Here is a 56,818-nt window from a genome sequence, read left to right as displayed (position 1 = left end):
ATGCTGGAGTAGTAGCGCGCGGTCCAGCCGATGCCGAGGTCGCCGTACTGCCAATCCAGGTTGAAGGTCGAGCGGACGCGGAAGTCGCCGCCCCAGCTGGTGCGCTGCTCCACCGGCGTGGTCGCGGCGTTGTCGTTGCGCTGCTTCAGGTAGTCGGTGTAGGTGGTGTTCCAGTTGACGGCGAACTGGCCGAACGTGGTTTCCGGCAGGCGGTAACGCACGTTGATGTCATAGCCGGCGGTTTCGCGGAAACCGGCATTGACCAGCGAGCGGTCCAGGCTGTTGACTTGGCCGTTGCTGCCACGGGTGAAGCGACCACAGGCGGCGTCCGAACCCTGCACATAGCACTGCTCGAGAATGCTGTTGGTGGTCTCGGAGACGATGGCGTTGTTGATGCGGATCTTCCACCAGTCCAGGCTGACATCCAGGCCGGCCACGAAGTCCGGGCTGTACACCAGGCCCACGGTCCAGGTCTTGGCGGTTTCCGGCTTCAGCGCCGCGTTGGAACCCGAGTTGAAGTCGACGGTCGACTGCTGGCCCGGCTTGGTGGCAACGGTGCCATCGCTGTTGAGCTGGCGGAAGTTGGCCGGCACCTTCAGCGCCTGGCAACGGGCAGCAACGGTCGGGCTGGTGGCCGCGGTACCGAACGAGGTATCGCACGGATCGGTGAACGAATCGCGGGTGCTGACGGTACCGCCGTACAGGTCATCCACGGTGGGCGCACGGAAGCCGGTGCCATAGGTTGCGCGGACCAGCAGGCTGTCGATCGGCTTCCACTTCAGGCCGAACTTGCTGTTGGTGGTCGAGCCGAAGTTGTTGTAATCCGAGTAGCGACCGGCCACGTCCAGCGACAGTTCGCGCGCGAACGGCAGATCGGCCAGCAGTGGCACCTGCAGCTCCAGGTAGACCTCGTTGAGCGAGTAGTCGCCACGGGTCGGCTGGCCGCTGGTGCCGGTAATCTCACCCTTCTGCACCCGCATGTCCGGGGTGTAGCTGGCTTCTTCGCTGCGGTGCTCGAAGCCCATCGCGCCCATGATGTCGCCGGCCGGCAGGGTGAACAGCGAACCGGAGATGTTGGCGCTGGCGACCTTGGTGGTGCTCTTCATCTTGTCGACAAAGCGGGCGAACAGGTAGTCCTGTACGTCCTGGTTGCTCAGCGAGCCAGGGCCGGTATAACCCATCGGCGCAGCCGGGTTCCACGGCACGCAGCCGGCGATCACCGCACCCGGTGAGCCGCAGCGGGCCACGTTGCCATCCATGAAGGACGGGCCGACGGCCTGGTTGACGTGCGGCTGGTACATGCTGCCGGTACCGATGCGCTCGCCTTCATTGCGGTTGTACATGTAGCTGACGTTCCAGTCCCAGTACCGCGAACCGGTTTCGAAGCTGCCTTCCAGGCCGATGCTGGCGCGCTTGGTCTCCAGATTGTTCTCGGTGCCGCGCGGCAGCTCCTCGGAGCGGTGCGCGAACAGCACATCCTGGTCCCACAGGTTGAACGTGCTGTCCTTGGACAGGGCGGCACGGCTGCCGTTGCGCGCCTGGGCGGCGCTGACCGAGTACGGGTAGCCGGCCAGCTGCTTGGTCGATTCGCGCTTGCTGTACAGCGCGTCGGCGACGATGCGCAGGTCGTCGGTGATCGAGAAGCCGCCGTTGGCGAACACCGAGGTGCGCTCCAGGCCGGTCAGCAGGCTCATGTTGGTCTTGCTGTTGGCACCATCGGCCGGATCCGGCGCGTGGAAGTTGCCCTTCTGGCTCGGATCGCCACCCGGGCCCACGGTCAGGTTCTTGCCACCGACGGTGACGTAGCCCCACGGGGTGTTGCCGTTCAGGTTGTCGGTCGGGTGGCGCGGGCCGTTGGGATAGCGGCTGAACTCGCGATCCTTGCCCAGCACTTCGTCTTCCTTGGTGCGCTCAGCACCCACGGTGAACCAGCCGCGGTCGAAGGTCTTGCCGAAGGTGGCGCTGTAGGAGCGCTTCTGGCCGTCACCCTGGCCGTACTGGCCGACATAGACGCTGGCTTGGCCACCGTCGAAGTTCTTGCGGGTAATGATGTTGACCACGCCGGCGATGGCGTCCGAGCCGTACAGCGCGGACGCGCCATCGGTCAGCACTTCCACGCGCTCGACGATGGCCGACGGAATCGAGGCCAGGTCGGAGTAGCCGCCGGCGCTGACGCCCATGCGGCGGCCGTCGATCAGCACCAGGCTGCGTTCCGGGCCGAGGTTGCGCAGGCTGACGTACATGCCGCCGAAGTCGCGCGAGGAGGTCAGCGAAGACGCGCGGCCCATGCTCGGCGAACCTGCGGCGGGAATGTCCTGCAGGATGTCGGCGACGTTGACGTAGCCCTTCTTCTCGATCTCGGCGCGGTTGAGCGCGATCACCGGCTGTGCGGTCTCGACACTGGCCTGGCGGATGCGCGAGCCTGTGATTTCGATGCGGTCGAGAGTGGTGGTGGCGTCGCCGGTGCTCTGTGCGAAGGCGGGGGTGGTGCAGCTGGCGGCCAGCGCGATGACGATCGCGTTGCGCAGCGGAGTGGTTTTCAGGGACATCCGTGAAATCTCGTGTTTCAGGAAAAACATGCGCCCGTTCTATGGGCGCGTGGGGTGCTGCAAACCAACGTGGGGGGCGCGATTCTAGAATGTTTCCATTCGTAACTGTTTGTCTCTGCGCCACGGATGTGCGCGAAAATGAATCGCAACCAACAATCCACAGATGCGCTGTGCGCAGCGTCACGCGCGCTGCGTTGGCGATGGGCAGAGGCATCGATAGCGGCGGATTTCCCGCAATCTGTAGCAGTGCGTGTGTGCAGGCATCCATCCACGCATGGCGTGGATCTACTGGACGTACTGGTTCATCACCCGGCCTGGATGCATCGCCCTCGGTAGATCCACGCCATTCGCGGATGACGCGCAAGAAAAAAGGGACGGAGCCTTCGCTCCGTCCCCTGCGCAATGCGCGTTGTATCGCTGCGTGATGCTCAGGTTTCGCGCAACGCCGTGGTGATCGGCAAACGCGCCGCGCGCAGCGCCGGGAACAGGCCGCCGACAAGGCCGATGCCCAGCGCCCATTTCAGGCCGGTCCACAGCAGTTCCGGCGACACATGGAACTTGAACACCACTGCGCTGAAGTTGCTGCCGATGGTGGACACGCTGTAGCCATTGAACAGCAGCCATGCCACCGCACACCCCAGCAGGCCGCCGAGCAGTGCCAGCAGCATCGTCTCCAGCATCACCGCCGTCACCACCGGCAGGCCGCGAAAGCCGATCGCGCGCATGGTGGCGATCTCGCGCGCACGCGTGGCGACCGCCGCGTACATGGTGTTGAGCGCGCCGAACACCGCACCGACCGCCATGATGGTGCCGATCACCTTGCCGAGGATGTCGATCAGCTTGGTCAGCCCGCCGCCCTGCTTGCTGTAGTAGACGCGGGTGGTTTCCACGTCCAGTTTCAGGCGCGGGTCGGCGGCGACGGCGGCCTTGAACTGCTCGAAGCCGGCCTTGCCATCGGTGCGCACGCTGATCGACTGCCACGCACTGCGCTGGTAGGTGGTGGCCAGCGTATCGGCGTCGGTCCACAGTTCCGAATCATGCGCATCGCCGGTGGCGAACACACCCACCACGGTCCAGGTCTGGTTGCCCAGCGTCAGCGTCTTGCCCACATCCAGATCGCGGAACTGGCCCTTGGCGCCCTGGCCGACCACGATCTCGCGCAGGCCGGTGGCGAACGTGCGGCCTTCGACGATCTTGACCTTGTCATGCACCGCCCACGCCTGCGGGCCGACGCCGCGGAACTGCGCGTTGACGTCGGTGCCATCGGACTTCGATACCAGGTTGACCACCTGCGACAGCTCCGGCGACAGCAGCGGCCGGCCTTCGGCATCGCGAGTGATGCCGGGCAGAGTGGACAGCGTCGGCACCTGTTCGCGGGTGATGACCGAGTTGGTTTCGGCCTGCGAGCCGCCGCGCAGCACGATGGCAGTGGTGTCATCGCCGGTGTTGTTGAGCGTGGCCTGGAAGCCTTCGCCCATCGCCAGCATCGCCACCAGCACGCCGACCACGCCAGCGATGCCGACCACGATCACCGAGGACGCGCCCCAGCGCTGCGGCAGGCTGGCCACGCCGATGCGGGTGGCGGCCAGTGCCAGTCGCCCACCGCGGGTCAGCAGCAGCCACAGTGCCACCAGCACGGCCACGGCCAGCACGCCGATCCACGGCAGGCTGATCCACAGCACCAGGCCGATCACCAGCAGCAGCACCGTCACGCCGTTGCCCAGCCACTTCTTGAGTTTGCTCTTGAACATGTCTGCGTTCTCCTCAGCGGCCGGCCAGTGCGTCGACGATCTTCAGGCGCTTGGCACGCAGCGCCGGCAACAGGCCGACGATGATGCCGATCACCACGATCAGGCCCAGCCCCATCAGCCAGGTCGGCGTCGGCACGTGCGGCGGCAGCATGCCCATGCTCTTTGGCCCGATCACCGGCAGGATCAGCGCAGCCAGGCCCATGCCGATCAGGCCGCCGAGGCCGATCAGCAGCACCGACTCCACCATCACCAGGGTCAGCACGGTGCTGTCCTTGAAGCCCAGCGTCTTCAACGTGGCCAGCTCCGGCACGCGCTCGCGCACGGCCTGCGCCATGGTGTTGCCGGTCAACAGCAGCAGGGTGAAGAACACCGCGCCCATGATCGACGTAACGATCATGCCGATGTCCGCGAACTGCTTGACGAAGGCCTGCTGGAACGCCGATTCGGTCTGGGTCTTGGTCTCGTGGTCGGAGTTGGCCGAGATCGCGTCGATCGCCTGCGCCACCCGCGAGGACTGGTCCGGGTTGTCCAGCGTCACCGTGTACCAGCTCACCTGGTTCTTGATGTAGTCGTTGGATTCATCGAAGTACTTCCAGTTCATCATCAGCTGGCGTTCTTCGTTGGCGGCCAGCGCACGGTCCTTGGAGCGGTAGATGCCCTTCAGCTCCAGCGGCCAGTCGTTGCTGCCGCCACGCGGGAAGATGGTTGCCTGCAGCGGGATGGTGTCGCCGATCTTCCAGCCGAACTGCTTGGCCAGGGTCTCGCCGACGATGGCACCGGTGCGGGTCTGCTTCCAGTCCTCCAGCTGCGCCGGATCGATCTGCAGTTCACGGTAGACGTCGAAGTAGTTGGGTGACACCGAGAAGTTCGGGAAGAAGTTCTTCGGGTCCTGGTAGATGCCGCCGAACCACATGCCGTAGGCCACGTCGCGCACGCCGGCCACCTGCCGCACCTGTGCTTCCAGGCGGATCGGCAGCGATTGGGTGATCGACAGTCGTGAGGCCACCACCAGCCGATTGGCGCCCTCCACGCTGCCGCCGGAATTGAACGCCACGCGTACCGAATCGAGCATGCCGAACAGCAGGAACGCGGCCACCACCGAAAGCAGGGTCAGCAATGTACGGGTGCGGCTGCGGAACAGCTGCGCCCACACCAACGAGAAATATTTCATCGCCGTGGCCTCCGTCAGTGGGCCAGCGGCGCGTCGGCCAGCTCACCCTTGTCCAGGTGTACCGTGTGCGTGGCGTACTCGGCGGCCTTCGGGTCATGGGTGACCATGATGATGGTCTTCCCGTGCTCGCGGTTGAGCTGCTGCAGCAGGCCGAGGATCTCCTCGGCAGACTGGCGGTCGAGGTCGCCGGTCGGTTCGTCGCAGATCAGGAAAGTCGGGTCGGAGACGATTGCGCGCGCGATCGCCACGCGCTGCTGCTGGCCGCCGGACAGTTCATTCGGGCGGTGGCTGCGGCGGTCGGCCAGGCCGACCAGGGTCAGCGCGATCTCGGCGTTGCGCTTGCGCTGCGTCGCATTGAGATGGGTCAGCAGCAGTGGCAGTTCCACGTTCTTCTGCGCGGTCAGCATCGGCATCAGGTTGTAGAACTGGAACACGAAGCCGACGTGGTGGCTGCGCCAGGTCGACAGCTGGCCGCCACTCATCTGGTCGATGCGCTCGCCTTCGATGCTGATCTCGCCGCCGCTGGGGTTGTCCAGACCACCGATCAGGTTGAGCAGGGTGGTCTTGCCCGAGCCGGACGGGCCCATCAGCGCAACGAAGTCGCCGCTGGCGATGTCCAGGTCGATGCCGTGCAGCACCTGCACTTTCTCGGGGCCACGCTGGTAGGTCTTGGTGATGTTGCGCAATGAAACCAGGGTCGACATGGGTGGTTCTCCACGGAAGGCGGGAAACGGGGAAGCGCACCTGCGGTGGCCGCAGGCGTGCGTCGAGCGGTGTTGCCGGCGGCGCCCATGGGCGCCAGGCCGTTACTGCGCTTGTTTCTGTTGCACCTTGGCGCCGTCGCGCAGGGTGTCCGGCGGGCTGACCACCACCGATTCACCCGCGCTCACGCCCTTGAGGATCTGGCGGTCTTTGCCCATCGCCTGGCCGGCCTCGACCGTGCGCTGCTGTACGCGGTTCTCATCACCCAGCACGAAGGCCACCGAGGCGCTCTCGCGCTGCACCACGGCGCCCGCCGGCACGCGCACGCCCTGCGGCTTGGCGGCCGCCTGCGGCTGCGCCTGCTCCAGGAAGCTGACGCGCACGCCCATCTCCGGCACGATGCGCGGGTCTTTCACCTTCAGCGCCACGCGCACTTTCACCGTGGCCTTGCCGCGGTCGGCGGTGGGGATGATGGCGATCACCTCGCCGGGAATCTTCCATTCCGGGTAGGCATTGAGCGTGGCTTCCACCGGCATCTTCGGCTGCACGCGGCCGATGAAGGCTTCGCCGACCTCGACTTCGATCTCCAGCGAGTCCATGTCGACGATGGTGCCGATGCCGGTGCGGGTAAAGCCGCCGCCGGCCGACAGCGGCGAAACGATTTCGCCGGGCTGCGCAGCCTTGGCGGTGACCACGCCGGAAAACGGCGCGCGCACGATGTTGTTGTCCACGCCCAGGTCGGCGATGGCCAGCTGGTCGTTGGCGACCTTGACGTTGCGTTGCGCGGTGTCCAGCTGTGCACGCAGGCTGTCGCGCTGGGCCACGGCCTGGTCGTACTGCGAGCGCGACACCAGCTGCTGGCCGACCAGTGCCTGCAGGCGGCTGGCTTCAGCGGCGGCCTGCTTCCGCTGTGCTTCCAGCCCGGCCACCTGGCTGCGTGCGGCCTGCAGCTGCGAGGCATACAGGCTGCGCTGCGCGTCGGCATCGATCGGGTCCAGCGTGGCCATGATCTGGCCCTGCTCCACGCGCATGCCTTCCTCGATCATCACCTCGCGCACCTTGCCGGTGATTTTGGCCGAGACCGTGGCCATGCGTCGCGCAACTACATAGCCGCTGGCGTCGAGCACCGAACTGCTGGCGCTGCCCTGCTGGATGGCCACCGCTGGCGCGGTTTCCACGTCCACCGCTGGCGTACGCCCGAATAGGGCGAAAGCGACAGCGGCCAGCAGCAACACGACCACGATGATCGCGATCCACAGCCAGCGGCGGCCACCACCACTGCCACTCCCTCCGGAGGCGGGCGGCGGGGACTTGCGGTCGATACGGAGTTCCTTCAACAGCTCGGCAGAAGCGTTCATTCGTTCCATCACAGACGTTCGGGCGGGTGTGGCCGGAAGAGCGGACGGCGGCGGTTCCGGCGGTGGAGCGTGCGGCACAGCATGAAGGCAGGCACAGCGATGACGGCAGTGACAGCTGTCACCCGATGACACTGACGGCGGCAACTGCGAAATGTGACCACGGCGGCACAGGATGGCAACGTCCCCGCTACCGGTACCGCCCATGGATCCGATCGCCCCGTCGCTGGCCCGCCTGCAGCAGGTGCAGGTGCGTTACCGCGACCATACCGCCCTGCATGGCATCGACCTGCAGGTCCGCGCTGGCCAGGTGCTGGCGCTGCTGGGCCGCAACGGTGCCGGCAAGAGTACCGCGATCAGCGTGCTGTTGGGTCTGCGCCGCGCCGACGCCGGACAGGTCGAGCTGCTTGGCGGTGACCCGCAGCAGCGCGCCAGCCGTATCGGCCTGGGCGTGATGCTGCAGAGCACCAGCCTGCCGCCGATGCTGCAGGTGGACGAACTGGTGGCGCAGGCCAGCGCCTGCTATCCCGACCCGATGCCGTTGCAGGAGGTGCTGCAGCGTGCTGGCCTGCAGGCGCTCGCGCGCCGCCGCTACGGCCAGCTGTCAGGTGGCCAGCAGCGCGCCGTGCAATTCGCCATCGCGCTGTGTGGCCGCCCGCGCGTGCTGTTCCTGGACGAGCCCACCACCGGCCTGGACATCCAGGCGCGGCAGGCGATGTGGCAGGCGATCCGGCAGCTGTTGGCCGAAGGCTGTGGTGTGCTGCTGACCACCCATTACCTGGAGGAAGCCGAAGCGCTGGCGCAGCAGGTGGTGGTGCTGGAGCAGGGCCGGGTCCTGGCCGACGCGCCGCTGAGCGAGCTGCGCCTGGCCGATCGGCCGCGCCGCATCCGCTGCCGCAGCGGGTTGCCCATTGCGGACGTGCAGCAGTGGCCGGGCGTGCAGGAGGTGCAGCGCGACGGCGAGCACCTGCAGCTGCTGGCGAGCCCGGCCGAGCCTGTGGTGGCGCGCCTGCTGGCCGCCGATGCGCAGCTGCGCGAACTGGAAGTACAGGGCGCGGCGCTGGCCGACGCCTTCCTCGACATGACCCGGGAGGCCGCATGAACACCCTTGTCCGTACCACCGGATTGCCGCTGCCTGCATGGCGACAGGCACTACGTCCGTACCGCGCCGAGCTGATGGCCGAACTGCGCCGCGCCTGGCGCACGCCGGCGTTCGCGGTGCCCTCGTTGCTGTTCCCGGTGCTGTTCTATCTGCTGTTCGGCGTGCTGCTGGGGCGCGGTCATGCGCCGTTGTACCTGTTGGCCACCTACTGCGTGTTCGGCGCGATGGCCCCGGCCCTGTTCGGCTTCGGCGTGCAGTTGGCGCTGGATCGTGAAGGCGGCCTGCTGACTCTCAAGCGCGCGCTGCCGATGCCGGCGGCGGCACCGCTGCTGGCACGGCTGGCGATGGCGGTGATGTTCGCGCTGCTGGTGGCGTTGCTGCTGATCGGCGTCGCGCGCGTGCTCGGTGGCGTGCAGCTGCAGGCGTTTCAGATGGTGCAGCTGCTGGCGGTGGCGGGCCTGGCGGCGCTGCCGCTGGGGGCGATTGGCCTGCTGATCGGCAGCCATGTCAGTGCCAGCGCGGCACCGGCGATGGTCAATCTGGTCTACCTGCCGCTGGCCCTGCTGTCGGGCCTGTGGCTGCCGCTGTCGGCGCTGCCCACGCTGTTCTCGACGATGGCCCCACTGTGGCCGACCTGGCATCTGGCGCAGCTGGCGCTGCCGGTGGTCGGGCTGCCGTCGGTGGGCAGCGTGGCCGGCCATCTGCTGGTGCTGCTGGCGGTCACGGTGGTCGCGCTGCTGCTGGCACGCCGTCGCCTGCGCCGGATCGGCTGAACTGGCATGATCGGCAGCGATCGTCCTCGCCTGGATTCTCCCGTGTCGTCGAGCTGGCTTGCGTCCCTGCTGCGCCCCGCACCGGATTCGGCGGTGGCCGAGCTGCTGCGACGTGGCAAGTCGCCCTGGAGCGGAGCGATCCACCTGCTGTGGTCGGTATGGATCTTCCTCACCCCGGTGCTGGGCAATGGCTTCACGCTGCGCTGGCTGCTGCTGACCCTGCTCAGCTATCCGTTGTTCCTGCTGCTCTATGCCAGGGTGATGCTGTCGCCAAGGCACCATGGGTGGCGCTATGCGCTGGGCATGATCGTGCTGGCGCTGGTACTGCTGCCCTGGTACCCCTCGGGACTGAGCTACTTCGTGTTCGGCTGCGTGATGATCCGCATGAGCGGGCGCAGCAGCTGGTGGGCGTACCTGCTGCAGCTGACCGCGCTGAACCTGCTGTTCTGCGGCACCGCGCTGTACTTCGGCTATCCGTGGCAGGCCATGGTGTGGATGCCGGCGGTGTCGTTCATCGTCGGGCTGGTGGTGAACGTGGAGGCCCTGAGCCAGCAGCGCGACGTTGCCCTGCAGCTGTCCCAGGACGAGGTGCGGCGACTGGCCACCACCGCCGAGCGCGAGCGTATCGGCCGCGACCTGCACGACCTGCTGGGGCACACGCTGTCGCTGATCACGCTGAAGCTGGAGCTGGCACGCAAGCTCTACGATCGCGATGACGCGCGTGCACGGCAGGAGATCGGCGAGGCCGAGGACATTGCACGCGAAGCGCTGGCACAGGTGCGCAGTGCAGTGACCGGCATCCGCGCCAGCGACCTTGCTGGCGAGCTGGCATCGGCGCGCCTGCTGCTGGAATGCCAGCAGGTGCATCTGCAGTACACGACGCCACCTGCGATGCCGGTGGAGGTGGAGCGCGGGCTGGCGTTGGTGCTGCGCGAGGCGGCGACCAACATCGTGCGCCATGCGCAGGCGACCCGGGTGCAGGTGGATTTCATGCTTGAGGAACGACAGTTGGCGATGCAGATACGCGATGACGGCCGTGGCGGCGTGCAGGCCGAGGGCAATGGGTTGAGTGGCATGCGTGAGCGGGCCGCAGCACTGGGTGGCCAGTTGACGCTGCAGTCGCCGCGCGGGGCGGGCACCGTGCTGACGGTACGCGTGCCGTTGATGGTCGCGACCACGCCGCTGTCGCCCACGTCGTTGGCGCAGGACGGTGTCGCATGATCCGCATCCTGCTGGCCGAAGACCAGGCCATGGTGCGCGGCGCACTGTCGGCGCTGCTGGGCCTGGAGCCGGACATCGAAGTGCTGGGCAGTGCTGCCGATGGCGAGGCCGCCTGGCGGATGCTGCAGCAGCTGCAGCCGGACATCCTGGTCACCGACATCGAGATGCCGGGCCTGAGCGGGCTGGAGCTGGCGCAACGCATCGCCCGCCACGAACTGCCGATCAAGGTGGTGATCGTGACCACCTTCGCCCGTGCCGGTTTCCTGCGCCGCGCGCTGGAAGCTGGCGTGCTGGGCTACCTGCTGAAGGACGCACCGGCCGAGAACCTGGCCGATGCCCTGCGCAAGGTGAAGCAGGGCATCCGCGCGATCGACCCGCAGCTGGCACTGGATGCGTGGTCGCAGGCCGACCCGCTGACCGACCGCGAACGCCGCGTGCTGCGGCTGGCGGGCGAGGGCCGCACCGCCAGCGAGATCGCCGAGCAGCTGGGGTTGTCGCACGGTACGGTGCGCAACTACCTGTCCGAGTGCATCGGCAAGCTGGGCGTGGCCAATCGGATCGAGGCGTACCGGCTGGCGCGGCAGAAGGGGTGGTTGTAGCGGATCATTTCCGCGCCTGCGGAGAGGTGTCACTTTCTTTGCGCGCAAAGAAAGTAACCAAAGAAACGCTCCGCCGGCCGCGAGCCGGCGTGCTGCGCACGCCGGTGCCCTGCGCTCCTCGGTCCGTCGAGGGACGGCGCGGGAACTCGCTGCGCTCAGACACCCGCACCTCTTCGCCCTCGCCGGACCTGCGGTGCTCGGCTCGCTTGAAGGCGGACTGGAAGGTCAAGGTCAAGGTCAACGGCAACGGCAACGGCAACGGCATCCACGCATGGCGTGGATCTACTGGGTGCAGCTGTGGCATTTGACCTTGGGTCCGCCTTGAGCGAGCCGAGCATCGCAGGGGAATCAGGGGCGAAGAGGCGCCGCTGCTTGAGCGCAGCGAGTTCGGCGCCGTCCCCTGATTCACCGAGAAGCACGGGGCACCGGTGCGCAGCACCGGCTCGCGCTCTGGCGGCGCGTTTCTTTTGGTTACTTTTCTTTTCGCGCGAAAAGAAAAGTGACACCCCCCGCGGTCGCGGAAACGATCCGCCGGGAACTCCCGGCGAACCCGATCAATCCTTCCCGCGCGCCATCGCCTGGAACACGCCATCGCGCCGCACCCACAGGTGGAACAGCGCCGCACCCACATGCATCAGCACCGTGGCGAACAACACGTAGGCCAGCAGGCTGTGCGCGTTACGCAACGCGGCATACAGCGCCGGGGTGTGCGGCACGATCGGCGGCAGGTGCAGGCCGCCCCACAGCACGATCGGATAACCGCCGGCCGACAGCATCGCCCAGCCGATCAGTGGCATTGCCAGCATCAGTGCATACAGCATCCAGTGCGAGGCTTTGGCCGCCATCACCTGCCATACCGGCAGATCCGCCGGCAGCGGTGGCGGGCGATGGCGCAGCCGGTTGTACAGGCGTAGCAGCACCAGTACGCCGATGGCGATGCCCAGCGGGCGGTGCAGGTCGATCAGCATCGGCCGCAGGTGCAGCGAGGCGACCATGGTCACGCCGATGAACAGCATGGCGATGATCATCAGTGCCATGGACCAGTGCAGCACGCGCGCGAGCAGGTTGAAGTGGCCGTTGCCGGTGCTCATCGTGCGGCCTCCTTCGGTTGCTCGACGTTGCCGGTGGCGCGCTCGCGTTCGCGGCGGTTGAAGGACTGCGAGTACACGGCGGAGCGGGCCGCCAGGATCGGATCGTCACTGCCACGCACGCCACTGGGCAGGATCAGCGGATCGAAGTTGATCTGGCCGCACGCGCCCTGTTCCTGCGACTGCATGCGGTCCAGGCTGAGTACGCCGGCCACCACCTGATCACGCGACTCGGGCCACGGCACCGACGGATCATCGATGGCATCGCCGGGCTCGGCGGTGGTCACGACCAGGTTCCAGCGCACCGGGCCGCTGGCCAGGCGCTGCTGCAGTTCCTGGCTGAGGAAGTCGACGCTGGCGTTCTTGCGCGTTTCCGCATCCATCTCGACCACCGGCGCCTGCGGCTGCCAGCGCCAGCGCACCGCGCGCTTCTGGCCCTGCGCGTTGGTGAACCAGAAGCTGTTGACGCTGTTGAAGGTGGTGTCAGCCCAGCTGCTGGTCCACGGCGCGGTCTTGGCCCACTGCTGGAACGCTTGTGCACTGGGGTATTTCGCCAGCACCGCGGCCATTTTCTGCGGGTCTGGCTTGCCGGTGGTCGGGTCCGGGATGGAGGCGCGCGTCTGCGCGTAGAACGCCTCGGCGTTGGGCACGGCGAAGAACGGGAAGCTGTTCATCGCCATGCGCCATTCCTGGCCATCATCGCTGACCATCTGTACCGCGAGGCTGCGTACGCGTGCGGTGTTGTCGGCGCCGTAGGGGTCGCCGCCGCCGATCGACAGGCGACCCATCACCGGCACGCGGCGCTGCGAGAACACGCGGGCGCTGGACAGGGTGGGGGCCTGCGCACTGGGTTCGAACCAACCGCTTACACACACGCCCTTGCTGTGCGCACGGCGGAAGCCCGGATGGGCCGGGCCGGTGGCCTCGATGGTGTCGGTGAAGCGCTGCGCGGTCAGGCGGCCGCCAATCCAGCCGGCCAACCAGGCGAAGGCCAGCGCCACCGCACCCAGAATGAGTGCGATCAGTGCGATCCAGAGCAGTGGGGAATGCCTGCGCGGCGCGCCCGGTGTCTGGCCGGCGCGGGTATAGCGGAAGAGCGACATGGTCGGAGTCCTGCCTTCACGGAGCGTGTGGGTGGTCGACCCACACATCCTCGCAGAACCCTTCCAGGCCCGGTATTCAATTTTTCGTCAAGTTTGCCGGGGACGGCGTGCCGACCAAGGTCGGCACCCACCCGATCAGCTGTAGCGCTGCTTCAGCATCGCCCACGCCGAACGCAGCGCCAGTGCTTCACCGCCAGCCGGCCGGCCCGGGCGTTCGCCGTCGTTCCAGGCATACACGTCCAGATGCGCCCAGCGCTGGCCGTCTTCCAGGAAGCGTTCCAGGTACAGCGCGGCGGTGACCGAGCCGGCCATGCGCGAGCCGGCGTTGGCCAGGTCGGCGATGCCGCTGCTCAGGTAACGCAGGTAGGGGCGCCACAGCGGCATGCGCCAGACCGGGTCGCGGGTCGCGTCGCCGGCCTGCAGCCACTGCTGGGCCACGCTGTCGTCGTTGCTGAAGAGCGCCGGCAGGTCCGGGCCCAGCGCGATGCGCGCAGCGCCGGTAAGGGTGGCGAAGTCCAGCACCAGGTCCGGTTTCTGCTCGCTGGCGAAGGTCAGCGCATCGCACAGGATCACGCGGCCTTCGGCGTCGGTGTTGTCGATCTCCACGCTCAGGCCCTTGCGGGTGGCGATCACTTCGCCCGGGCGGAAGGCATCGGGGCCGATCGCGTTTTCCACCGCCGGCACCAGCAGGGTCAGGCGCACCGGCAGGCCGCGCGCCATCACCAGGCCTGCCAGGGCCAGTGCATGCGCGGCACCGCCCATGTCCTTCTTCATGTTGCGCATGCCGTCGGCCGGTTTGATGTCCAGGCCGCCGGTATCGAAGCACACGCCCTTGCCGACCAGCACCAGTGCCGGATCGGTGTCCTTGCCCCAGCGCAGCACGACCAGGCGCGGTGCGCGGTGCGAGGCGCGGCCGACGGCATGGATGGCCGGGAAGTTCTGCTTCAGCAGTTCATCGCCGGTGATCGCCTCGACCTGCGCACCGTGCGCATCGGCCAGCGCGCGCGCGGCGTCTTCCAGCTGCTGCGGACCCATGTCTTCGGTCGGGGTGTTGACCCAGTCGCGCACGCGCAGGCTGGCGGCGATCAGGTCGGCCACTTCGCCGGTCGGCTCAGCCACCAGGCGTGCCGGTGCACGGTGGCGCTTGCGGTAGCGATCGAAGCGGTAGCTGCCCAGGCCCCAGCCCAGCTGCAGCAGCGCCTGTTCGGCGGCCGGCAGTTCGCTGGCCAGCTGCCACACGCTGCCTTCCGGCAGCGCGTGCGGGGCATGCGAGTAGCTGTAGGCATCGGCGCGATCACCCACGCCGATCACCGCACCGGCCAGGCCATCGGCGCCGGGCAGCAATACCGTGGTGAAGGCACCGGCGGTGAAGCCCTGCGACGCCAGCCATGCCTGGGTGGCGGCCGGCTGGCCGTCCTTCCAGGACGCGAACTGCTCGCGGTCCAGCACGTACAGCGGCAGTGCTGCGGCGGTGTCGGCAGTGAAACCAGTGATCTCGCTCATGCGTCAGGTACTCCGGGGTGCGGCAGCGTCGAGGTTGGCATCCAACCAGTCGGCCAGGCCGGTGAGGGTGTCGAACTGCAGGTCCGGCTGCAGCTGCGGATGGGTCCAGGTGGCTGCTTCGCGGTTGATCCAGCAGCCGCGAAGGCCGGCGGCGATCGCCCCGGCCACGTCCATTTCGGCGTGGTCGCCGACGTGCAGTACCTGCGCCGGCGCAACACCCAGGCGGGCGCAGGCGGCGTGGAAGATGCTCGCCTCCGGCTTGGCCGCGCCGTGTTCGCGCGCGCCCAGCTGGAAGGCGAAATGATGGGCCAGGCCGATCCGCTCCAGATCGGCATTGCCGTTGCTCAGCGCCGCCACCGGCACCCTCGCGGCAATCCGCGCCAGTGCGTCGATCGCATCGGGGTAGCACTCGACCTGGTTGCGCGCGGCGAAGAACACGTCATACGCCGGCTCCAGCAGATCCAGGCTGGCACCACTGGTGTGCAGCGCTTCGTGCAGGGTCAGCCGGCGCAGTGCGCTCAGGTCGTGATGGAGGTGCGGATGGGCGTGGTACAGGCGCTCGCGCAGTTCGCGCATCGCCGCCACCGGATACATCTCGGCCGTGGCGGGGCTGTGCTCACGCATCCACTCGTGCAGGACCAGGTCGATGCGGGCGCCGATCGGAGCGAACGGCCACAGCGTGTCGTCAAGGTCGAGGGTGATGGCTTGGACGGGGAAATTCACCCCGCCATTCTACCCCTGCCCGCGCGGGCTTTCATTCCAGCAGACGCGCCCAGCCCTGCATCCCGTCCAACCGCGCCAGCACCAGCTTGATGCAGACCAGCAGCGGCACCGCCAGCAGCAGCCCGATCATGCCCCAGGCCCAGCCGAACACCATCAGCGCAAGGATCAGCACCAGTGGCGACAGTTTCATGCGACGGCCCAGCACGATCGGGGTCACCATCTGCCCTTCCAGGGTGTGCAGGCCCAGGTAGGCGGCGGCCGGCAGCAGGGCCTGCAGCGGGTCGCGGAATTCCACGAAGCCCATCAGCAGCATCAGCGCCACGCCGATCAACGGACCCACATACGGAGCGAAATTCAGCAGTGCGGCCACCGTGCCCCACAGCAACGCTTCCTGCAGGCCGATGCCGAGCAGCATCAGCACGCCGGCGAACACCAGCCCGACCAGGGTGTTGATCACGCTGATGGTCAGCACATAGCGCGACACCTCGCGCTCGATCGAACGCAGGATGTCACTGGTGAAGCGCTGCTGCTGACGGTTCGGGAACAAGGCGATCGCCGCGCGTTGCAGGCTCTGCCCGTAGATCATGAAGAACAGGGTCAGCAGCACCACCGCCAGCACCGAGGCGGCCAGCCGCGGCGCACGGGTCAACATGCGGTACGGGTCATCGAGCTGGGCGCGGATCACCTGCACCTTGCGGTTGCTGTCGCCACCGGCCACGCGGGCAAAGTTCTCCGCGGCCTGGTTGGCCTGCTGCACCGGCTTGGTCAGGTCCTGCACCTGGCGGGCGATCTTGCGCAGCTGCTGCGGTGCTTCCTGTGCCCATTCCATTGCCGGGCCGATCAACTGCACCGCCAGCGAACCGGTCACGCCCAGGCCCGCGCCGAGGATCAGTAGAGCGCCCAGCGCACGCGGAATCCACAGCTTCTGCAGCAGGCGCAGGATCGGATTGCCGACCAGTGCGAAGAACATCGCCAGCAGCACTGGCAGGATGATGTCCTGTGCCGCCCACAGCGTGTAGCCCACCGCCAGGGTCGCCAGCACCACCAGCGACATCGGTCCGCGCGGACGCGACGGTGGCGGCAACGGGGCGTCGGGCTGTTCGGGGCCGGCCGGTGACGGGGACAGGAGGGACTCGCTCATCGACGCACCAACCGGGAAGGGGAGCGCATTATCCGCCGGCCGCGATCAGCGCGGCGGATTCCATGGATCAACGTTCGGACAGCTCGGTGGCCGCTTCGGCCGGATGCGGTCCGCGCGGGTCCGGCTCTGGCTCCGGCACGGAGCGTGGAGCTGGTGCCGGCCGTGGCTCGGCAGCGGAGGCCGCCGCCTGTACCTGTTCGCTGGCTTCGTCGGCTTCCTCAGCCGCGTCGTCGGCAGTGGCTGCGGCCTGCGCCGCCATCGCCGTGGCGAACGCCGCCTGTGCACTGGCGAACAGGTTCGAGACCGAACCCACCATCTGCAGCCAGCGGGCACCGTTGACCTTGCCCGGCACTTCCAGCTTGCCGGCGATGAAGCCACCGGCCAGGCCGACCACCACGATGCGCAGCGGCGACCAGCCCTTTCGCCAGACGTCGCTGAGCGTGGACCAGTGGTCCTGGGTTTCGCCCAGGCGCACGGTCACCACCTGTTCGCAGCGTTTCACCCGCCGTTGCAGCGCGCCGAACTTCATGGCTTGCCCTCGGGCAGCTGTACCTCGGCATCGGGATCGTCTTCGCTGGGTTCGTCGAACAGGCCCAGGCGTGACAGCTGGCGCCGGGTAGCGTGCATGCCGGTGTGGTGGAAGAAGTAGGACACCCGCCAGATCGCATAACCGGTGACGGCCAGGCTCAGCAGCGAGGTGATCAGCAGCGCCTGCAGCCAGCTCAGGCCCCAGCTCTGCAGCAGGGCGATGAGGGTGGCGGCCATCAGCAGCCAGGCCGAGGCACCGAACACGATCGCCACGCCGGCCCAGGCCAGCGCGCGACCGAATGCACTACGCGCCAGCGCGAAGTCGACCGAGGCCAACCGGCGCAGCGAGCGCAGCGTGTGCTTGGCAGAATCGGCAGCGGCACGACCGGCCGCGCCGACCTGGCGGATGCTCTCATCCAGCGGCGGGGTAGCCGCCGGATCAGGCGCTTGCGCGTTGTCTTCGCTCACGCCGCGGCTTACTTGTCGCTGCTGCCGCGGGCCAGCTTGGCGATGATCCAGCCGGCAGCGAAGGCGACACCGAACGAGGCCAGCGGACGTTCACGGATCAGCTCAGCGGCGCTGTCGATCAGGTCCTTGCCCTTGTCCATCAGTGCGTCGACCTGTTCCTTGGCGGCTGCACCACCAAACTCGGCGGCGGCCAGGCCGGACAGCGCGCTGTCGGACAGTTCAGCCTTGACGTTGGCCTTGCCGATGCGCAGTTCGTCGCCGGCTGCGCCGGTTGCACCCTTGATCGCACCGCCGGCGGCCGACGCGGCCTGCTTCAGATGGGAACCGGCTTCACCCAGGTGTTCCTTCAGGTTCTCGGTATTGGTGGGGCTCATCGAATCACTCCTGTTGCGATGGGGGAACGGGAGTCGGCGGTGCCGACCTGGACTGACAGCAATAGCATTGCCGGGGTATAGGGGGTGTTACGGCAGGGCGATCAGCGCATCACGAGCTGGCCCTGCTGCTGGCCATTGTTGCGCAGCACGCGTATCACCAGGGTCGGCGGGCGCTGCTGGAAGTTGGCGCGCCAGCTGGCCAGGTCGGCGAATTCGCCCACGGTGGCATCGGTGATGATGTCGCCCTGCTGCAGGCCGTTGGTGGCCGCGCGGCTGCCGCGCTTGACCTCGCTGACCAGCACGCCACCGACACCGGACTGGCGCAGCGACTCGGGCAGGTCGACGAAGGTGGCCCCGGTCAGGCGCGGGTCCAGGCTCTCGCCGGTGACCGCGCGCGCCTGTTCCTTCAAGGTTGCCTTGATCTGCAGCGGCTTGCCCTCGCGGCGCACGTCCAGCGTCAGCGTGCTGCCGACCGCCGCCAGGCCTTCCACGTTGTGCAGAGCTTCGGCGCTGTCCACGCGCTGGCCGTTGGCCGAGACCACCACGTCGCCCGGCTTCAGGCCGGCGGTCGCAGCGGCCGAACCGGCCAGCACGCGGGTGATCAGCGCACCACGGGTTTCACCCAGGCCCAGCCCCTGCGCGATCTGTGCGGTCAGGTTCTGGCTCTCCACGCCCAGCGTGCCGCGCACCACTACGCCGTGCTTGACCAGCTGGTCGACCACGCTGCGCGCCAGGTTGGAGGGGATCGCCAGGCCCAGGCCGATGTTGCCGGCCATGCTGCCCTGCGGGTTGAAGCTGGCGGTATTGATGCCGACCAGCTGGCCCTGCAGGTCGACCAGCGCGCCACCGGAGTTGCCCGGGTTGATCGACGCATCGGTCTGGATGAAGTTCTGGTAGCCCAGCCCGCGGATGCCGCTGCGGCCCACCGCCGAGACGATGCCGGAGGTGACCGTCTGGCTGAAACCGAACGGGTTGCCGATGGCCACCACGAAGTCACCGACCCGAAGCTGGTCGCTGTTGCCGAGCTTGATGTCGGTCAGGTTCTGCGCCGGGATGCGGATCAGCGCGATGTCGGTATCGCGGTCCGAACCGAGGAACTCGGCCTTGACCGTGCGCCCGTCGGCCAGTGTCACCTGCACGTCATCGGCGTTGTCGATGACGTGGTGGTTGGTCAGCACCAGGCCCTCCTTGGCGTCGATGATCACGCCCGAGCCCAGCGATTCGTTGATGCGTTCCTGCGGGATGTCCGGGAACAGGCGGCGGAAGAACGGGTCGTTGAAGAAGGGGTTGCGCACGCGCACCACCTGCTTGGTGTTGACGCTGACCACGGCCGGCATCGCCTTCTCCAGCATCGGTGCCAGCGACGGCACCGCCTGTCCGGCCACCGAGGCCGGCAATGCCGCCGTGGTCGGGAGTACCGCAGGCAGCGGCGCGGCGTCGGCACGGTTGTCCAGGTGGGCATTGATGCCGGTGGCAACGAAGCCACCGAAGGCGGCGGCGATTGCGAGCGTGAGCAGGGTGGGAAGCGGTCGCATGGGAGTCGGTTCGCTGGCGTGGGTGGGGGCCGTTCGGCTCTACGGTAAAACAAGCTGAATGAGTGTGTCGCGATCTGGATAAATGCGCCATGAAAACCGGGCGCCCGGAACGCGGGTCGGCGTCGCCATCTGTGGGGCGGTGGCGACAACGTCGGGCGTGCTTCGCAATGTGCCGACGTCTGCCGAAGCGCGTGTGGATACAGGCTGATACTTGCGCAGTTCTGCGCATCCTGGTGCCGCGATGCGCCATATCGCATGCCTTTCGCAGCACTCTGGCAGGTGCGCGCAGGCAGCACCTGCCGCTACCCGCACCGTGCGGCGCAGCACTGAAAAAAAGGGGTTTCCTGTCAACCCACTGTGCTCGAGAGGGTGCTGGGCTACACCGTTACCGTCGCAGCAGATGCGATTGCGGGCGCATGCCCCGTTCCACGATCGTCAATGTCGGTATAGCATCGCCCCGTTTTGATACTTAAGGCCCGCAGGAGGGCAACATGAGCAACGGTAATGGTGTGTCGGTCGTGACCGACGCCGTCGAGAACGTCAAAGAATCCGCCACCAACGTTGGCGAGACCATCGCCCACGCTGCCGAAGACGCAGTGAAGTCGGTCAAGAAGACCGTCAAGCGCGCCACCAAGGCTGCCGGCACCCGCGTTGCCAAGGCCAAGAAGGCCGTGGCCAAGGTCGAGAAGACCGTTGCCAAGAAGGCCGAGAAGGCTGCCAAGTCGGTCGGCAAGACTGTTGCCAACGCCAAGAAGAAGCTGGAAGCCGCCAAGAAGAACGCCAAGGCCGAAGCCGCTGCCCTGAAGAAGGAAGTGGCCAAGAAGAAGGCGGCTGCAGGCAAGGCCGTGACCAAGAAGGCCGCCGCTGCCAAGAAGACCACCAAGGCTGCCACCAAGGCTGCTGGCAAGAAGGTCGCTACCGTGAAGAAGGCTGCCACCAAGAAGGCCGCCGTCGCGAAGAAGACCGTTGCCAAGAAGACCGCGGCCGCCAAGAAGGTTGTCGGCAAGAAGGTCGCCACCGCCAAGAAGGCCGTGGCCAAGAAGACCGTCGCCGCCAAGAAGGTCGCTGGCAAGAAGGCCGTGGCTGCGAAGAAGGTTGTCGGCAAGAAGGTTGCCGCTACCAAGAAGGTCGCCACCAGGAAGACCGCGGCCGCCAAGAAGGTTGTCGGCAAGAAGGCTGCTGTCGCCAAGAAGGCCGTCGGCAAGAAGACCGCTGCTGCCAAGAAGGTTGTCGGCAAGAAGACCGCCGTTGCCAAGAAGGCGGTGGGCAAGAAGGTTGCCGCCACCCGCAAGACGGTCGCCAAGAAGGCTGCGCCGCTGAAGAAGGTCGCCGCCAAGAAGGCTCCGGCCAAGAAGGCCGTGCGCAAGGTCGCCAAGCGCAAGTAATCGCGCCGTGACCGAAGGCCCTGCCACCCAACGGGTGGTGGGGCCTTTCGCGTTTCTGGGGCACGGTCTGGGGCAAGATGCAGGTTCTTCCTGCAGGAGCCCCGGGGCATGCGTAGTATCGACTTCAGTTCCTGGCAGGGCGTGCTGTCCACGTTGGCCGGCCTGGTCCTGATCACCCTGCTGGGCGTGGGCATCCGCCTGCTGGTGATGCAGACCCTGCAACAGCGCCGCGAGCGCGAAAACCGGCAGATCAACGAACGGCTGCGCACGCTGATGGCGGCCTACAAGACCCTGGGCGGGTCGTTCACTGGCGAACTGGGTGTGGATCCCAGCCATCGCCGCGACCTGCGCCAGCGCGAAAATGCCGAAGGCATCGCCGAACCCCGCTCGGATCGCGCGCGCCGCATCCGCGATGCCGTCGAGGCCGCATTGTCGGACATCCTGTTGCTGGGCACCGACGAGCAGGTGCGGCTGGCCGCGCGTGCGGCCAACGAACTGGCACAGGGGCGGCCGGTGCACCTCCACGAACTGGTGGTCTCGCTGCGCGACTTCGTGCGCGACGCCTTGGACCTGGCGCCGATTCCGGCCGGACTGCAGATACCGCCGCAGGGGCCGACCCGGCCCGCTGCCAGTGGCGGTGGCAAGGGCCGCAACGATGGCGATGCCAAGGGCGGTCGTGCGGGTGGTGGTGGTGGTGGCGGAATGGGGGCCGGCATGGGCGGTGTGGGCCTCGGCGCCGGCGCCGCACTGGGCGCCGGCCATGCGTCTGCCAGCGATGACACGGACGCGCGCTGAGCACGTCCGCCGGATTCAGCGCGTCAGCTCGTAGATCGGCACGAAGCCGCCGTAGATCATCCGCGCGCCGTCGAACGGCATCGGATTCTTCGCCGGATCAAACCGCGGGTCTTCCATCATCTTCTTCATGCCGGCGTCGCGGGTCGGCTTGTCCGGCCATTCGATCCACGAGAAGACCACCGTCTCGTCTGGCGTGGCTTTCACCGCGCCGAAGAAGTCGGTGGTTTTGCCGTGCGGTACGTCGTCACCCCAGCACTCGACCACGCGCAGCGCGCCGTACTCGATGAAAACGGGATCCCCTGTGCGTGCATGGGCGAGGAACTTCTCCTTGTTGGCGGTGGGCACCGCCAGGACGAAACCATCGATGTAGCTCATTGCCTGCCTCCGGATGGACCGTGCCGCATGCACGGCCTTCAAGTACCCGACGAACCAGGGCGCCGTGGATCGACATCCTGTGTGCGCCTGTTCAGCCCGGCCCGCCGGGCAGCGGCGCCAGCACCGTCTCCGGTGGCTGCTGGCCGGCCAGGTGGCGCACGAAGTAGTCCCACATGCGGTGCGTGTAGGTGGCGTCGTTGCGGAACAGTTCGTGGTCCTGCCGGGCCAGGTACAGCAGGTCGTAGCTGCGCTGGGCCTTGTTCAGGGCGGCGGCCAGCTGCAGGGTCAGCGCCGGCGGCGCGTTCTCGTCCAGTTCGCCATAGACCAGCATCAGATGCCCACGCAGGTTGCCGGCCAACGCTGCATTGTCGAGTCCGGCAAAGGGCGCCGGCACGCCATCGGCCAGGGGTGTTGGCGGCAGCACGCCACCGAACAGCCGGTCCATGCCGTGCAATGCACCGCCGTACATGCCCTGGAAATTGTGGCTGCCGGCCGAGGCCGCGCCCACCTTGTAGAACGCCGGATAGCGCAGCAGGGCGCGCGCTGCACTGTAACCACCGAACGAATGCCCGTAGATGCCGACCCGCTGCAGGTCGATGCCCCGGTAGCGTTCGCCCAGCTGGCGCAGCGCAGCCACATGGTCATCCAGCTGCACATCTGCCCCGTGCATGAAGCTGCTGTCATGGAACGCCTTGTCGCGGCCACCGGTGCCGCGCGCGTCGATGCTGACCACCACGAAGCCCAGTTCGGTCAGGCTGGCGCGTGACACCGGATTCAAGGCGGACACCGCCTCGGCGTAGGTCACCGGCGCATTGCTGACGAAGGAGCCACCGTACATCGCGTCGATCACCGGAAAGCGGCCGTCATCGCGATAGTCGCGGGGCAGGTAGACGGTGGCGAAGATCGGCGTTCGCCCATCGGCGGCCAGCAGCCGCTCGCGCCGTGGGGGGCGCCAGCCGGCAGCAACGATCGCGCTGTTATCGGCTGTTTCCAGCACCATCACTTCACGGCCGTCATCGCTGGCCCGCAGCACGGTGCGTGGTGGCTGGTCGAGACGGGAAACGGTATCCACCAGATAGCCACCGCCAGGCGACAGCGCCTGGGGGGCGCGCCCGCCGAACAACGCGCCGGTGCCGGCATCGGCCAGATGGTCGTTGCCATCGGCGGCCAGGCGCTGGACCGGTCCACCCTGCAGCGATACCCGGTACAGGCCGCGCACGTAGGGGTCGCCACCGTGGACGCCGCCGGCGCTGAAGTACGCCCAGCCACCTGCCGCATCTACGCCCAGCAGGTCACGCACCGCCCATTGGCCGCCGGTGAGCTGGCGCAGCACTTTGCCGTCGGACAGGCGCACCCGGTACAGATGGCCCCAGCCATCGCGCTGCGAGAACCACACCGCCGTGTCCTGGCCGGGCAGGATGGCCACCGCTGGCCGGTTGTAGGAATACACGTTGAGCTGCAGGCGGGTGTCGCTGGCTTCTTCCAGAACCGTGCGCAACGCACCGTTGTTGGCATCGATCTCCAGCAGACGCAGCCTGCGCGGTGCGCCGAAGTGCGCGATCACGGCATACAACCGGTCGCCGTCCCAGCCGAGTACGCCGGCTTCGCTGAGGGTGTTCCAGCCTTCCGGCAAGGCGATGTCATGCTGCTGGCCATTGCGGGTGTCGACCACATACAGGCTGTCGCGCACCTGCCGGGTGTCACCCAGCAGCCCCAGCTTCACCGTATGCACGCGTGGCCGCGCGCTGTTGGCCGGGCTGCTTTCCAGATAGGGGTAGTCCTGCAGCGCGCGTTCGTCGTAGCGGATGCCGGCCACGTAGCGGCCATCCGGTGACCAGCCGACCGCGAACGGCCGCGTCGGCATCCGGCCCTGGCGGCGTGGAATGCCGCGCAGGGTGAAGTCCGGCAGCACGCCAAAGCCATGATTGGGTTCACCGCCGCTGGTCAGCGCTCGTGCTGCCATTCCGGGCGACTGCAGCCACAGGTTGTGATCGCGTACCTGCAGCCAGGTATCACCGCCGGGCGATGGCAGTGCATCGGTCGCTGGCGCTGCATCCTGCGAACGCACGCACTGCAGGCGTGGCCATTGACAGCTGATCGCCGCCTCGCCGTTGAACTGCAGGCGCAGGCCTTCATCCAGTACCTGCACGCTGCTCAAGCGCAGGCGTGGTCCTCTGGCACCGAGAGGTGCAACCGCAGCGTCCAGCGCATCGGGTTCGAACAGGATCTGACGTGTGGCCTGGACTGGATCGACCAGTACCGCCTGGCGCCGGCCCTGCGTGGTTTCGCGTTCGTACCAGAAGCGCCCATCGGCCAGCCAGTGGGGCAGCACCGAAGCATTGCGCAGCGCACCGCGAAGGTGACTGTCATGCACGCGTTCGGCGCGCTGGTAGTCAGCGGCCTGCAGTGCGTGCGCAGCGTGGATCGGGAACAGGGCAGCGCATGCCAGGAGCGCGGCGCGAACAGGCACCAGCGGCGGATCGGAAACGTACAAGGCAACCTCCTGTTGCAATCGACGACGAATCACAAATGCACGCGCGCCGCGCGCGTATGCCAGAGACAGCCTGAATCAAGGCAAAAAATTCAGCAATGCGAAGACCGCTGTTTTCAGGGAGCGTTGTGGCGAATAACGGAGAATTTACATTCCCGATGCGATGGCGCCCTGGCGCTGCTGCACACCATAAGAAAGTAAAGGTGTACCCCCATGAAGAATTCGCTGATTGCTCTGGCCCTGGCCGCTGCCCTGCCGTTCACCGCCTCGGCTGCTGAGAACCTGTCGTACAACTACGCCGAAGCCGACTACGCCAAGACCGACATCGACGCGTTCAAGGCCGACGGCTGGGGCGTGAAGGGTTCGTACGGCTTCCTGCCGAACTTCCACGCTTTCGGTGAGTACAGCCGCCAGGAAATCGACCACACCAACATCAAGCTGGACCAGTGGAAGATCGGCGCCGGCTACAACGTTGAAATCGCCCCGACCACCGACTTCGTTGCCCGCGTTGCTTACCAGAAGCGCGACCAGAAGCACGGCCTGGACTTCAATGGCTACAGCGCTGAAGCCGGTATCCGCACCGCCTTCGGTGCCCACGCCGAAGTCTACGGCATGGTCGGCTACGAAGATTTCTCGAAGAAGCACGGCATCAATCCGGAAGGCCAGTGGTACGGCCGCCTGGGTGGTCAGGTCAAGCTGAACCAGAACTGGGGCCTGAACGGCGAGCTGAAGATGAACCGCGACGGCGACAAGGAATACACCGTCGGCCCGCGCTTCAGCTGGTAATTGCTTCCTCGGCGCGCCTGCGCGCCGAAGATGCCTCGACAGGCCCGGCCCATGCCGGGCCTGTTGCGTTTCCGGTCCGGCTGGGCAAACGCTACCTGACCGTGTCGCGGCGGAAGGGCGGCATTGCAACGAATTGGATTCCGCAGGCGTCGGCTGCGCCCTAGGGTGAGTGGCCTGTTCTGCAGGAATGCAACGATGCCCACGTTTCCGTCGCCCCGCGATTCTCCCTGCCGCCTCTTGCTGCTGGATCCACACCCGCTGTTGCGGCATGGCGTGCAGGAAGTCCTGGCCCGGCAGGCGGGCCTGCAGGTGGATGGAAGCTACGGCCGCAGCGGTGATCTGCTGCAGCGCCTGCAGCAGCAGGCGGCCGCGATCGATCTGCTGCTGGTCGACGCCTTGCCGATCGGTGACAGCGGCGAAGGCCTGGAACTGCTGCGGCACCTATCACGCCACTGGCCGGCAGTGCCGATCCTGGTGCTGTCCGCGCACTGCAACGCGGGTGTCGTGTCCTTGGTCCTGCAGGCCGGAGCGCGCGGATTCCTGTCCAAGGCCTGCGCGCCGCAGATGCTGCTGCGGGCAGTGAGCGTGGTTGCCCGTGGCGGGCGCTTCGTGCCGCCGGAGCTGCGTGCACAGTTGAACCAGTCCCGTCGGCAGCGCCAGCAGTCCATGCGTTCACCACGGTTGAGTACCCGCGAGCGCACCGTCCTGCAGTGGGTGCTGCGTGGTTGCAGCACCGGCGAGATGGCACGCCGCAGTGGGCGTGCAGCCAGCACCATCAGCACGCAGAAGCGAGCGGCGTACCGCAAGCTGGGCATCCGCAACGATGGCGAGCTGTTCCGCTTCCGCCATCTGATCGACGCTGATTGAGGTGGCGTTACTCGCCCTGGTACTGCTTTTCTTCCACCAGGGCCGAACCGGCCACGCGGTTGATCTCGTTCTTCACCTGCACGCGCTCGCCATTGGTGCCATAGACACCACGCGCCAACTGGATGAAGGCATCGTCGAACACCTGGGCCGCTTCCTTGTCGCGCAGCTGGTCCTGGATGTCCCACATGCGCTCGTTGATCGCCTTCAGCTGCTGCTTCAGCACGGCCAGCGCCGGCTGAGCCTGCAGCTGCAGCTGCAGCAACGGCAGCAGGCCGTCCAGCTCGGTGCGCACGTTGCTCAGCTTGGCGGCATCGTCGATGCGCTCGGCCTTGATCTCGAGAATGGTGATCTTGTCGATCAGCTCGCCGATCGATACCGGAGTCAGGATGGCGTCCACGCGGTTGGTTCCTGGAAACAGGGCGCCATGATACCGCGCTGCTGGCATGTGGCCCCGGTCCGCGGGATTTACGCCGAATTTGCGCCACGGGCCCGGCAGCACCCTCGATCCGTTACGGCCACCGCCTCGACACTGCGGTCCCGGCGGCGTGACCGCCTTCGACGAGGAACACAGTGCAGTGAACAGCAAGGGGATGATGGCGGCAGTGGTGGCCGCCCTGGCAGGGCTGCTCGGCATCGGCACCGCCCAGGCGCAGGTGCAGGTGAGTGGCAGTGCCGCATTGACCAGCGATTACGTGTGGCGCGGCAGCTCGCAGAGCGACGGCGACCCGGCGGTGCAGGCCGGCGCGAAGGTCTCGATCCCATCGGGCTGGTACGCCAGCGTGTGGGGGTCCAACGTATCGTTCAAGCCGGACAACGGCGCGCGCAGCGAGTTTGACCTGGTGGCCGGTTGGAGTGGTGCACTGGCACCGGACTGGGCACTGGATGCCAACCTGACCCGCTACGTGTACCCGGGCACCGGCCGCGCGCTGGACTGGACCGAGCTCAATACCACCGTCACCTGGAAGCAGCGCGCCTGGCTGCAGCTGGCGCATTCCAACGACGCGCTGGCGGGCGGCCATCGCGGCACCTACGCCCAGCTGGGTGTGCGGGTGCCGTTGCACGAGCGGTTCCGCCTCGAAGCGGCGGTGGGCCAGTATTGGCTGGCCACCGCACAGGGGCCTGATTACCTGCATGGCCAGCTCAGTGCCATCGCCTCGCTGACCCCGGCATGGGAACTGCGCGCCACCGTGCATGACACCGACAACGCAGCGAAGCGGCTGTTTCCGGGCAATGCCGGCGGACGCTGGGAGCTGGCGCTGCAGGGCAGCTTCTAGTCAGTCACCGAAGCCTGGCGCGCGCGCAGCGCGCCGGGCAGCCACAGCAGCAGGGCCAGCATGGCCACCGCAGCACCGGCCACGCAGACGCCGGTCCAGCCGAAGCGCTGGTAGACCTGCGCAGACAGCAGCGAACCCAGCGAACCGCCGATGAAGTAGCCGGTCATGTAGCCGGCATTGAGGCGGTTGCGCGCTGCCGGTTGCAGTGCGTAGATCAGGTTCTGGTTACTCACGTGCAGCAGCTGCGCGGCCAGGTCCAGCACCACCACGCCGGCCAGCAGCGCCAGCAGCGAGTGTGCCGACAGCCCCAACGGCAGCCACGACAGCAGCAACAGCATCAGTGCGATGGCAGTGGCACGCCCGGTCTGGCCGCGGTCGGACATGCGCCCGGCCAGGCCCGCAGCCAGCGTGCCGGCGGCACCGACCAGCCCGAACAGGCCGATGGTGGCATCGCTGTAGGCGTAGGGCGGTTGTGCCAGCAGGAACGCCAGCGGCGTCCAGAAGATCGCGAACATGGCGAAGCTGCAGGCGCCCAGCAGGGTGCGCTGGCGCAGCACCGGCTCCTGCACGAACAGCACGCCGATCGAGCGCAGCAATGCGAAATAGCCGAGGCCGGCGCTGTGGTGGAATCGCGGCAGGCCGCGCTGCAGCGCCAGCGCGGTCAGCACCAGGGTGCCGGCGGCGATCGCATACACCAGGCGCCAGTCGCCCAGGCTGGAAAGCAGGCCGGCCACGGTGCGCGCCAGCAGGATGCCCAGCAGCAGGCCACTCATCAATGTGCCGACCACGCGGCCACGATGTTCCGGCGCGGCCAGCGTGGCCGCAAACGGCACCAGTACCTGCGCCACCACCGAGAACAGGCCGGTGATCGCGGTGCCGACCAGCAACCAGGCCAGCGATGGTGCACAGGCACTGATCACCAGCCCGCCTGCCGACAACAGGCTCATCACCACGATCAGGCGGCGGCGTTCGAACAGGTCTCCCAGCGGCACCAGCAGGATCAGTCCGGCGGCATAGCTCAGCTGTGCGGCAGTGACCACCATGCCGACCTGGCCGAACGGCACGCCGAAGGCATCGGCGATGGTGTGCAGCAGTGGCTGCGCATAGTAGTTGCTGGCCACGGCCACGCCGGTAGCCACCGACATCAGCAGCACCTGCCAGCGGTGCAGAGGGGGGAGGGACGGACTCACGCGGTATTCCACAAAGCGGGATGCACAGTGTCCGCCTGCTGCGGCCATGATGGAAATGAATCATCATCATCCATGCCATCTGGAAACGAGATAGTTGGATGAATCTCAAACAGCTCGAGTTTGCCGTCGCCCTGGCCGAAGAGGGCAATTTCACCCGCGCCGCGGAACGCTGCCATGTGGTGCAGTCCGCGTTGAGCCACCAGATTGCCTACCTGGAGCAGGAACTGGGTACGCCCCTGTTCGAGCGCCTGCCGCGGCAGGTGCGGGCCACCGCCGCCGGCGAGGCGCTGCTGGTGCATGCACGCCAGGTGCTGGCCAGCCTGCGCCACCTGCGTGCCGACGTGGCCGCCGTCACTGGCGAGGTGCGTGGCCTGCTGGCGATCGGGCAGATCTCCTCGCTGACCGACATCGATGTGGTGGCGATGCTGGCGGCCTTCCAGCAGGCGCACCCGCAGGTGGAGTTCCAGCTGCGGGTCGACAAGAGCGAGGACCTGATCGCGCAGGTGCAGTCGCGAGAGCTGGACGTGGCACTGGTCGGATTGGCGCCGTCGGCGGGGCTGGACGGGGTCTGCCACCAGATGCTGCAGGAAGAAGACCTGGTGGCGGTGCTGGCGCCATCGCACCGCTTGGCCCGGCGCAAGCGGCTGCCATTGACCGAACTGCAGGACGAGGCGCTGGTCGACTTTCCGCGCGGCACCGGTGCGCGGCGGCAGACCGACGATGCCTTCGCTGCCGCTGGCCTGCCGCACACGGTGCGCTTCGAGGTCAATCTGATGGAACTGATCGAGCGCTTCGTCCGCCATGGGCTGGCGGTTGGCATCGTGCCAGCGTTGATCGCCGACGGGTTCCAGGGGGTGGTACAGATTCCGCTGCAGCCGACCCCGACCCGCCGCGTGCACCTGGTCTGGCAGCGACTGCCGACACCGGCGGCGCGGGCGTTCGTCGAGGCCGTGCTCAGCCGCGCAGGCGCAGGCTCAGGCCCTTGAGGAAATTGCGCAGCATCTGGTCCAGGCAGCGCCGGTAGTTGGTGTGCCCGGGCTGGCGGAACAAGGCGCCCACTTCCGACTTGGAGACGTTGAAGCCGGCGCTGGCGAAGATCTCCATCAGATCGACGTCGCGCAGCTGGAAGGCGACGCGCAGCTTCTTCAGCACCAGGTTGTTGTCGATGCGGGTTTCCACCGCACGCTGCGGCTGGCTCTCATCGCGACCGCGCAGGTGCACGATCAGGCCGTCGAGGAAGTGCGCCAGCGCGCTGTCGCTCATCGCTTCGAAACCGGCTTCGTCCTCGCGGCGCAGCCAGGCTTTCACCTGTTCCGGATCCACGGCGAAGGCGGGGTCGGCCATCTGGCACAGGGTCACCACGTGGTGGTCGCCCAGGTCCAGGGAGTAGCGCACGCTGCGCAGGACATCGTTGTTGATCATGGCCCCAATTGTACCGGTCACCCCGACAGGCGGGGCCGGATCTGGCCGATCAGGCAACGCAACCCCCGGCCGACGGTGCCAGAATGGGGGTCTGGTTTTTCCCCCTGGAGTTGCCTGATGACCCGCACTGTCCTGATTACCGGCGCCACGTCCGGCTTCGGCGCCGCCGCCGTCCACCGCTTCGCCCAGGCGGGCTGGAAGGTGATCGCCACCGGCCGCCGCGCTGAACGCCTGCAGCCGCTGGTCGAGCGCTACGGCAAGGACGTGGTGCATGCCGCCGCCTTCGACATCCGCGATCCGGTGGCGATGGAAGCGGCGCTGCTGGCACTGCCGCCGGCCTTCGGCGAGATCGATCTGCTGGTCAACAACGCCGGCCTGGCGCAGGGCACCGCGCCGGCACAGAGCGCCAAGCTGTCGGACTGGACCACGATGATCGACACCAACATCACCGCGCTGGTGACCCTGACCCACCGCCTGCTGCCGCAGCTGGTGGAGCGCAAGGGCGCAATCATCAACATTTCGTCGGTGGCCGGCGTCTACCCGTACCCGGGCGGCAATGCCTACGGTGGCACCAAGGCTTTCGTCAGCCAGTTCTCGCTCGGCCTGCGTTCGGACCTGCACGGCACCGGCGTGCGCGTGACCACGATCGAGCCGGGCATGGCCGAAACCGAGTTCACCGTGGTGCGTACTCATGGCGACCAGGCGGCGTCGGACAAGCTCTACACCGGCGCCAACCCGATGACCGCCGAAGACATCGCCGAACAGATCTTCTGGGTGGCCAGCCTGCCGCCGCACCTGAACATCAATCGCCTGGAACTGATGCCGGTCAGCCAGTCCTTCGCCGGTTTCCAGGTCGCCCGCGAAGTCTGACCGCCGTCTGTAGAGTCGAGCTTGCTCGACTGCTCTTCGCCCTTTGTAGAGTCGAGCCATGCTCGACTGCTTTGAACGGCAGTCGAGCAAGCTCGACTCTACACAGACAAAAAAAGCCGGGCTGTGCCCGGCTTTTTCATTCACTTCGGCAGACTCACTGTGCCTTGATCGCCATCGCCTGCAGGCCGGTGCCATCCAGCTTCTGCTTGGCTTCAGACAGTTCACCTGCACTGCCATACGGCCCCATGCGCACGCGGTACACGGTCTTGCCGTTGATCTGCGCCGATTCCACGCGTGCCGCCAGGCCCATCATCGCCAGCTTGGCCTTGGTCGCTTCGGCATCGCCGGAGGCACCGAACGCACCCGCCTGCAGGATGTAGCGGGCATTGTCGGCGGCAGCCGGTGCCGCAGCGCCTGCGGTAGTGGCAGCGGTCGGCGCGGTTTCCGCACGCGCTGCCGGAGTGGCGGCGGCGGTGCTGGTCGACGCCGTCGGCGTGCTGGCCGGAGGCGTTGCCGCAGCCGGTCGTTCGCTCAGCGGTGCCGGCAGCGGACGGCTGGTGGCGGTCACCGGCGCGGTGCTGGCCACGCTGGCGGTTGCCGTCGGTGCGGGCGCGGTAGCCGCTGGCGGCGGAACCGGCTTGCCTTCCAGTGCCGCCTGCGCGCGCTGCGCTTCAGCCTTGGCCCGGCGCTGGTCTTCAGCACGCGCGCTGGCAGCCAGCTCGGCGTCGGACATTTCAACTTCCTTGCCCGGCAGCAGGGTGTAGAAGTCGTACTGGGTGGCGGCCGGCTTTTCCGGTTCGGCCGGCTTCGGCGTGGCCGGCTGCGCGGCCGGCCCGGTGCCGACATCGCTGTCGGCATCAGCGACCGGGGCAGGCTGCGCGTTCGGGTTCGGCTGCGGACCGGCGCGCAGGAAGCCATCGCCTTCGCCCTTGAACAGGTTCGGCGCCGCCAGGAACACCACGGCCGCAATCGCCACGCCAGCGACCAGCCACACCCATCCGGGTGTGCCCTGGCTGCTGCTGTTGCGTCGTGCCTGGTTTTTGCCGCGTCGTGCTGCCATGTGTACTGCGTCTCCTGATGCTTACATTTTTTCCGGGGCGCTGACGCCCAGGAGTTCGAGGCCGTTGGCCAGCACCTGGCGCGCGGCGCAGGCCAGGGTCAGCTTGGCGTTGCGATCCGCAGCGTCTTCCACCAGCACCGGCGTCCCGTGATACCACGTGTGGAACGCGTGCGCCAATTCACGCAGGTACTGCGCCACCAGATGCGGTTCCAGCGCCACGCCGGCCGCCTCCACCACTTCCGGGTACCGCGAGATCTCGTTCATCAGCAGCAGCGAGGCGTCGTCGGCCAGGCGGCCGAGGTTGGCCAGGCCATTGCCCTGTTCGTACACCAGGCCCTTCTCCTGTGCCTGGCGCAGCAGGCTGCAGACGCGGGCGTGCGCGTACTGCACGTAGAACACCGGGTTGTCGTTGCTCTGCTGGCGGGCCAGGTCGATGTCGAAGGTCAGCTGCGAATCGGGCTTGCGCGCGATCAGGAACCAACGGGTGGCATCGCGGCCGGCCTCCTCGATCAGGTCGCGCAGGGTGAAGTAGCTGCCGGCACGCTTGGACAGCTTCACTTCCTCGCCGCCACGCATGACGGTGACCATCTGGTGCAGCACGTACTCCGGCCAGCCCTGCGGGATGCCCACTTCCATCGCCTGCAGACCGGCGCGCACGCGTGCCAGCGAACCATGGTGATCGGCGCCGAGCTCGGTGATCGCGCGCTCGTAGCCGCGCTGCCACTTGGACAGGTGGTAGGCCACGTCCGGCACGAAGTAGGTGAAGGTGCCGTCGGACTTGCGCATCACGCGGTCCTTGTCGTCACCGAAGTCGGTGCTGCGCAGCCACAGCGCGCCACCTTCTTCATAGGTATGACCCGAGGCCTGCAGCTTGGCGACCGCTTCGGCGACTTTGCCGTCGGCGTACAGCGAGCTTTCCAGGAAATAGATGTCGAAGTCGACGCCGAACGCGGCCAGGTCCAGATTCTGCTCGTTGCGCAGGTAGGCCACAGCGAAGCGGCGGATCGCCTGCATGTCGTCCGGGTCCTTGGCACCGACCACGGTGCTGCCTTCCAGATCGACGCTGGCGCCGGCCATGTAGGCGCGGGCGACGTCGGCGATGTATTCACCGCGGTAGCCACCTTCCGGCCAGCCATCCTGGTCCGGCGCGATGCCCTTGATCCGCGCCTGGGTGGACAGCGCCAGGTTCTCGATCTGCACGCCGGCGTCGTTGTAGTAGAACTCACGCTTGGCGTTCCAGCCGTTGGCGTCGAGCACGCGCGCCACGCAGTCGCCGATCGCCGCCGCGCGGCCATGGCCGACATGCAGCGGGCCGGTCGGGTTGGCCGACACGTACTCCACGCCCACCGTGCGGCCATTGCCGGACAGGTTGCGGCCGTAGTCGTGGGCTTCCTTGATGACCGACGCGGCTTCACGCTGGTACGCGGCCGGCGCCAGGTGGAAATTGATGAAGCCGGGGCCGGCGATCTCGACCTTGCTGACGTCCTCGCTGCGCGGCAGTGCCTCGACCAGCGCCTGTGCCAGTGCACGCGGATTGCTGCGCGCGGCCTTGGCCAGCAGCATCGCGGCGTTGGTGGCGAAGTCGCCGTGGTCGCGGGTCTTCGGGCGCTCGACCACGAAGTCCGGCGGCAGGGAGTCGGCGGGCAGGGTGCCATTGGCGCGCAAGGCTTCGATGCCTTGGCTGATCAGGGCGCGGAGGAGATTTTTCACGAGGCCTGCTGTGAGAATGAGCGGCGGAATCGCCCATTTTAGCGCAGATACCAGCGGCCACGCTGACCGAAACCTGCCTGTGGGGGCGACCGATGGCGCCTGGAGGGCGGGCGCTCAGCCGAACAGGCGGGGCTGGGGCGGCGACAGCAGGCCTCGTTCAGCAAACGAAACGGGGCGGCCCTCACCGACCACGAAGTGGTCCAGCAGGCGCACGTCCACCATCGCCAGTGCCTGCTGCAGTTCGTCGGTGATGCGGGTATCGGCGCTGGAGGGTTCCGGGTCGCCGGAAGGGTGGTTGTGGCTGAGGATCACCGCTGCCGCGTTGTGCAGCAGGGCGCGCCGCACCACTTCGCGGGGGTAGACCGGTGCGGCGTTGATGGTGCCGTGGAACAGCTCCTCGCAGGCGATCAGCCGGTGCCGGTTGTCCAGGAACAGGGCCATGAAGATCTCCCGGGCCTGCCCCCGCAGGCGGTGCTGCAGATAGCGGCCGACCGCGGCCGGGTTGTTGCCGACCGCTTCGCCGTGTTCCAGCTCGGCAGCCAGGTAGCGGTGGGCCAGTTCCAGCCCGGCAGCCAGCGTACAGCTGCGCGCCGGGCCGAGCCCGGGCAGGCGGGCCAGGTCACGCGCGGGGCGGTCCAGCAGCACCCGCAACGGGCCGTGCGCCTGCAGCAGGTCGCGCGCGGTCTGCACGGCATCGCGGCCACCGAACCCGGAGCCGAGAAACAGGGCCAGCAGTTCGGCGTCGGAAAGTGCCGTGGGCCCGCGCGCGATCAGCTTCTCGCGGGGGCGTTCCTGTTCGGGCCAGTCATGGATGGGCATGCCTGCATCATCGCCAGCCTGCGTGACGGCTCCCATCGGTGCATACCGCAGCACTGGGTCGGACGATGCCTCACCCGCGTCGGGTCTGCAGATAGTCGAACAGTTCCTGGTTGTTCTGCAGGCCCAGCTTGCGCTTGGCTTCGGCCTTCTGCCGGCTGATGGTCTTCGGGCTGCGCCCGCAACGCTCGGCGACGGCATTCACGCTGAGGCCGGCCGCCAGCAGATCCAGCACTTCCTGTTCGCGTGCCGACAGCGGCGACGGTTCGCGTGGAAACAGCAGGTCGCGCGCCTGCAGGTGGTGGCGCAGCTGCTGGGAGACGAAGACCTGCCCGGCCAGTGCGGCGTTCAGTGCCTGCGGCAGTTCGGCGAAATCGGCGCATTTGTCGACCAGCCCACTGATGCCCTCGCGCAGCAGTCCGTCCAGCAGCCCGGGATGGCGGGCGCCGGTCAGCACCACCACCGGCAGCCCGGGGTGACGCACGCGCAGCGCGTCGATCAGCTCTGGACCGTCCGGGCCGTCACCCGGCATCGACAGGTCGGTCAGCACCGCATCGCAGTCGTGGTGGTCCACCAGCTCCAGCAGCTGGGCGCCGTCACGTGCACTGCCGACGATGTCCATCAGGTGGGTCTGCAGCACGATACGGATGCCATGCAGGACCACGGGATGGTCGTCGGCAATGATGATGCGTGGATGCACGAGGCTCCTCGAAGGTCGAACAGGCCACGGCAGACGGCAGCCAATGCCTGATTCTGCAAAAGCGCAGACCCGTAGAGGTATAGGAAAGGTCCGAAACCGATGCCCGGCTAGCCCAGGGTCAGGCGCAGCGCGCTCCATCTACTGATAGCTGTCCGCTATGTGCACCCTGCACCGGGACATTACCGACCATCGGGTAAGCTAGCGCCCTCGTTTGCACAGGAATTCCAGGTGGCTGACTCCCCCAACGCTTCCCCCGCGCCGGCCCGCGCGCTGGAAGGTCAGAAACTGCTGTTGTGCGTCGGAGGCGGGATCGCGGCCTACAAGGCCCTGGAACTGGTGCGGCGCCTGCGCGACGCCGGTGCCCAGGTGCAGGTGGCGATGACCGCCGGTGCCCAGCAGTTCGTCACTCCGCTCAGTTTCCAGGCCCTGTCCGGGCAGCCCACCCGCACCACGCTGTGGGACAGCGCCGCCGAACAGGCCATGGGCCACATCGAGCTGGCGCGCTGGGCGGACCGCATCGTGGTTGCCCCGGGAACCGCCGATCTGCTGGCCCGGCTGGCCCAGGGCCATGCCGACGACCTGGTCAGCACGCTGTGCCTGGCCAGTACCGCGCCGTTGACGATCTGCCCGGCGATGAACCATCGCATGTGGCTGCACCCGGCCACCCAGGCCAACATCGCCCTGCTGCGCCAGCGCGGCGCGCAGGTGATCGGCCCGGTCGACGGCCCGCTGGCCGAAGGCGAGTCCGGTCCGGGGCGTCTGGCCGAACCGGGCGACATCGTGGCCGCGCTGGCCGCCAATGGCAGCAGTGCCGCGGCCGTTGCCGCGCCGGAAACCCGCGCGCTGCAGGGCCTGCGCCTGCTGATCAGCGCCGGCCCGACCTATGAAGACATCGATCCGGTGCGCTATGTCGGCAACCGCAGCAGCGGCAAGATGGGCTTTGCCCTGGCCGCGGCCGCCGCCGCGATGGGCGCACAGGTGGTGCTGGTCAGCGGCCCGGTACAGCTGCCGACGCCGCTCGGCGTGCAGCGTGTGGACGTGCGCTCGGCCGCGCAGATGCGCGATGCCGTGCTGAAGTCGCTGCCGGCCGACATCTATATCGGTGCCGCTGCGGTGTCTGACTACACGCCGCGCCAGGTCGCGCCGCAGAAGCTGAAGAAGACCGCCGACAGCCAGTCGCTGGTGATCGAGCTGGTGCGCACGCCGGACATCCTTGCCGAGGTGGCTGCGCAGACGCAGTCGCTGAAGCTGGTGGTCGGCTTTGCCGCCGAAACCCACGACGTGGAGAAATACGCGCGTGGCAAGCTGGTCGACAAGCGCCTGGACCTGGTGATCGCCAACCAGGTCGGCATCAGCGGCGGCGGTTTCGAGAGCGACAACAATGCCGCCACGGCCTTCTGGCAGGACGGTGAACAGGTATTCCCGGCCACCTCCAAGCGTGAGCTGGCCGAACAACTGCTGGCGCTGATCGCGCGGAGACTCCAGGCATGACCCAGGCTTTCACTTCCCAACCGCTGCAGGTCAAGCTGCTCGATCCGCGCTTCGGCGACAGCTGGCCGCTGCCGGCCTACGCCACCGAAGCCAGCGCCGGCATGGACCTGCGCGCGGCGCTGGATACCGCGCTGACCCTGCAGCCGGGTGACACCGCGCTGGTGCCCAGCGGCCTGGCCATCCACATTGCCGACCCGAACCTGTGCGCGGTGATCCTGCCGCGCTCGGGGCTGGGCCATCGCCACGGCATCGTGCTCGGCAATGGCACCGGCCTGATCGACGCCGATTACCAGGGCCCGCTGCTGATCAGCGTCTGGAACCGTGGCCGCGAGGCCTTCACCATCGAGCCGGGCGATCGCATCGCGCAGCTGGTGATCGTGCCGATTGCCCGCGTCAGCCTGCAGGTGGTGGATACTTTCACCGACAGCGTGCGGGGAACGGGTGGATTCGGCCATACCGGGGTGCGTTGACAGGGGACATCGATGAGCGGCATCGGGGAAGGACAGCGGGGACGGTCGTTGGGACGCAGTGCGCCACTACTGGGGGTGCTGCTGATCCTGCTGGCCGGCTGGTTCGGATGGAGCGCAGTGCAGCAATGGCGCCAGGAGGCCAACGGCCAGGCGCTGGAAGCTGCACGTGACCAGGCCGTGCAGGGCCTGCAGGAGGCCGCTGCCGGCCAGCTGAAGCAGCTGCAGCAGCAGCTGAAGAACGAGCGCGTGCAGCAGGCGCTGCAGGCCGGTGATGCCGCTGCGGCGGCACTCGCGGTCCGCGAGAGCTGGACCGGCGTCGAGCACGCCGAGGTACTGACCGCCGATCTGGCCAACGCCTACGCCGACCCGGCCGCCTTTGGCTATGCCCGATTGGCGCTGCTGGAAGCGGCATTGGCCGAAGGCAAGCCCAGCCTGCGCGTGGTCCGCGATGGCGGTGGCAATCGCCTGGGCCTGGCAGCGCCGGTTCAACTGGGCAGTCTCGGCCCGGCGGTGCTCTACGTGCGCCAGCCATTGCTGCGGCTGACCTCGCCGCTGGACCAGGTGAGTGCGCCATCGGCCGGTTTCCTTGGCCTGCGCCAGGGCGCGCATGACCTCGTCGCCCAGGGCGATGCCGGCCTGGCCGAAAGCGCCGAAGCATTGGCGCGGCCGATTCCGGGGACGCCGTTGCGGCTGGTGGCCGCGGTACCCAATGTCGAACCTGGTCCGCTGGGCCTGGGTTCGCTGGCCAGCGCCATCGTTGCGCTGCTGCTGGCGTTCATCGCCGTGCTGCTGGTGGTGGGGCGCGGCCGCCTGCCGAAGTCGCTGCCGCTGCCGCGTCGGGCGACCGTGGCGGAAGCCGATCATGGCCCGACCCTGAGCGAGAGCCTGCAGATGGCGCCGCCGCCGGTGGCCGAGGCCAGCACAACTGAAAGTGCACCGCCGCCCCCGCCACCGGTTCCGGCCGAGGAACTGGCGGCCGGTATCTTCCGCGCCTACGACATCCGCGGCGTGGTTGGCAGTGAACTGACGCCGAAAACGGCGGCGCTGATCGGCCAGGCCATCGGCACCGTGGCCCTGGAGCAGGGCCTGCGCGAGGTGGTGATCGGCCGCGACGGCCGCCTGTCCGGCCCGGAACTGGCCGCAGGGTTGGCCGAGGGCCTGAGGCGCGCCGGTTGCGCGGTGATCGACATCGGCCTGGCACCGACCCCGGTCGTGTACTACGCCGCCTTCCATCTGCGTACCGGCACCTGCGTGGCGGTCACCGGCAGCCATAACCCGCCCGAGTACAACGGTTTCAAGGTGGTCATCGGCGGCGAGACGTTGTCCGGTGATGCCATCACCGATCTGTACCAGCGCATCGTCGAAGGCCGCCTGGTACAGGCCGCCGAGCCGGGCGATTACCAGCAGCGCGATGTCAGCGCCGACTACATCCAGCGCATTGCCGACGACGTGCAGCTGGACCGCCCATTGAAGGTCGTGGCCGATGCCGGCAACGGCGTGGCCGGCGCGCTCGCGCCGCAGCTGCTGGAAGCGATCGGTGCGGAAGTCATCCCGCTGTACTGCGATGTCGACGGTACCTTCCCCAACCATCATCCCGACCCCAGCGAGTCGGCCAACCTGGAAGACCTGGTGCAGACGGTGAAGCGCTTCGGTGCCGATCTCGGCGTCGCCTTCGATGGCGACGGTGACCGCCTGGGCGTGGTCACCGGCGAAGGAAAGATCATCTATGCCGACCGCCTGCTGATGCTGTTCGCCGCCGACGTGCTGATGCGCAATCCGGGCGCGATGGTGATCTACGACGTGAAGTGCACCGGCAAGCTGTCCGACCACGTGCTGCGCAATGGTGGCAGCCCGCTGATGTGGAAGACCGGGCATTCACTGATGAAGGCGAAGATGCGCGAGACCGATGCCGAGCTGGCTGGCGAGATGAGCGGCCACTTCTTCTTCAAGGAGCGCTGGTTCGGTTTCGATGACGGCCTGTATGCGGCCGCGCGCCTGCTGGAGATCCTGGCCCAGCGCGAGGAGACTCCGGACGAGGTACTGGCAGAGCTGCCGGAGATGGTGGCCACGCCGGAGCTGAAGGTGCCGGTGGCCGAAGGCACGCCGCATGCGCTGGTGGCGATGCTGGTGGCGGCGGCGCAGTCGCCGGACAACCCATATGTGGGCGGTCGCCTGTCGACCATCGACGGCCTGCGCGTGGACTTCTCCGATGGCTGGGGCCTGGCGCGCGCCTCCAACACCACACCAGTGCTGGTGCTGCGCTTCGAGGGCAATGACGAGGCGGCGCTGGAACGCATCCAGGCGCTGTTCCGCAGCCAGCTGCAACCGGTGCTGGGCGACACCCCGCTGGGGTTCTGAGGTGGGGCCGGGCTGCGCCCGGCACCCGCCGAAGCAACGGCAGCAGCAACATCAACATCAACATCAAAAGCGGGCTATCCGCGGGATGGTGGGGCGGTGTCGGAGTGCGGGGACGCCGCAAGTACGTCCCTGTAGGCTTGGCAGCCGCTTGCTCGTGTGCGCTGTCCTGCGCACACGGCAAGACCGGGGTTGGGCGTCCTGCCCAACCCGCCCGAGGCATGCCTCGGGCCCATGCGGCTGACACCCCGCACTCCGACACCGCCCCACCCCTGACAATTTCCGCGATCTGTCGGAACGGAATGAACTGCTCTTGGTAGGTGTCGACCTTGGTCGACACAGTAGATCCACGCCATGCGTGGATGCTCTTCCGGATTCGCTTTGGTGGTTGCCGACCGTTGGTCGGCACGCCTTCACCCCTTGAACCGCAGCCCGACGCCCGGTTCGGTGAACAGGTAGCGCGAATCCAGCGCTGAATCGCCCAGCTTGTGCCGCAGCTTGCCGACCAGGATGCGCAGGTAATGGGTGTCGTGCTGGTGGGTCGGGCCCCAGATCTCCTGCAGGATCTGTGGCTGGGTCACCACCCGCCCGGCGTTGCGCAGTAGCAGCGACAGCAGCGCGTACTCCTTGCGGGTCAACGCTACCGGCTCGCCATCCAGCGCCACTTCACGGCGGACCAGGTCCACATGCAGGTGGCCATCGTCGAATACCGGCGGCGTGCCATCACTGGGCACGCTGCGCGTGCGCAGCAGCGCCCGCACCCGCGCCATCAGCTCCTGCGTGCCGAACGGCTTGGTCACGTAGTCATTCGCGCCGGTATCCAGCGCACGCACCTTCTCCGCCTCGCCGGCACGCACGGTCAGCATGATCACCGGCACCTGGCTCCACTGCCGCAGTTGTTCCAGCACCTCGTGGCCTTCCATGTCCGGCAGGCCGATATCCAGGATCACCAGATCCATGTCCTCGCTGGCGGCCAGCTGCAGGCCTTCCTGGCCGGTGGCGGCCTGCCGCACCTGGTAGCCCTGCGCGCGCAGGCTGATGTCCAGGAACCGGCGGATCTGGGTTTCATCATCGATCACCAGCACGCGCGCGGCCGGCACGCTGGCATCAATCGGGGTCGGGCTCATCGTGGGAGGCTGGCTTGAGCAGGGGCAGGGTGATGCGGATCAGGGTACCGCGACCGTCGCGTCCGGGCAGCGCCTGCACGCTGCCGCCATGCGCGCCGATCATGCCCTGGCAGATGGTCAGGCCCAGGCCGGTGCCATGGCGGCCACGGTCGCCACGTTCGACGCTGTAGAACATGTCGAAGATGCGCGCACGCTCGTCGTCGGGAATGCCGGGGCCGGCATCGATCACGTCGATGCGCAGCTGGCCGTCCAGTTCACGCGCCTGCACCTGCACGGCAGCATCCGGCGGTGAGAACTTGGCCGCGTTTTCCATCACGTTGAACACCGCCTGTTCGACCAGCGCCGGGTGTACCCAGATCGGCGCCAGCGTGGCCGGAATGTCCAGCTCCAGCCGCACCTTCGGCTGGTAGCGCTGCAGGCGCCGTGCGGCCGAGCCGATCAGTTCGTCCACGCCGATCCAGTCGCGGTTGATCTTCAATCCCTCGTGGCCGAGGCGGGTCATGTCCAGCAGGTTCTGGATGTAGCGGTCCAGCCGTTCGCCCTCGACCAGGATGGTGTCGAGCAGGGCACGGCGATCGGCCGTATCCATTGCCGCACCATAGCTGGCCAGGCTGTCGGCCGAGCCGATCATCGCCGCCAGTGGCGAGCGCAGGTCGTGCGACACCGAAGAGAGCAGCGCCGAGCGCAGTCGCTCGGTCTCGTTGCTGACGTGCGCCTGCTCCAGTTCGGCCACCAGCCGCGTGCGCAGCGCAGCCTGCGCGATGTCATCGACCATTGCTTCGGCCAGCTGCCGTTGCTCGGGCAGCAGGCGCGCCTGTGCACCGGGCAGATACAGGCCGGCCACGCCGATCGCGCGGTCCTCGCCATCCAGCAACGGCAGGAACCACCACTGCGCGCCGGCCAGGGTGTCGGTGAAGCGGCCACTGGGCTGGCCATGGCGCAGCGCCCAGTCGGCGGCGGCCAGGTCGGTGTCGCCGGGCTGGCTGCGGCCACCGGTTGCGGTATCGGCGCCGATCCGCAGCCACGCCGGCACGTCCATCGCCTGTTCCAGTGCATGCCGACCTGCCTGCGCCACCTCGCCGTTGCCGGCGGCACTGGCCAGTTGGCGGCCCAGCTGCTGGCGCGCACGTGCATGGCGGTTGGCCGCGCGCAGCGCGATCACCTGCATGCGCAGGCGCGAGGCCAGGCGCCCGGCCACCAGTGCCGCGGCCAGGAACAGGAACACGGTGATCACGCCCTGGCGTGCACCGATGGCGAAGGTGAAGCGCGGCGCGATGAACAGGAAGTTGTAGGCGAGGAAGCACAGGATCGCCGCCATCACCGCCACGCTGGCGCGCGTGCGCGCAGCGACCAGCACCACCGCCACGATGAACACCATCGACAGATCGGCCATGCCCACCCAGCGTTCGGCCAGCCATGCCACCGCACAGGCCAACGCGGTGGCGATCAGTGCCTGCGCCGGTTCGTAGCTGATGCCGCGCACCGGCGGCAGCAGGCCCTCGCGGCGCGAGCGCGCACGTGCCTGCGGCGTGCTGATGATGGTGATCTCGTAATGCGCGCCGCGCTGGATCAGCTGCTGGGTCAACGTTCGGTTGAACATCCGCGCCAGCGGGCGCTCGCGGGTCCGCCCCAGCACCAGGGTCGACACGCCGTTGTGCGCGGCGTGGTCGAGCAGGGCGTCGGCGATGCTCGATCCGTGCAACAGCTCGGCGTCGCCGCCCAGCCGCCGTGCCAGGGCGAAGGCCGCATCGATCTCGCGCTGGGTCGCCTCGTCCTGGCGTCGTCCCTGCACGGTCACCACGGTCCATGGTGCGTCGCGGCGTTCGGCGATGCGTCGCGCCACGCGCACCAGGTATTCACTCTGGCCGCCGCCGTCGATCGCCACCAGCACGCCGCGGCGCAGCGGCAGGTTGCTCTCGCCGCGTGCAGCGCGTGCTTCGCGCAGGCTGCTGTCGACGCGGTCGGCCGCTTCCTGCATCGCCAGTTCACGCAGCGCGGTCAGGTTGGCCGGCGAGAAGAACGCCTGCAGCGCCTGCGCGGCCTGTTCCGGCACATAGACCTTGCCCTGCTGCAGGCGCGCGATCAGCTCGCGCGGCGGCAGGTCAACCAGCACGATGTCGTGCAGGCGGTCGAGCACGACATCGGGCACGGTCTCGCTGACCCGCACGCCGGTGATGCGCATCACCACATCGTTGAGGCTTTCCAGATGCTGGATGTTCACCGTGGTCCAGACGTCGATGCCGGCATCCAGCAGCTCCATCACGTCCTGCCAGCGCCGCTCATGGCGGCTGCCCGGCGCATTGCGATGGGCCAGTTCGTCCACCAGCACCAGCGCCGGATGCCGTGTGAGCACGGCATCCAGATCCATCTCCTGCAGGATGTGGCCGTGATAGGCCACTTCCTTCAGCGGCAGCTGTGGCAGGCCCTCCAGCAGCGCCTGGGTATCGGCGCGGCCGTGGGTTTCCACCAGGCCCACCACCAGGTCGACACCGCGGCGCAGCTGTTCCTGTGCGCGGGTCAGCATGGTGTAGGTCTTGCCCACGCCCGGCGCCGCACCGAGGAACACGGTCAGCTTGCCGCCGGCTTCGCGTTGCAGGCCTTCGACCAGGGCATCGGCCTGGCGGGTACGCGCATCAGTCATGGGGGCCATTGTGCGCGCAGCCGGTGCAGGCCGGCATCACGGTGCCTTGGCCGCGTGGTCCAGCGCGAAGTTCAGCGTCACCACGTTCACCCGCGGCTGGCCGAACAGGCCCCACTGGCGCCCTTCGGTATGCGCCTGCACCAGTGCCTGCACGCGCTCCACCGGCAGGCCGCGGGCACGTGCCACGCGTGCCACCTGCAGGCGCGCCGCCGCCGGCGACAGCTGCGGATCCAGGCCGCCGGCGGACTGGGTGACCAGGTCCGCTGGCACCTGCGCCGGGGCGACACCTTCGCGCGCGGCCACTGCAGCCGTGCTGGCGGCAACACGCTCGGCCAGGGCCGGGTTGCTGCGCGCCATGTTGGAACCGGCCGCGGCCATGGGGTCGTAGTTGGCTGCCGACGGACGTGCCTGGAAGTAGCCGTCACCGGTGAACGGCTGCGACAACCATGCCGAGCCGCGTACCTGGCCGTTGCCATCGCGCAGCAGGCTGCCCTCGGCCTGGGTCGGGTAGGCCAGGCCGGCAAAACCGGTGGCGATACCGGCGTAGACCGCACCGGCCAGCAGCAGGGTGGCCAGGCCCAGGCCGATCGCCGGGCGCCAGCTGGCGCCGTCCTGCAGGCTGGCCACGCGGGCCTCGGCTTTTGCTTCGCGGGACAGGGAGGTGGAGGTGGAAGCGGAACGGTTCATGCGCCGAATACCAGGACAAGAAGGAGGTCAATTACCTTGATCGCTGCGAACGGCAGCAGCACGCCGCCGAGGCCGTACACCAGCATGTTCCGGCGCAGCAGTGCGGTTGCAGTGGCCGGGCGGAAGCGCACGCCACGCAGGGCGAGCGGGATCAGGGCGGGAATCACCAGGGCGTTGAAGATCAGCGCTGCCAGCACCGCATTGCGCGGGCTCGACAGCTGCATCACGTTCAAGGCGGCCATGGTCGGAACGGCCGCGGCGAACAGCGCCGGCAGGATCGCGAAGTACTTGGAGACGTCGTTGGCCAGCGAGAAGGTGGTCAGCGCGCCGCGGGTGATCAGCTGCTGCTTGCCTACTTCCACCACCGCCAGCAGCTTGGCCGGGTCCGAATCGAGGTCGACCATGTTGCCGGCCTCCTTCGCCGCCTGCGTACCGGAGTTCATCGCCAGACCGATGTCGGCCTGGGCCAGCGCCGGCGCGTCATTGGTGCCATCGCCGACCATCGCCACCAGGCGGCCACCGGCCTGCTCCTGGCGGATGCGTGCCAGCTTGTCTTCCGGGCGGGCCTCGGCGATGTAGTCGTCGACACCGGCTTCGGCAGCGATCGCGGCGGCGGTCAGCGGGTTGTCGCCGGTGATCATCACCGTGCGGATACCCATCGCCCGCAGCTGCGCGAACTTCTCGCGCATGCCGTGCTTGACCACGTCCGACAGCTCGATCACGCCCAGCACATGGCGGCCCTCGGCCACCACCAGCGGGGTGGCTCCATTGCGCGCGACCTGCTCGACGCGCCCGGCCAGTTCCGCCGGCACGTTGCCGCCCAGCGCCTGCACGTGGGCACGGATCGCATCGGCGGCACCCTTACGGATCTGCCGCCCATGTTCCAGGTCCACGCCGGACATGCGGGTCTGCGCACTGAACGCCAGGTACTCGGCGTGGTCCGGTTCGGCGGTAGCGCAGCCCTGTTCGCGCGCCAGGCGCACGATCGACTTGCCTTCCGGGGTCGGGTCGGCCAGCGAAGACAGCAGTGCGGCCTCGCGCAGCTGGCTGGCATCGATGCCGGCCAGCGGATGGAAGTGGCTGGCCTGGCGGTCGCCGTAGGTGATGGTGCCGGTCTTGTCCAGCAGCAGCACGTCGACGTCGCCGGCCACCTCCACCGCCTTGCCCGACTTGGCCAGCACGTTGGCGGCCAGCGCACGGTTCATGCCGGCGATGCCGATGGCCGGCAGCAGGCCGCCGATGGTGGTCGGGATCAGGCACACCAGCAGCGCGATCAGCAGCAGCGGATCGACCTGCACGCCCACGGCCGCGCCGATCGCCGGCAGCGTTGCCACCACCACCAGGAAGGTCAGCGTCATCGCCGCCAGCAGCAGGGTCAGCGCGATCTCGTTCGGGGTCTTCTGGCGGTTGGCGCCTTCCACCAGCGCGATCATCCGGTCCAGGAAGCTGTGGCCCGGTTCGGCGGTCACCCGCACGATGATCTGGTCGGACAGCACCTTGGTGCCGCCGATCACGCCGGAGCGGTCGGTACCGGCCTCGCGCAGCACCGGCGCCGATTCGCCGGTCACCGCCGCTTCGTTGATGGTGGCCAGGCCCTGCACGATCTCGCCATCGGCCGGCACCAGCTCACCGGCGCTGACGATCACGTGGTCGCCGGGGCGCAGTTCGGCGGCCGGTACCTGGGTTTCGGCGGCACCCGGCTGCGGTGCCGCCAGCCGGCGCGCCACCAGGTCCTGGCGGGCACGCCGCAGCGACGCGGCCTGGCCACGGCCACGCGCTTCCGCTACGGCTTCGGCGAAGTTGCCGAACAGCACGGTCACCAGCAGGATCGCGGTCACCGCCAGGCCGAAGCCCAGCGGCGCGTTGCCGGTCAGGGTGACGATCGCGGCGACGATCGTGCCGGCCATCACCACCGCCATCACCGGGCTGCGCACCAGATGCATCGGCGACAGCTTGAGAACCGCTTCGACCAGCGCACGGCGCAGGCCGGCGCCATCCAGCAGGGCAGGGCGCGCTGCGTGGGTATTACGGGTTGAGCTTGCTTGGGTACTCATCAGGGTGTCCTTAGTGCAGTCCCAGGCTCAGGTGGTCGGCGATCGGGCCGAGTACCAGCGCCGGCATGAACTGCAGCACGGTCAGGATGACGATCACCGAGACCAGGGTCAGGGCGAAGGTCGGGGTTTCGATCTGCAGGCTGCCGGCAGACTCCGGGGCCTGGCGCTTGGCAGCCAGCTGTGCGGCCACCACCAGCGGAATGATCAGCAGCGGGAAGCGGCCCAGCAGCAGTACCAGCGAGCAGCTCAGGTTCCACCACAGCGTGGCGTCGCCCAGCCCTTCGAAGCCCGAGCCGTTGTTGGCGTAGGCCGAGACGTACTCGTAGAAGACCTGGCTGATGCCATGGAAGCCGGGGTTGGAGGTGCCCGCCAGGCCGGGTACGGCCAGGGTGATCGCAGTGAACACCAGCAGGGTGATCGGCTGCAGCAGCACCAGCAGGGCCAGCAGGCGCACCTGTGGCGTCTCCAGCTTGCGGCCGAACAGTTCCGGCGTGCGCCCGGTCATCAACCCGGCCAGGAACACACCCAGCAGCAGATAGACGATGAACTGCTGCAGGCCACAGCCGATGCCGCCCCAGATCGCGCTGACCAGCATGTTGACCATCGCGATGCCACCGCTCAGCGGCGCCAGCGAATCGTGCATGCCGTTGACCGAGCCATTGGATACCTGGGTGGTCACCGCCGCCCACAGCGCGGTGCCATCGGCGCCGAAGCGCACTTCCTTGCCTTCCATCAGCAGCGGCGTGGTGGCGCTGGCGCTATGTCCTTCGCTCCACATCATCGCGCCGGTGGAAAGCAGCGACATGCCCAGCATGCAGCTGAACACCAGGGCGCCGAAGCGACGTCGGCCGGTGAACGCACCGATCATGAAGATCACTGCCATCGGCACCAACAGGATGCCGACGATTTCCAGCGCGTTCGACAGCGGGGTCGGGTTCTCCAGCGGGAAGCTGCTGTTCGGGCCGTACCAGCCGCCGCCGTTGGCGCCCAGCTGCTTGGCTGCGACCATCGCCGCGACCGGGCCCAGCGGCAGCTTCTGTTCGGCCATGCCGGCGCTGGCGTCGATCGGCGTGGCCTGCGGCCCACCGGTCATCGTCGACGGCACGCCCTGGCTGGTCAGCAGCAGGGTCCACACCAGGCATAGCGGCAGCAGGAAGCGCACGCACAGGCGCACCACGTCCACGTAGTAGTTGCCCACCGCCACCTGGCGGTCATCACCGGTACCCGTCGCCGCCGCAGCCTGCGGCGCACGCGAGAACAACGCCCGCAGCGTCGCCACTGCCAGCGCCAGGCCCATCATCGGCGTGACCACCTGCAGGCCGGTGATGCCCGTCATCTGCGAGAGGTAGGACAGCTGCGCCTGACCCGAATAGTGCTGCTGGTTGGTGTTGGTCAGGAACGAGATCATCGTGTGCAGCGCGGTGTCCCAGCGCATGTTCGGGATCTGGTCCGGATTCAGCGGCAACCAGGCCTGCGTCATGAACACCGCCTGGGTCAGTACCGCGACCACCACGTTGCTCAGCACGAAGGCCAGCACGTAGCCGCGCCAGGACATCGAGCGCGACGGATCGACCCCGAACACCCTGTACAGCGGTTTCTCGATCCAGTGGAACAGCACGTCGACCTTCATCGGCGTGCCACGCATCACGCGGGCCAGGTACAGGCCCAGCGGCCACGCCAGCAGCAGGCTGGCGGCAATAATCACAAGCATCTCAGTCATGGCCGGCTCCGCTCAGAACGACTCGGGCCGCAGCACGACATAAAGGAGATAGGCGGCGGCGACCAGCACCAGCACGCCACACAACAACGACAGCCAGGGGGACATTGCAATAGCGTCCTGGTGGAACCCCTCCACCTCAGGCCGTCATCGTCGTCCTGCCGCCCATAAACGCACTACGCGCCGGACCGGGCCGACGCGTAAAGAGTGCATAAATTCCGTGGTCCAATCCGTAACCAGGCCCTGGGTAGCGCCGGGCCATGCCCGGCGACGGGAGCGTGGTCAGCCCGCCGGCACCAGCCCCTTCAGCTCGCGATAGCGTTGCAGGGTGCTGTCGATCTCGGCCTTCAACGCCTGCTGCTGCTGCAGGAATCCGGCTTGCAGCCGTTGCTGCGACTGCAGTTGCACGTGCCGCTGGCGGATCGCCTCGGCCTGCTTGTCGGCCACCTTGCCACCGGCCAGTTCGCGGTCACCTGCGGCCGCCAGCAGCGCCACCAGCGACTCACGCAGGCTGGTGACGTTGTACTCGGCGGTCTTCAGGTTGTTGTCCAGCACTTCCTGGCGCTCGGCGAACACCCGGCGCAGGTCGTCCTCGCTGCCATAGGTGGTCAGCATCGCCTGCTCGGTGCGCTGGCGGGTCTGCGCGGCCATCAGGTCCAGCTGCTGCTGCGCCGCCTCCGTGCTGGCGGCGGCGCGCTCTTCGTCGGTCAACGCGCGCTGGACCTGCGCATTGCGCAGGCCGCTCTTCGCGTTGAACTCCTCGCGGGCATGGTTGACCGCGTCGGCCGGCAGCGAATCACTGCAGATCCGCTCCTTGCCCTCGTTCCAGCAGTACAGCTTCTTTTCCGTCTTGCCGCTGTCGCGCGACTGCGCCGGTACGGTGAACGGCACGGCCAGCAGCAGGCCGGCAAAGAGGACAGCAGGAACTCGGGACATGACCTTTCCCCTGGGTCGGTCAGCGGATCGAACGGACGCCGTACTGGGCCCGGTAGGCTTCCAGCGGCTGCCGGTAACCCACAAGTTCCGGGTTGCCGGAGGCGAAATCAAGCAGGTCGGCCAGCGACGCCACGGCGATCACCGGAATGCCGGCTTCCTCGGCCACCGACTGCGCCGCCGAACGGCGATCGGTTTCCGAAGCGATCTCCTGGCGGTCCAGTGCCACCACGATGCCGGCCGGGGTGCCACCGGCGGCGCGGATGATGCCCAGCGCTTCGCGGATCGCGGTACCCGCAGTGATCACGTCATCGACGATCAGCACGCGCTTGCCGTTCATGTCGGCGCCGATCAGCTGGCCGCCTTCACCGTGGTCCTTGGCTTCCTTGCGGTTGAACGACAGCGGCAGGTCACGGCCACGCTGGGCCAGCTCGCAGGCCATCGCGGTGGCCAGCGGAATGCCCTTGTAGGCGGGGCCGAACACCACGTCGTACTTGATCCCGGTGGCATCGATGGCATCGGCGTAGCAGGCGCCGAGCTGCGACAGCAGCGAACCGGAGTCGAAACGACCGGCGTTGAAGAAATAGGGGCTCAGCCGGCCGGACTTGAGGGTGAACTGGCCGAAGCGCAGGGCGTCGGCGGTCAGGGCCAGCTGCAGGAAACGGTGGCGGTGGTCGCTCATCAAAACTCGATTCATCTTCATTTGGAGCACAAATCCTAATCCAGCTGGGCGTTTCGCGCTCGTCCGGGGCCCTGTGAAGGGTGTCGCGGCCCGGCCTGGCGGACTGCGCAGCCCCGCAGGCAACCGGTATGCTTGCCCGGTTTCCCGCCGCAGGTCCCCCGCATGCGCATCATCAGTTTCAACGCCAATGGCATCCGTTCCGCCGCGACCAAGGGCTTCCTCGACTGGTTCCGGTCCCAGGACGCCGACGTCCTGTGCATCCAGGAAACCAAGGCCCAGGAAGACCAGCTGACCGACCCGATGTTCCGCCCGGACGGCCACCACTGCTTCTACCGCGACGCCATCACCAAGAAGGGCTACAGCGGTGTGGCGATCTACAGCAAGCGCGAGCCGGACCAGGTGATCACCTCGCTCGGCTGGGTCCCGTTCGACGACGAAGGCCGCTACATCGAGGCGCGCTACGGCAACCTCAGCGTAGTCTCCTTCTATATCCCGTCGGGCAGCTCGGGCGACCTGCGCCAGGGCTTCAAGTTCGAAGTGATGGAATGGCTGCGGCCGATCCTCGAGGAATGGGCGCGCAGCGGCCGCGACTACGTGCTGTGTGGCGACTGGAACATCGTGCGTTCGGCGCTGGACATCAAGAACTGGAAGTCCAACCAGAAGAACTCCGGCTGCCTGCCGGAAGAGCGTGACTGGCTCAACGCCCTGTGCGCCGACCACGGCCAGGCCACCGATGTCGCCGCCGGCCGTGGCTGGGCTGACGCCTACCGCCTGCTCAACCCCACCGGCGAGGACTACACCTGGTGGAGCAACCGTGGCGCGGCCCGCGCCAACAACGTCGGTTGGCGCATCGACTACCAGTTCATCACCCCGGGCCTGCGTGACCGCCTGCGCAGCTGCTCGATCTACCGCGACGAGCGCTTCTCCGACCACGCGCCGTTCATCGTGGACTACGACCTGTGACCGAGGCTGCCAAGCCGCGTCGGCCGTGGCAGCAGGTGGTGTCCAACCTGAGCCAGCGCAAGGTGCTGGCGATGCTGCTGCTCGGCTTCAGTTCCGGCCTGCCGATCTATCTGGTGGGCAACACGCTCGGCTTCTGGATGCGCAAGGAAGGCATCGAGCTGAGCACGATCGGTTTCCTGTCATGGGTCGGGCTGGCCTACACCATGAAGTTCCTGTGGGCGCCGATCGTCGATAAGACCGACGTGCCTCTGTTCGGTCGCTTTGGCCGCCGCCGTGGCTGGATGCTGCTGTCGCAGCTGGTCGTGGTGGTGGGCCTGGTCGGCATGGCGCTGGTCCAGCCCAAGGGGGGCCAGATCCAGTTCCTAGGTATCGCCTGGCAGCACATCGTCGTGTTCGGCGTGATGGCCGTGATCGTGGCGTTTGCTTCGGCCACCCAGGACATCGTCATCGATGCCTGGCGCATTGAAAGTGCTGACAACAGCGAGCAGCTGGGCCTGCTGACCTCATCCTCGGCGCTGGGCTATCGCACCGCATTGCTGGTCACCGATGCGCTGATCCTGATCATCGCGGCCCGTGTCGGCTGGCAGGTCTCGTACGAGATCATGGCCGTCCTCATGGCGCTTGGCGTGGTGGCCGTGGTCATGGCCCGTGAGCCCGCGCGGGAAGTGGCTGCCGTGCAGGCTCAGGCGACCTCGCTGTGGACGCCGCGGGGCCTGTTCGACGCCGTGGCGGGGCCGTTCATCGCCTTCGTCCGCGAGCATCGTAGTGGTGCGATCCTGATCCTGGTGGCCATCAGCGTCTATCGCATGGCCGACTTCGTCATGGGGCCGATGGCCAACCCGTTCTACGTCGATCTCGGCCTGGACGAGGACACCGTTGGCGCTGTACGTGGCTCGGTGGGCCTGGTCGCGACCTTCGTCGGCATTGCCGCGGCGGGCCTGGTCTCGGTGCGCTGGGGGGTGCTGGCGGCGCTGATGGTGGGTGCCGTGCTGGGCCCGGCCTCCAACCTGGCGTTTGCCTGGCTGGCCTATTCCGGCCCGGACACCACCCATTTCGCGGTGGCCATGGCAATCGACAACTTCGCCAGCGGTTTCGCCGGTACGGCGCTGATCGCCTATATGTCGAGCCTGACCAGCATCGGATACACCGCAACCCAGTACGCGCTGCTGAGTTCGTTCTACGCGATGCCAGGCAAGGCGCTCAAGGGGCTCTCGGGGTGGTCGGTACAGACGCTCGCACAGGGCCGGACGCTGCTGGAAGGCTACGCGCTGTTCTTCGTCGGTACCGCGCTGGTGGCGATCCCGGTGGTGATCCTCTGCGCCCTGCTGATCCTGCAGCAGCGTCGTCGCCAGGCCGCAAGCGCCACCTGATTGCCTGCCCGCCCGGTCTGCGGGATCATCGCCCCCGACGCGCCGAGGGGGCGGTGCCTTGCGAACGGGGAAGTGAGCATGGCCGACGTTGTGCTGCGGGACCTGGACCCGCTGCTGCTGGAACGTATCCGACGTGTCGCGGTTGCCCGCGGCTGGACCCACGAACAGACCTGCGCCGCCTTGCTGGAGCAGGGCCTGTTCAGCAGTGAACTGGAGGTCCGCTCCGGCTTCGGCGATCCCGAAGTGGACGCGCTCTCCGACGCCATCGCCGCCCTGCAGGCCCTGCCCGCAGGGCAGGGCTTCGATTAGTGCCCATGTAGCGTCGAGCCACGCTCGACCGCCGTTCCCGGTAGATCCACGCTATGCGTGGATGACCACCTCACGCCAGATGTATCGCCCCTAGGATCCGCGGCCCCGTCGCCCCGGTCACGCTCGGCAGGTTGCCGGCCAGCCCGTCCATCGTCCGCTGCGCCAGCCAGGCGAAGCCCATCGCTTCCACGTACTCCGGGTCCAGCCCATGCACCGCGCTGGACTCCACCTGCACCCCCGGCAGCCGTGCAGCCAGCCGCTTCATCAGCTGCCGGTTGCGCACCCCGCCGCCGCACACCAGCAGGCGCCGGGTCTGCGGCTGCTGCGCCAGCAGCGCATCGGCCACCGTCGCCACAGTCAGCTCCAGCAGGGTGGCCTGCACATCGGCGGCAGCGTACTGGCCTTCGCCCATGTGGGCCTCGGCCCAGGCTAGGTGGAACTGCTCACGGCCTGTGCTCTTCGGCGGCGGCAGCGCGAACCACGGCTCCGAACGCCAACCCGCCAGCAGGCTCTCGTCCACCGCGCCACTGGCGGCATACGCGCCGTCGGCATCAAAGGTGCGGCCGGTGTGGCGCTGGCACCAGGCATCCATCAGCGCGTTGGCCGGGCCGGTATCGAAGCCACGCACCGCGCCTTCGCGCGGGATCAGGGTCAGGTTGGCGATGCCGCCCAGGTTCAGCACCGCGCGGTCTTCGTCGGCGGTGCCGAGCATGCCGAGGTGGAAGGCTGGCATCAGCGGCGCCCCATGGCCCCCGGCCGCCACGTCGCGGCGGCGGAAGTCAGAGACCGTGGTGATCCCGGTCAGCTCGGCGATGCGGTTGCCGTCGCCCAGCTGCACGGTGAAGGCGGGGTTGGCCAGCGGACGATGGCGCACGGTCTGGCCGTGCGAGCCGATCGCGCGCACCTGGCTGCGGTCCACCCCGGCCTCGGCCAGCAGTTGATTGGCGGCTTCAGCGAAGCTGATCGCGATCCGCGCGTCCAGTTCGCCCAGCTCCTCCAGCGAGTCCAGCGGGCCCCCTTCGCCCAGTGCCACCAGCCGCGCCCGCAGCACCGGCTCCCAGCGGGCGGTCAGGCCATGCACGAAGCGGCAGCCAGCGCCGCTGGGGAACTGCACCAGCGCGGCATCGATGCCATCGGCGCTGGTGCCCGACATCAGGCCAAGGTACAGGGGGGCGTCAGCGTCGACAGTTGTGTTCATGGCAGGCATAAAAAAAGGACGCGGCAAGCTTGGGCTGCCGCGTCCTTCTTCGTCAACGCAGGGGCTCAGCCGCGCTTGCGGCCGGTTGCCTGTTTGTCCTTGGCGCTGGCAACCTCGGGGGCGGCCTCGTCGCGGCTGGTCGGTGCCGGGCTGGCGTCGGCGTAGATCAGCTTCTCCATGCCCTGGATGCGCGCCATCGCCGGTGCGGTCTGCGCGCGGAAGGCGACCAGCTCGGCGCCCTTCAGCGGCTCCGGCGGCGGCATGGTCACGGTCAGCGGGTTGCGGTGCTCGCCGTTGACGCGGAATTCGTAGTGCAGGTGCGGGCCGGTCGCCAGGCCGGTCGAGCCGACATAGCCGATCACCGTGCCCTGGGCCACGCGCTGGCCGGTCTTGATGTTCGCAAAGCGCGACATGTGGCCGTACAGGGTGGTGTGGCCGCGGCCGTGGTCGAGGATCACCACGTTGCCGTAGCCGCGCTGCACCCCGGCGAACTGCACGCGGGCGTCGCCGGCGGCCATGATCGGGGTGCCGGTGCGCGCGGCGTAGTCCACGCCCTTGTGCATGCGCATCTTGCCCAGCACCGGGTGCTTGCGCGCGCCAAAGGTCGAGCTCAGCCGTGCGAACGGGATCGGCATGCGGATGAAGCTCTTCTTCAGCGAACGGCCGTTGATGTCGTAGTACTCGGACTTGCCGTTGCGGTCGAAGCGGAAGCCGGAATAGGTCTTGCCACCGGTGGTGAAGGTCGCCGCCAGGATCTTGCTGGTGTCCACCTTCTCGCCTTCGCGCCAGGTTTCATCCATCACCACGCTGAAGCGGTCGCCCGGCTGCAGGTCCTTCGAGAAGTCGATGTCGTACTTGAAGATGTCGTCGGTCATCGTCGCGATCGCCGACGGCGACAGCCCGGCGCGCCTGGCCGCGGCATACAGCGAGCTGGTGATCTCGCCGCTGGTGACCACCGTGCGCGTGGAGGTCTCGCGTTTGGTCACCTTCTCCTTGATGTCATCGCCGGCCAGGCTCAGTTCCACCCGGTTGTCGGCATCACGGTCGAAGCGGATGCTGCGCAGGTCACCGGACAGCGGCATGTCGAAGGCGATCTCGGCACCCGGGCGCAGCTTGGTCAGCGCCTCACGCGCACCTGGGTGGTCCAGTACCCGGTGCAGGGTGGTGGCCGGAATGCCGGCCTTGTCGAACAGGTCGCTCAGGGTCTGGCCGCGCTGCACCCGCAGCACCTGCCAGCTGTCTCCGGGCACCTGCTGCTGGCGGGCCATGGTCAGCGGCGGCAACGGCAGCGCCAGGCTGGTGTGGCTGTCGGCGAAGGGCGCGTCGATGGTGTGCGAGAAGCCGGGGACGATGGTCGCCACCAGGGCGCCGATGGTCGCGAACAGGCTGGCATGCATCCAATGACGGCGGGTCCAGCGCTCATTGAAGGCGGCGGGAAGATGTTGCCTGAGCTTCCGATGCAGGGCGTTGTCGTGCAGGACGTGGAGGCGTTCCTGGAAGCGCTGCTTGCGTGCGCGCCCTTGTTCGGAATTGTGCATCGGCGGTTTTTTCCTGGCAGCCCGGGAGCGCGGGCCTGATCGCCGGTTACCATAGACACCTGAGAAAACGGCGTCAAACCCTTGTGCCCATTGGCTTTTGTGAAGCCAATCGGGTTAACTTTGCTTTAACACCCCACACAAGAATCGGCGTTGCCGGGAGTAGTCACGTGTCCTCGATTGAAGAAGCCCTTGCCCTGATCGGCCGTGGTGCCGACGAGATCCTCAAGCTCGAGGATCTGCGTGCGCGCCTGCAGGAAGGCCGCCCGCTGCGGATCAAGGCCGGCTTCGACCCCACCGCGCCGGACCTGCACCTGGGCCATACGGTGCTGCTGAACAAGATGCGCCAGTTCCAGGACCTCGGCCACCAGGTCATTTTCCTGATCGGCGACTTCACCGGCATGATCGGTGACCCGTCCGGCAAGAGCCTGACCCGCAAGCCGCTCAGCCGCGAGGACGTGCTGGCCAACGCCCGTACCTATGAGGAGCAGGTGTTCAAGGTGCTGGACCGCAGCCGTACCGAAGTCCGCTTCAACTCGGAGTGGTTCGGCAAGATGGGCGCGGCCGATATGATCCGCCTGGCCGGCCAGCACACCGTGGCGCGCATGCTCGAGCGCGACGACTTCGCCAAGCGTTACGCTGCCCAGCAGTCCATCGCCATCCACGAGTTCCTGTACCCGCTGGTGCAGGGCTACGACTCGGTGGCCCTGGAGGCCGACGTCGAACTGGGCGGTACCGACCAGAAGTTCAACCTGTTGATGGGCCGCGGCCTGCAGGAGCACCACGGCCAGAAGCCGCAGGTGGTGCTGACCATGCCGCTGCTGGAAGGCCTGGACGGCGTCAACAAGATGTCCAAGTCGCTGGGCAACTACATTGGTATCAGCGAACCGGCCATCGACATCGTCACCAAGACCATGAAGGTGGACGACACCCTGATGTGGCGCTGGATCGAGCTGCTGTCCTTCGACATCAGCCAGGCCGAAGCCCTGCAGCTGCGCGAGCAGGTGGCCAATGGCGGCCTGAACCCGCGCGTGGTCAAGCTGCGCCTGGCACGTGAACTGGCCACCCGTTTCCACGACGCCGCGGCGGCCGAGCAGGCCATTGCCGGCTGGGAAGCGGCGGTGACCGGGCAGGGCGACATCACCCAGCTGCCGCTGCAGGACGTGGCGATCCCGGCCGAAGGCCTGCGTATCGCCGCACTGCTGACCGCGGCCGGCCTGACCCCGAGCAACTCCGAAGCCAACCGCAAGCTCAAGGAGCGTGCGGTCAAGGTGGACGGTGAAGTGGTCGAAGACGGCCAGCAGGTGCTGCAGCCGGGCTTCGAAGGCCTGCTACAGGTCGGCAAGCGCACCTTCGCCCGCGTGCGCCTGGTCGCTGCCTGACACCAGGGAAGGGCCGGCGCAGCCGGCCCTTCCCTTTTGTAGAGTCGAGCGCTGCTCGACTGCTCTTGCTCTTCGCGGGGTCCTCCCGCAGAGCGATGGATGAACGGATGCAACATCCGTTGAAAAAATCGCCACACCCCCTTCACAAATGATGCGAATGGGGACATACTTCTCCTCCCCCGTCGCAGGGGTCGCCACCAAGGGGCTTCAGCGACAACAGGGCGCCCATCACCGCCGAACGAGATGATCGAACGAAGGTGTTGACGGACTGAAAAAGTCTGGCATAATGGGCGGCTCGCTACGAAGGAAACTTCGCAGCACACGGGAACGGCGCTGAGGCCGCTTCCCAGGATCTTTGAAAGTATGCGCAGGTATCTTGTGAAGGCGCCTGCAGGAAGGATGATTGTCCATCTTGCAGACGTTTGATCAAGCAACTATTAATTGTTTTAAAGCAAGCGATACGTTGCCAGAATCAAT

Annotated in this window: 51 protein-coding genes (1 of these 51 cut by a window edge); 18 read left to right on the top strand and 33 right to left on the bottom strand. The window is 67.7% G+C overall.

Annotation, left to right across the window (positions count from 1 at the left end; all coding sequences use genetic code 11):
- The 5 genes from V3B48_RS10895 to V3B48_RS10875 form a co-directional block, all read right to left on the bottom strand.
- Window positions 1–2,549: the 5' portion of a TonB-dependent receptor gene (locus V3B48_RS10895; RefSeq protein WP_329893725.1), read on the bottom strand. It extends 277 nt beyond the left edge of the window; the window shows 2,549 of its 2,826 coding nt (coding positions 1–2,549); its start codon is at window positions 2,547–2,549; its stop codon lies beyond the left edge, outside the window.
- A 428-nt stretch (window positions 2,550–2,977) separates the two neighbouring features.
- Window positions 2,978–4,300 carry an ABC transporter permease gene (locus V3B48_RS10890; protein WP_032128171.1) on the bottom strand — a complete coding sequence of 441 codons (1,323 nt, stop codon included), beginning with the start codon at window positions 4,298–4,300 and terminating at the stop codon, window positions 2,978–2,980.
- Between the two features lie 13 nt (window positions 4,301–4,313).
- Entirely contained in the window at window positions 4,314–5,471 is a 1,158-nt protein-coding gene (locus tag V3B48_RS10885; RefSeq protein ID WP_329893724.1) for an ABC transporter permease, read from the bottom strand.
- A gap of 14 nt (window positions 5,472–5,485) precedes the next feature.
- The gene (locus V3B48_RS10880; protein ID WP_164080593.1) at window positions 5,486–6,175 is read right to left on the bottom strand and encodes an ABC transporter ATP-binding protein; all 690 of its coding nucleotides are present in this window, start codon (window positions 6,173–6,175) and stop codon (window positions 5,486–5,488) included.
- Window positions 6,176–6,277: 102 nt separating this feature from the next.
- Window positions 6,278–7,531: an efflux RND transporter periplasmic adaptor subunit gene (locus V3B48_RS10875; protein WP_285301441.1), complete on the bottom strand. Its 1,254-nt coding sequence runs from the start codon at window positions 7,529–7,531 to the stop codon at window positions 6,278–6,280.
- Between the two features lie 202 nt (window positions 7,532–7,733).
- On the opposite strand from V3B48_RS10875, the gene V3B48_RS10870 reads away from it, so the two are divergent.
- Genes V3B48_RS10870 through V3B48_RS10855 form a run of 4 tightly spaced genes read left to right on the top strand, consistent with a single transcriptional unit; the run spans window position 7,734 to window position 11,223 of the window.
- Entirely contained in the window at window positions 7,734–8,630 is an 897-nt protein-coding gene (locus V3B48_RS10870) for an ABC transporter ATP-binding protein (protein ID WP_285301443.1), read from the top strand.
- Entirely contained in the window at window positions 8,627–9,403 is a 777-nt protein-coding gene (locus V3B48_RS10865; protein WP_329893723.1) for an ABC transporter permease, read from the top strand. The genes V3B48_RS10870 and V3B48_RS10865 overlap by 4 nt, the downstream gene beginning before the upstream one ends.
- Before the next feature lie 6 nt (window positions 9,404–9,409).
- Complete coding sequence (locus V3B48_RS10860; RefSeq protein WP_329893722.1) at window positions 9,410–10,624, top strand: sensor histidine kinase; 1,215 nt, start codon at window positions 9,410–9,412, stop codon at window positions 10,622–10,624.
- A complete protein-coding gene (locus V3B48_RS10855; protein ID WP_005407733.1) occupies window positions 10,621–11,223 on the top strand; it encodes a response regulator transcription factor in 603 nt (200 codons plus the stop codon). The genes V3B48_RS10860 and V3B48_RS10855 overlap by 4 nt, the downstream gene beginning before the upstream one ends.
- A gap of 554 nt (window positions 11,224–11,777) precedes the next feature.
- Here V3B48_RS10855 and V3B48_RS10850 read toward each other — a convergent pair.
- From V3B48_RS10850 to V3B48_RS10810, 9 genes are all read right to left on the bottom strand, one after another.
- The gene (locus tag V3B48_RS10850) at window positions 11,778–12,314 is read right to left on the bottom strand and encodes a cytochrome b (protein ID WP_012509795.1); all 537 of its coding nucleotides are present in this window, start codon (window positions 12,312–12,314) and stop codon (window positions 11,778–11,780) included.
- Entirely contained in the window at window positions 12,311–13,414 is a 1,104-nt protein-coding gene (locus V3B48_RS10845; protein WP_329893721.1) for a catalase family peroxidase, read from the bottom strand. The genes V3B48_RS10850 and V3B48_RS10845 overlap by 4 nt, the downstream gene beginning before the upstream one ends.
- 135 nt (window positions 13,415–13,549) lie before the next feature.
- Window positions 13,550–14,917, bottom strand: coding sequence for a M17 family metallopeptidase (locus V3B48_RS10840; protein ID WP_032128163.1), 1,368 nt, complete (start codon window positions 14,915–14,917; stop codon window positions 13,550–13,552).
- A 3-nt stretch (window positions 14,918–14,920) separates the two neighbouring features.
- On the bottom strand, window positions 14,921–15,640 hold the full coding sequence (locus V3B48_RS10835) for an HAD-IA family hydrolase (protein WP_032128162.1): 720 nt from the start codon (window positions 15,638–15,640) through the stop codon (window positions 14,921–14,923).
- Window positions 15,641–15,671: 31 nt separating this feature from the next.
- Window positions 15,672–16,781, bottom strand: coding sequence for an AI-2E family transporter (locus tag V3B48_RS10830; RefSeq protein WP_032128161.1), 1,110 nt, complete (start codon window positions 16,779–16,781; stop codon window positions 15,672–15,674).
- Window positions 16,782–16,848: 67 nt separating this feature from the next.
- Window positions 16,849–17,310, bottom strand: coding sequence for a protein sip-5 (locus V3B48_RS10825; protein ID WP_329893720.1), 462 nt, complete (start codon window positions 17,308–17,310; stop codon window positions 16,849–16,851).
- Window positions 17,307–17,777 carry a phage holin family protein gene (locus V3B48_RS10820; protein WP_329893719.1) on the bottom strand — a complete coding sequence of 157 codons (471 nt, stop codon included), beginning with the start codon at window positions 17,775–17,777 and terminating at the stop codon, window positions 17,307–17,309. Before V3B48_RS10820 ends, V3B48_RS10825 begins: the two co-directional genes overlap by 4 nt.
- Before the next feature lie 8 nt (window positions 17,778–17,785).
- Window positions 17,786–18,151, bottom strand: a complete 366-nt coding sequence (locus V3B48_RS10815; protein WP_032128158.1) for a hypothetical protein — start codon at window positions 18,149–18,151, stop codon at window positions 17,786–17,788.
- Between the two features lie 101 nt (window positions 18,152–18,252).
- Window positions 18,253–19,686, bottom strand: coding sequence for a Do family serine endopeptidase (locus V3B48_RS10810; protein WP_049421476.1), 1,434 nt, complete (start codon window positions 19,684–19,686; stop codon window positions 18,253–18,255).
- A 491-nt stretch (window positions 19,687–20,177) separates the two neighbouring features.
- Here V3B48_RS10810 and V3B48_RS10805 point away from each other — a divergent pair, with 491 nt between their 5' ends.
- Both V3B48_RS10805 and V3B48_RS10800 read left to right on the top strand, forming a co-directional pair.
- Entirely contained in the window at window positions 20,178–21,071 is an 894-nt protein-coding gene (locus V3B48_RS10805; protein ID WP_329893718.1) for a histone, read from the top strand.
- A 108-nt stretch (window positions 21,072–21,179) separates the two neighbouring features.
- Window positions 21,180–21,866: a hypothetical protein gene (locus tag V3B48_RS10800; RefSeq protein ID WP_329893717.1), complete on the top strand. Its 687-nt coding sequence runs from the start codon at window positions 21,180–21,182 to the stop codon at window positions 21,864–21,866.
- Between the two features lie 15 nt (window positions 21,867–21,881).
- On the opposite strand, the gene V3B48_RS10795 is transcribed toward V3B48_RS10800, so the two are convergent.
- Together V3B48_RS10795 and V3B48_RS10790 are read right to left on the bottom strand one after the other, a co-directional pair.
- Complete coding sequence (locus tag V3B48_RS10795; protein WP_242892265.1) at window positions 21,882–22,241, bottom strand: DUF1428 domain-containing protein; 360 nt, start codon at window positions 22,239–22,241, stop codon at window positions 21,882–21,884.
- A gap of 91 nt (window positions 22,242–22,332) precedes the next feature.
- Complete coding sequence (locus V3B48_RS10790) at window positions 22,333–24,735, bottom strand: DPP IV N-terminal domain-containing protein (RefSeq protein WP_329893716.1); 2,403 nt, start codon at window positions 24,733–24,735, stop codon at window positions 22,333–22,335.
- Window positions 24,736–24,945: 210 nt separating this feature from the next.
- Here V3B48_RS10790 and V3B48_RS10785 point away from each other — a divergent pair, with 210 nt between their 5' ends.
- Window positions 24,946–25,518, top strand: coding sequence for an Ax21 family protein (locus V3B48_RS10785; RefSeq protein WP_032130335.1), 573 nt, complete (start codon window positions 24,946–24,948; stop codon window positions 25,516–25,518).
- Window positions 25,519–25,713: 195 nt separating this feature from the next.
- Window positions 25,714–26,385, top strand: a complete 672-nt coding sequence (locus V3B48_RS10780) for a response regulator transcription factor (RefSeq protein WP_197616043.1) — start codon at window positions 25,714–25,716, stop codon at window positions 26,383–26,385.
- Between the two features lie 7 nt (window positions 26,386–26,392).
- Here V3B48_RS10780 and V3B48_RS10775 read toward each other — a convergent pair whose 3' ends face one another.
- Window positions 26,393–26,782 carry a DUF6165 family protein gene (locus V3B48_RS10775; RefSeq protein ID WP_032130333.1) on the bottom strand — a complete coding sequence of 130 codons (390 nt, stop codon included), beginning with the start codon at window positions 26,780–26,782 and terminating at the stop codon, window positions 26,393–26,395.
- A 178-nt stretch (window positions 26,783–26,960) separates the two neighbouring features.
- Here V3B48_RS10775 and V3B48_RS10770 point away from each other — a divergent pair, with 178 nt between their 5' ends.
- Window positions 26,961–27,659 carry a TorF family putative porin gene (locus tag V3B48_RS10770; RefSeq protein WP_032130339.1) on the top strand — a complete coding sequence of 233 codons (699 nt, stop codon included), beginning with the start codon at window positions 26,961–26,963 and terminating at the stop codon, window positions 27,657–27,659.
- On the opposite strand, the gene V3B48_RS10765 is transcribed toward V3B48_RS10770, so the two are convergent.
- Complete coding sequence (locus V3B48_RS10765) at window positions 27,656–28,897, bottom strand: MFS transporter (RefSeq protein ID WP_329893715.1); 1,242 nt, start codon at window positions 28,895–28,897, stop codon at window positions 27,656–27,658. The genes V3B48_RS10770 and V3B48_RS10765 overlap by 4 nt on opposite strands.
- A gap of 50 nt (window positions 28,898–28,947) precedes the next feature.
- Here V3B48_RS10765 and V3B48_RS10760 point away from each other — a divergent pair, with 50 nt between their 5' ends.
- On the top strand, window positions 28,948–29,835 hold the full coding sequence (locus V3B48_RS10760; RefSeq protein ID WP_149909351.1) for a LysR family transcriptional regulator: 888 nt from the start codon (window positions 28,948–28,950) through the stop codon (window positions 29,833–29,835).
- Here V3B48_RS10760 and V3B48_RS10755 read toward each other — a convergent pair.
- Window positions 29,804–30,271, bottom strand: coding sequence for a DUF1456 family protein (locus V3B48_RS10755; protein WP_005411992.1), 468 nt, complete (start codon window positions 30,269–30,271; stop codon window positions 29,804–29,806). The two genes, V3B48_RS10760 and V3B48_RS10755, sit on opposite strands and share 32 nt — an antisense overlap.
- Window positions 30,272–30,388: 117 nt before the next feature.
- Between V3B48_RS10755 and V3B48_RS10750 the strand changes: the two genes are divergently transcribed.
- Entirely contained in the window at window positions 30,389–31,141 is a 753-nt protein-coding gene (locus V3B48_RS10750; protein WP_329893714.1) for an SDR family NAD(P)-dependent oxidoreductase, read from the top strand.
- 154 nt (window positions 31,142–31,295) lie between these two features.
- Here the strand turns inward: V3B48_RS10750 and V3B48_RS10745 are convergent, their stop codons facing one another.
- The 4 genes from V3B48_RS10745 to V3B48_RS10730 all read right to left on the bottom strand — a co-directional run bounded on the left by V3B48_RS10745 (window position 31,296) and on the right by V3B48_RS10730 (window position 35,427).
- Window positions 31,296–32,201, bottom strand: coding sequence for an SPOR domain-containing protein (locus V3B48_RS10745; protein WP_329893713.1), 906 nt, complete (start codon window positions 32,199–32,201; stop codon window positions 31,296–31,298).
- Window positions 32,202–32,222: 21 nt separating this feature from the next.
- The gene (gene argS / locus V3B48_RS10740) at window positions 32,223–33,911 is read right to left on the bottom strand and encodes an arginine--tRNA ligase (protein ID WP_012478915.1); all 1,689 of its coding nucleotides are present in this window, start codon (window positions 33,909–33,911) and stop codon (window positions 32,223–32,225) included.
- A 114-nt stretch (window positions 33,912–34,025) separates the two neighbouring features.
- Window positions 34,026–34,730, bottom strand: coding sequence for a DNA repair protein RadC (gene radC / locus V3B48_RS10735; protein ID WP_032130338.1), 705 nt, complete (start codon window positions 34,728–34,730; stop codon window positions 34,026–34,028).
- Window positions 34,731–34,800: 70 nt separating this feature from the next.
- Window positions 34,801–35,427, bottom strand: a complete 627-nt coding sequence (locus V3B48_RS10730) for a response regulator transcription factor (protein WP_049421484.1) — start codon at window positions 35,425–35,427, stop codon at window positions 34,801–34,803.
- Between the two features lie 228 nt (window positions 35,428–35,655).
- Here V3B48_RS10730 and coaBC point away from each other — a divergent pair, with 228 nt between their 5' ends.
- The 3 genes from coaBC to V3B48_RS10715 are packed head-to-tail and all read left to right on the top strand — an operon-like array spanning window position 35,656 to window position 39,746.
- Entirely contained in the window at window positions 35,656–36,918 is a 1,263-nt protein-coding gene (gene coaBC, locus V3B48_RS10725; protein WP_329893712.1) for a bifunctional phosphopantothenoylcysteine decarboxylase/phosphopantothenate--cysteine ligase CoaBC, read from the top strand.
- The gene (gene dut / locus V3B48_RS10720; protein ID WP_032130326.1) at window positions 36,915–37,388 is read left to right on the top strand and encodes a dUTP diphosphatase; all 474 of its coding nucleotides are present in this window, start codon (window positions 36,915–36,917) and stop codon (window positions 37,386–37,388) included. The genes coaBC and dut overlap by 4 nt, the downstream gene beginning before the upstream one ends.
- A 12-nt stretch (window positions 37,389–37,400) precedes the next feature.
- Window positions 37,401–39,746, top strand: a complete 2,346-nt coding sequence (locus V3B48_RS10715; protein ID WP_329893711.1) for a phosphomannomutase/phosphoglucomutase — start codon at window positions 37,401–37,403, stop codon at window positions 39,744–39,746.
- 410 nt (window positions 39,747–40,156) lie between these two features.
- Here the strand turns inward: V3B48_RS10715 and V3B48_RS10710 are convergent, their stop codons facing one another.
- From V3B48_RS10710 to pyrE, 8 genes are all read right to left on the bottom strand, one after another.
- A complete protein-coding gene (locus tag V3B48_RS10710) occupies window positions 40,157–40,870 on the bottom strand; it encodes a response regulator transcription factor (protein ID WP_004153862.1) in 714 nt (237 codons plus the stop codon).
- Window positions 40,851–43,511 (bottom strand): sensor histidine kinase KdpD, encoded by a 2,661-nt coding sequence (locus tag V3B48_RS10705; protein WP_329893710.1) that lies wholly within the window; start codon window positions 43,509–43,511, stop codon window positions 40,851–40,853. Before V3B48_RS10705 ends, V3B48_RS10710 begins: the two co-directional genes overlap by 20 nt.
- 36 nt (window positions 43,512–43,547) lie before the next feature.
- Entirely contained in the window at window positions 43,548–44,198 is a 651-nt protein-coding gene (gene kdpC, locus V3B48_RS10700; RefSeq protein ID WP_329893709.1) for a potassium-transporting ATPase subunit KdpC, read from the bottom strand.
- A complete protein-coding gene (gene kdpB / locus V3B48_RS10695; protein WP_197616047.1) occupies window positions 44,195–46,252 on the bottom strand; it encodes a potassium-transporting ATPase subunit KdpB in 2,058 nt (685 codons plus the stop codon). Before kdpB ends, kdpC begins: the two co-directional genes overlap by 4 nt.
- A gap of 10 nt (window positions 46,253–46,262) precedes the next feature.
- The gene (kdpA, locus tag V3B48_RS10690; protein WP_197616048.1) at window positions 46,263–47,972 is read right to left on the bottom strand and encodes a potassium-transporting ATPase subunit KdpA; all 1,710 of its coding nucleotides are present in this window, start codon (window positions 47,970–47,972) and stop codon (window positions 46,263–46,265) included.
- A gap of 12 nt (window positions 47,973–47,984) precedes the next feature.
- The gene (locus tag V3B48_RS10685; protein WP_005407770.1) at window positions 47,985–48,077 is read right to left on the bottom strand and encodes a potassium-transporting ATPase subunit F; all 93 of its coding nucleotides are present in this window, start codon (window positions 48,075–48,077) and stop codon (window positions 47,985–47,987) included.
- Window positions 48,078–48,251: 174 nt separating this feature from the next.
- Window positions 48,252–48,905 (bottom strand): hypothetical protein, encoded by a 654-nt coding sequence (locus V3B48_RS10680; protein ID WP_032128443.1) that lies wholly within the window; start codon window positions 48,903–48,905, stop codon window positions 48,252–48,254.
- A 19-nt stretch (window positions 48,906–48,924) separates the two neighbouring features.
- Window positions 48,925–49,584 carry an orotate phosphoribosyltransferase gene (gene pyrE / locus V3B48_RS10675; protein WP_010486876.1) on the bottom strand — a complete coding sequence of 220 codons (660 nt, stop codon included), beginning with the start codon at window positions 49,582–49,584 and terminating at the stop codon, window positions 48,925–48,927.
- Between the two features lie 162 nt (window positions 49,585–49,746).
- On the opposite strand from pyrE, the gene V3B48_RS10670 reads away from it, so the two are divergent.
- The 3 genes from V3B48_RS10670 to V3B48_RS10660 all read left to right on the top strand — a co-directional run bounded on the left by V3B48_RS10670 (window position 49,747) and on the right by V3B48_RS10660 (window position 52,226).
- A complete protein-coding gene (locus tag V3B48_RS10670) occupies window positions 49,747–50,547 on the top strand; it encodes an exodeoxyribonuclease III (protein WP_329893708.1) in 801 nt (266 codons plus the stop codon).
- The gene (locus V3B48_RS10665) at window positions 50,544–51,917 is read left to right on the top strand and encodes an MFS transporter (RefSeq protein WP_032128445.1); all 1,374 of its coding nucleotides are present in this window, start codon (window positions 50,544–50,546) and stop codon (window positions 51,915–51,917) included. Before V3B48_RS10670 ends, V3B48_RS10665 begins: the two co-directional genes overlap by 4 nt.
- Before the next feature lie 78 nt (window positions 51,918–51,995).
- Window positions 51,996–52,226 carry a hypothetical protein gene (locus V3B48_RS10660; RefSeq protein WP_005420465.1) on the top strand — a complete coding sequence of 77 codons (231 nt, stop codon included), beginning with the start codon at window positions 51,996–51,998 and terminating at the stop codon, window positions 52,224–52,226.
- A gap of 70 nt (window positions 52,227–52,296) precedes the next feature.
- Here V3B48_RS10660 and V3B48_RS10655 read toward each other — a convergent pair whose 3' ends face one another.
- Both V3B48_RS10655 and V3B48_RS10650 read right to left on the bottom strand, forming a co-directional pair.
- Entirely contained in the window at window positions 52,297–53,424 is a 1,128-nt protein-coding gene (locus tag V3B48_RS10655) for an anhydro-N-acetylmuramic acid kinase (protein WP_197616049.1), read from the bottom strand.
- Window positions 53,425–53,489: 65 nt separating this feature from the next.
- Complete coding sequence (locus V3B48_RS10650) at window positions 53,490–54,962, bottom strand: peptidoglycan DD-metalloendopeptidase family protein (protein ID WP_032128447.1); 1,473 nt, start codon at window positions 54,960–54,962, stop codon at window positions 53,490–53,492.
- Window positions 54,963–55,129: 167 nt separating this feature from the next.
- On the opposite strand from V3B48_RS10650, the gene tyrS reads away from it, so the two are divergent.
- Window positions 55,130–56,341 carry a tyrosine--tRNA ligase gene (gene tyrS, locus V3B48_RS10645; protein WP_100437695.1) on the top strand — a complete coding sequence of 404 codons (1,212 nt, stop codon included), beginning with the start codon at window positions 55,130–55,132 and terminating at the stop codon, window positions 56,339–56,341.
- Window positions 56,342–56,818 lie beyond the last annotated feature (477 nt).

The sequence above is a fragment of the Stenotrophomonas sp. SMYL20 genome (genome assembly GCF_036320045.1).
Lineage (GTDB): Bacteria > Pseudomonadota > Gammaproteobacteria > Xanthomonadales > Xanthomonadaceae > Stenotrophomonas > Stenotrophomonas maltophilia_A.
This window is presented reverse-complemented; position numbering and strand designations above follow the sequence as displayed.

Coding starts and splice junctions, on each gene's coding strand:
- V3B48_RS10890 (WP_032128171.1), bottom strand. CDS start 4,300: ATGTTCAAGAGCAAACTCAAGAAGTGGCTGGGCAACGGCGTGACGGTG.
- V3B48_RS10885 (WP_329893724.1), bottom strand. CDS start 5,471: ATGAAATATTTCTCGTTGGTGTGGGCGCAGCTGTTCCGCAGCCGCACC.
- V3B48_RS10880 (WP_164080593.1), bottom strand. CDS start 6,175: ATGTCGACCCTGGTTTCATTGCGCAACATCACCAAGACCTACCAGCGT.
- V3B48_RS10875 (WP_285301441.1), bottom strand. CDS start 7,531: ATGAACGCTTCTGCCGAGCTGTTGAAGGAACTCCGTATCGACCGCAAG.
- V3B48_RS10870 (WP_285301443.1), top strand. CDS start 7,734: ATGGATCCGATCGCCCCGTCGCTGGCCCGCCTGCAGCAGGTGCAGGTG.
- V3B48_RS10865 (WP_329893723.1), top strand. CDS start 8,627: ATGAACACCCTTGTCCGTACCACCGGATTGCCGCTGCCTGCATGGCGA.
- V3B48_RS10860 (WP_329893722.1), top strand. CDS start 9,410: ATGATCGGCAGCGATCGTCCTCGCCTGGATTCTCCCGTGTCGTCGAGC.
- V3B48_RS10855 (WP_005407733.1), top strand. CDS start 10,621: ATGATCCGCATCCTGCTGGCCGAAGACCAGGCCATGGTGCGCGGCGCA.
- V3B48_RS10850 (WP_012509795.1), bottom strand. CDS start 12,314: ATGAGCACCGGCAACGGCCACTTCAACCTGCTCGCGCGCGTGCTGCAC.
- V3B48_RS10845 (WP_329893721.1), bottom strand. CDS start 13,414: ATGTCGCTCTTCCGCTATACCCGCGCCGGCCAGACACCGGGCGCGCCG.
- V3B48_RS10840 (WP_032128163.1), bottom strand. CDS start 14,917: ATGAGCGAGATCACTGGTTTCACTGCCGACACCGCCGCAGCACTGCCG.
- V3B48_RS10830 (WP_032128161.1), bottom strand. CDS start 16,781: ATGAGCGAGTCCCTCCTGTCCCCGTCACCGGCCGGCCCCGAACAGCCC.
- V3B48_RS10825 (WP_329893720.1), bottom strand. CDS start 17,310: ATGAAGTTCGGCGCGCTGCAACGGCGGGTGAAACGCTGCGAACAGGTG.
- V3B48_RS10815 (WP_032128158.1), bottom strand. CDS start 18,151: ATGAGCCCCACCAATACCGAGAACCTGAAGGAACACCTGGGTGAAGCC.
- V3B48_RS10810 (WP_049421476.1), bottom strand. CDS start 19,686: ATGCGACCGCTTCCCACCCTGCTCACGCTCGCAATCGCCGCCGCCTTC.
- V3B48_RS10805 (WP_329893718.1), top strand. CDS start 20,178: ATGAGCAACGGTAATGGTGTGTCGGTCGTGACCGACGCCGTCGAGAAC.
- V3B48_RS10800 (WP_329893717.1), top strand. CDS start 21,180: ATGCGTAGTATCGACTTCAGTTCCTGGCAGGGCGTGCTGTCCACGTTG.
- V3B48_RS10795 (WP_242892265.1), bottom strand. CDS start 22,241: ATGAGCTACATCGATGGTTTCGTCCTGGCGGTGCCCACCGCCAACAAG.
- V3B48_RS10785 (WP_032130335.1), top strand. CDS start 24,946: ATGAAGAATTCGCTGATTGCTCTGGCCCTGGCCGCTGCCCTGCCGTTC.
- V3B48_RS10780 (WP_197616043.1), top strand. CDS start 25,714: ATGCCCACGTTTCCGTCGCCCCGCGATTCTCCCTGCCGCCTCTTGCTG.
- V3B48_RS10765 (WP_329893715.1), bottom strand. CDS start 28,897: ATGGCCGCAGCAGGCGGACACTGTGCATCCCGCTTTGTGGAATACCGC.
- V3B48_RS10760 (WP_149909351.1), top strand. CDS start 28,948: ATGAATCTCAAACAGCTCGAGTTTGCCGTCGCCCTGGCCGAAGAGGGC.
- V3B48_RS10755 (WP_005411992.1), bottom strand. CDS start 30,271: ATGATCAACAACGATGTCCTGCGCAGCGTGCGCTACTCCCTGGACCTG.
- V3B48_RS10750 (WP_329893714.1), top strand. CDS start 30,389: ATGACCCGCACTGTCCTGATTACCGGCGCCACGTCCGGCTTCGGCGCC.
- V3B48_RS10745 (WP_329893713.1), bottom strand. CDS start 32,201: ATGGCAGCACGACGCGGCAAAAACCAGGCACGACGCAACAGCAGCAGC.
- radC (WP_032130338.1), bottom strand. CDS start 34,730: ATGCCCATCCATGACTGGCCCGAACAGGAACGCCCCCGCGAGAAGCTG.
- dut (WP_032130326.1), top strand. CDS start 36,915: ATGACCCAGGCTTTCACTTCCCAACCGCTGCAGGTCAAGCTGCTCGAT.
- V3B48_RS10715 (WP_329893711.1), top strand. CDS start 37,401: ATGAGCGGCATCGGGGAAGGACAGCGGGGACGGTCGTTGGGACGCAGT.
- V3B48_RS10710 (WP_004153862.1), bottom strand. CDS start 40,870: ATGAGCCCGACCCCGATTGATGCCAGCGTGCCGGCCGCGCGCGTGCTG.
- V3B48_RS10705 (WP_329893710.1), bottom strand. CDS start 43,511: ATGACTGATGCGCGTACCCGCCAGGCCGATGCCCTGGTCGAAGGCCTG.
- kdpC (WP_329893709.1), bottom strand. CDS start 44,198: ATGAACCGTTCCGCTTCCACCTCCACCTCCCTGTCCCGCGAAGCAAAA.
- kdpB (WP_197616047.1), bottom strand. CDS start 46,252: ATGAGTACCCAAGCAAGCTCAACCCGTAATACCCACGCAGCGCGCCCT.
- kdpA (WP_197616048.1), bottom strand. CDS start 47,972: ATGACTGAGATGCTTGTGATTATTGCCGCCAGCCTGCTGCTGGCGTGG.
- V3B48_RS10685 (WP_005407770.1), bottom strand. CDS start 48,077: ATGTCCCCCTGGCTGTCGTTGTTGTGTGGCGTGCTGGTGCTGGTCGCC.
- V3B48_RS10680 (WP_032128443.1), bottom strand. CDS start 48,905: ATGTCCCGAGTTCCTGCTGTCCTCTTTGCCGGCCTGCTGCTGGCCGTG.
- pyrE (WP_010486876.1), bottom strand. CDS start 49,584: ATGAGCGACCACCGCCACCGTTTCCTGCAGCTGGCCCTGACCGCCGAC.
- V3B48_RS10670 (WP_329893708.1), top strand. CDS start 49,747: ATGCGCATCATCAGTTTCAACGCCAATGGCATCCGTTCCGCCGCGACC.
- V3B48_RS10660 (WP_005420465.1), top strand. CDS start 51,996: ATGGCCGACGTTGTGCTGCGGGACCTGGACCCGCTGCTGCTGGAACGT.
- V3B48_RS10655 (WP_197616049.1), bottom strand. CDS start 53,424: ATGAACACAACTGTCGACGCTGACGCCCCCCTGTACCTTGGCCTGATG.
- V3B48_RS10650 (WP_032128447.1), bottom strand. CDS start 54,962: ATGCACAATTCCGAACAAGGGCGCGCACGCAAGCAGCGCTTCCAGGAA.